Source organism: Pseudomonas poae RE*1-1-14 (genome assembly GCF_000336465.1).
Classification (GTDB): domain Bacteria; phylum Pseudomonadota; class Gammaproteobacteria; order Pseudomonadales; family Pseudomonadaceae; genus Aquipseudomonas; species Aquipseudomonas poae.
On the sequence record NC_020209.1, the window covers coordinates 2408850 to 2466520 of the forward strand.

The 57671-nt window shown below is 62.8% G+C and carries 49 protein-coding genes and 3 pseudogenes (2 of these 52 cut by a window edge); 19 read left to right on the forward strand and 33 right to left on the reverse strand.

Features of this window, described 5'->3' with window-relative positions; translation table 11 throughout:
* Positions 1-1470, reverse strand: the 5' portion of a protein-coding gene (locus H045_RS10315) for a TonB-dependent siderophore receptor (RefSeq protein ID WP_015372313.1). Its footprint begins 663 nt before the window's first position; only the first 1470 of its 2133 coding nucleotides appear in the window; the start codon lies at positions 1468-1470; its stop codon lies off the left edge, out of view.
* A gap of 203 nt (positions 1471-1673) precedes the next feature.
* Positions 1674-2765, reverse strand: coding sequence for an NADH:flavin oxidoreductase/NADH oxidase (locus H045_RS10320; RefSeq protein WP_015372314.1), 1092 nt, complete (start codon positions 2763-2765; stop codon positions 1674-1676).
* A gap of 93 nt (positions 2766-2858) precedes the next feature.
* Between H045_RS10320 and H045_RS10325 the strand changes: the two genes are divergently transcribed.
* Positions 2859-3158: an ArsR/SmtB family transcription factor gene (locus H045_RS10325; protein WP_015372315.1), complete on the forward strand. Its 300-nt coding sequence runs from the start codon at positions 2859-2861 to the stop codon at positions 3156-3158.
* A 1-nt stretch (position 3159) separates the two neighbouring features.
* Here the strand turns inward: H045_RS10325 and H045_RS10330 are convergent, their stop codons facing one another.
* Positions 3160-4218: a GGDEF domain-containing protein gene (locus H045_RS10330; RefSeq protein ID WP_015372316.1), complete on the reverse strand. Its 1059-nt coding sequence runs from the start codon at positions 4216-4218 to the stop codon at positions 3160-3162.
* Between the two features lie 25 nt (positions 4219-4243).
* Positions 4244-5080, reverse strand: a complete 837-nt coding sequence (locus H045_RS10335; protein ID WP_015372317.1) for a hypothetical protein — start codon at positions 5078-5080, stop codon at positions 4244-4246.
* A 261-nt stretch (positions 5081-5341) separates the two neighbouring features.
* Between H045_RS10335 and H045_RS10340 the strand changes: the two genes are divergently transcribed.
* The 6 genes and pseudogenes from H045_RS10340 (at position 5342) to H045_RS10360 (ending at position 13709) form a co-directional block, all read left to right on the forward strand.
* A complete protein-coding gene (locus tag H045_RS10340) occupies positions 5342-6232 on the forward strand; it encodes a bestrophin family protein (protein ID WP_015372318.1) in 891 nt (296 codons plus the stop codon).
* A gap of 297 nt (positions 6233-6529) precedes the next feature.
* Positions 6530-7408, forward strand: a pseudogene (locus H045_RS25820) (cache domain-containing protein); the annotation flags it as partial.
* Positions 7409-7801: 393 nt separating this feature from the next.
* Positions 7802-8317, forward strand: a pseudogene (locus H045_RS25825) (methyl-accepting chemotaxis protein); the annotation flags it as partial.
* Between the two features lie 480 nt (positions 8318-8797).
* Positions 8798-11206, forward strand: coding sequence for a glucose/quinate/shikimate family membrane-bound PQQ-dependent dehydrogenase (locus tag H045_RS10350; protein WP_015372320.1), 2409 nt, complete (start codon positions 8798-8800; stop codon positions 11204-11206).
* 109 nt (positions 11207-11315) lie between these two features.
* Positions 11316-12392, forward strand: coding sequence for an aldo/keto reductase (locus H045_RS10355; RefSeq protein WP_015372321.1), 1077 nt, complete (start codon positions 11316-11318; stop codon positions 12390-12392).
* 177 nt (positions 12393-12569) lie between these two features.
* Positions 12570-13709, forward strand: a complete 1140-nt coding sequence (locus tag H045_RS10360) for a hypothetical protein (RefSeq protein WP_236277911.1) — start codon at positions 12570-12572, stop codon at positions 13707-13709.
* 67 nt (positions 13710-13776) lie between these two features.
* Here the strand turns inward: H045_RS10360 and H045_RS10365 are convergent, their stop codons facing one another.
* Positions 13777-14685, reverse strand: coding sequence for a LysR family transcriptional regulator (locus H045_RS10365; protein ID WP_015372323.1), 909 nt, complete (start codon positions 14683-14685; stop codon positions 13777-13779).
* Positions 14686-14890: 205 nt separating this feature from the next.
* On the opposite strand from H045_RS10365, the gene H045_RS10370 reads away from it, so the two are divergent.
* Together H045_RS10370 and H045_RS10375 are read left to right on the forward strand one after the other, a co-directional pair.
* Entirely contained in the window at positions 14891-15280 is a 390-nt protein-coding gene (locus tag H045_RS10370) for a helix-turn-helix domain-containing protein (RefSeq protein WP_015372324.1), read from the forward strand.
* A 58-nt stretch (positions 15281-15338) separates the two neighbouring features.
* On the forward strand, positions 15339-18095 hold the full coding sequence (locus H045_RS10375) for an ATP-binding protein (RefSeq protein WP_015372325.1): 2757 nt from the start codon (positions 15339-15341) through the stop codon (positions 18093-18095).
* Here the strand turns inward: H045_RS10375 and H045_RS10380 are convergent.
* Both H045_RS10380 and H045_RS10385 read right to left on the reverse strand, forming a co-directional pair.
* Positions 18042-19487 carry an ATP-binding protein gene (locus H045_RS10380; RefSeq protein WP_041931626.1) on the reverse strand — a complete coding sequence of 482 codons (1446 nt, stop codon included), beginning with the start codon at positions 19485-19487 and terminating at the stop codon, positions 18042-18044. The genes H045_RS10375 and H045_RS10380 overlap by 54 nt on opposite strands.
* A 148-nt stretch (positions 19488-19635) precedes the next feature.
* On the reverse strand, positions 19636-20586 hold the full coding sequence (locus tag H045_RS10385) for a GlxA family transcriptional regulator (protein ID WP_015372327.1): 951 nt from the start codon (positions 20584-20586) through the stop codon (positions 19636-19638).
* Between the two features lie 179 nt (positions 20587-20765).
* Here H045_RS10385 and H045_RS10390 point away from each other — a divergent pair, with 179 nt between their 5' ends.
* Positions 20766-21488 carry a pirin family protein gene (locus H045_RS10390; RefSeq protein ID WP_015372328.1) on the forward strand — a complete coding sequence of 241 codons (723 nt, stop codon included), beginning with the start codon at positions 20766-20768 and terminating at the stop codon, positions 21486-21488.
* 182 nt (positions 21489-21670) lie between these two features.
* Here H045_RS10390 and H045_RS10395 read toward each other — a convergent pair whose 3' ends face one another.
* Both H045_RS10395 and H045_RS10400 read right to left on the reverse strand, forming a co-directional pair.
* Complete coding sequence (locus tag H045_RS10395) at positions 21671-22846, reverse strand: sugar transporter (RefSeq protein WP_015372329.1); 1176 nt, start codon at positions 22844-22846, stop codon at positions 21671-21673.
* 135 nt (positions 22847-22981) lie between these two features.
* Positions 22982-23980: a bile acid:sodium symporter family protein gene (locus H045_RS10400; protein WP_003237570.1), complete on the reverse strand. Its 999-nt coding sequence runs from the start codon at positions 23978-23980 to the stop codon at positions 22982-22984.
* 85 nt (positions 23981-24065) lie between these two features.
* Between H045_RS10400 and H045_RS10405 the strand changes: the two genes are divergently transcribed.
* Complete coding sequence (locus H045_RS10405) at positions 24066-24854, forward strand: AraC family transcriptional regulator (RefSeq protein ID WP_003237568.1); 789 nt, start codon at positions 24066-24068, stop codon at positions 24852-24854.
* A 229-nt stretch (positions 24855-25083) separates the two neighbouring features.
* On the opposite strand, the gene H045_RS25080 is transcribed toward H045_RS10405, so the two are convergent.
* Positions 25084-25227: a hypothetical protein gene (locus tag H045_RS25080; RefSeq protein ID WP_157225360.1), complete on the reverse strand. Its 144-nt coding sequence runs from the start codon at positions 25225-25227 to the stop codon at positions 25084-25086.
* A 459-nt stretch (positions 25228-25686) separates the two neighbouring features.
* Positions 25687-26688, reverse strand: a complete 1002-nt coding sequence (locus tag H045_RS10410; protein ID WP_003232374.1) for an ABC transporter substrate-binding protein — start codon at positions 26686-26688, stop codon at positions 25687-25689.
* Positions 26689-26854: 166 nt separating this feature from the next.
* Here H045_RS10410 and H045_RS10415 point away from each other — a divergent pair, with 166 nt between their 5' ends.
* A complete protein-coding gene (locus H045_RS10415; RefSeq protein ID WP_015372331.1) occupies positions 26855-27283 on the forward strand; it encodes a hypothetical protein in 429 nt (142 codons plus the stop codon).
* A 53-nt stretch (positions 27284-27336) separates the two neighbouring features.
* Here the strand turns inward: H045_RS10415 and H045_RS10420 are convergent, their stop codons facing one another.
* From H045_RS10420 to H045_RS10460, 9 genes are all read right to left on the reverse strand, one after another.
* Positions 27337-28584, reverse strand: a complete 1248-nt coding sequence (locus tag H045_RS10420; RefSeq protein WP_015372332.1) for a zinc-dependent alcohol dehydrogenase — start codon at positions 28582-28584, stop codon at positions 27337-27339.
* A gap of 59 nt (positions 28585-28643) precedes the next feature.
* Entirely contained in the window at positions 28644-29588 is a 945-nt protein-coding gene (locus tag H045_RS10425; RefSeq protein WP_003232369.1) for a methyltransferase, read from the reverse strand.
* 12 nt (positions 29589-29600) lie between these two features.
* Complete coding sequence (locus tag H045_RS10430) at positions 29601-30980, reverse strand: iron-containing redox enzyme family protein (RefSeq protein WP_015372333.1); 1380 nt, start codon at positions 30978-30980, stop codon at positions 29601-29603.
* Between the two features lie 254 nt (positions 30981-31234).
* Entirely contained in the window at positions 31235-32977 is a 1743-nt protein-coding gene (locus H045_RS10435) for an ABC transporter substrate-binding protein (RefSeq protein WP_003232365.1), read from the reverse strand.
* A gap of 32 nt (positions 32978-33009) precedes the next feature.
* Positions 33010-33282 (reverse strand): DUF2160 domain-containing protein, encoded by a 273-nt coding sequence (locus H045_RS10440; RefSeq protein WP_003232363.1) that lies wholly within the window; start codon positions 33280-33282, stop codon positions 33010-33012.
* An 11-nt stretch (positions 33283-33293) separates the two neighbouring features.
* Complete coding sequence (locus tag H045_RS10445) at positions 33294-34094, reverse strand: carbohydrate ABC transporter permease (RefSeq protein ID WP_003232361.1); 801 nt, start codon at positions 34092-34094, stop codon at positions 33294-33296.
* A gap of 10 nt (positions 34095-34104) precedes the next feature.
* The gene (locus H045_RS10450; RefSeq protein WP_003232359.1) at positions 34105-34971 is read right to left on the reverse strand and encodes a carbohydrate ABC transporter permease; all 867 of its coding nucleotides are present in this window, start codon (positions 34969-34971) and stop codon (positions 34105-34107) included.
* The gene (locus tag H045_RS10455) at positions 34968-36065 is read right to left on the reverse strand and encodes an ABC transporter ATP-binding protein (RefSeq protein WP_015372334.1); all 1098 of its coding nucleotides are present in this window, start codon (positions 36063-36065) and stop codon (positions 34968-34970) included. The genes H045_RS10450 and H045_RS10455 overlap by 4 nt, the downstream gene beginning before the upstream one ends.
* Positions 36065-37159: an ABC transporter ATP-binding protein gene (locus H045_RS10460; RefSeq protein WP_003232355.1), complete on the reverse strand. Its 1095-nt coding sequence runs from the start codon at positions 37157-37159 to the stop codon at positions 36065-36067. The genes H045_RS10455 and H045_RS10460 overlap by 1 nt, the downstream gene beginning before the upstream one ends.
* 349 nt (positions 37160-37508) lie before the next feature.
* Between H045_RS10460 and H045_RS10465 the strand changes: the two genes are divergently transcribed.
* Entirely contained in the window at positions 37509-39326 is a 1818-nt protein-coding gene (locus H045_RS10465) for a sigma-54-dependent Fis family transcriptional regulator (RefSeq protein ID WP_015372335.1), read from the forward strand.
* A 1-nt stretch (position 39327) separates the two neighbouring features.
* Here H045_RS10465 and H045_RS10470 read toward each other — a convergent pair whose 3' ends face one another.
* The 3 genes from H045_RS10470 to H045_RS10480 form a co-directional block, all read right to left on the reverse strand.
* Positions 39328-40260 (reverse strand): FecR family protein, encoded by a 933-nt coding sequence (locus tag H045_RS10470; protein ID WP_003232349.1) that lies wholly within the window; start codon positions 40258-40260, stop codon positions 39328-39330.
* Positions 40257-40799 carry a sigma-70 family RNA polymerase sigma factor gene (locus H045_RS10475; RefSeq protein ID WP_003232347.1) on the reverse strand — a complete coding sequence of 181 codons (543 nt, stop codon included), beginning with the start codon at positions 40797-40799 and terminating at the stop codon, positions 40257-40259. Before H045_RS10475 ends, H045_RS10470 begins: the two co-directional genes overlap by 4 nt.
* Positions 40800-41053: 254 nt before the next feature.
* Positions 41054-42655 carry a L,D-transpeptidase family protein gene (locus H045_RS10480; protein WP_015372336.1) on the reverse strand — a complete coding sequence of 534 codons (1602 nt, stop codon included), beginning with the start codon at positions 42653-42655 and terminating at the stop codon, positions 41054-41056.
* A 41-nt stretch (positions 42656-42696) separates the two neighbouring features.
* On the opposite strand from H045_RS10480, the gene H045_RS10485 reads away from it, so the two are divergent.
* The gene (locus tag H045_RS10485; RefSeq protein ID WP_015372337.1) at positions 42697-43410 is read left to right on the forward strand and encodes a murein L,D-transpeptidase catalytic domain family protein; all 714 of its coding nucleotides are present in this window, start codon (positions 42697-42699) and stop codon (positions 43408-43410) included.
* 30 nt (positions 43411-43440) lie between these two features.
* A complete protein-coding gene (locus H045_RS10490) occupies positions 43441-44187 on the forward strand; it encodes a creatininase family protein (protein ID WP_015372338.1) in 747 nt (248 codons plus the stop codon).
* Between the two features lie 217 nt (positions 44188-44404).
* On the opposite strand, the gene H045_RS10495 is transcribed toward H045_RS10490, so the two are convergent.
* On the reverse strand, positions 44405-44737 hold the full coding sequence (locus H045_RS10495) for a hypothetical protein (protein WP_003232338.1): 333 nt from the start codon (positions 44735-44737) through the stop codon (positions 44405-44407).
* Positions 44738-44959: 222 nt separating this feature from the next.
* Here H045_RS10495 and H045_RS10500 point away from each other — a divergent pair, with 222 nt between their 5' ends.
* Positions 44960-45232: a hypothetical protein gene (locus H045_RS10500; protein ID WP_003232336.1), complete on the forward strand. Its 273-nt coding sequence runs from the start codon at positions 44960-44962 to the stop codon at positions 45230-45232.
* Here the strand turns inward: H045_RS10500 and yfcF are convergent.
* Positions 45195-45839 (reverse strand): glutathione transferase, encoded by a 645-nt coding sequence (gene yfcF, locus H045_RS10505; RefSeq protein WP_003232334.1) that lies wholly within the window; start codon positions 45837-45839, stop codon positions 45195-45197. The two genes, H045_RS10500 and yfcF, sit on opposite strands and share 38 nt — an antisense overlap.
* 160 nt (positions 45840-45999) lie before the next feature.
* On the opposite strand from yfcF, the gene H045_RS10510 reads away from it, so the two are divergent.
* Entirely contained in the window at positions 46000-47154 is a 1155-nt protein-coding gene (locus H045_RS10510) for an acetyltransferase domain-containing protein (RefSeq protein WP_003232332.1), read from the forward strand.
* 45 nt (positions 47155-47199) lie between these two features.
* Here H045_RS10510 and H045_RS10515 read toward each other — a convergent pair.
* Both H045_RS10515 and H045_RS10520 read right to left on the reverse strand, forming a co-directional pair.
* Positions 47200-48249: pseudogene (locus tag H045_RS10515) on the reverse strand (5-methyltetrahydropteroyltriglutamate--homocysteine S-methyltransferase); the annotation flags it as partial.
* Positions 48250-48346: 97 nt separating this feature from the next.
* Positions 48347-48952, reverse strand: a complete 606-nt coding sequence (locus H045_RS10520; RefSeq protein ID WP_015372340.1) for a LysE family translocator — start codon at positions 48950-48952, stop codon at positions 48347-48349.
* Positions 48953-49083: 131 nt separating this feature from the next.
* Between H045_RS10520 and H045_RS10525 the strand changes: the two genes are divergently transcribed.
* Positions 49084-50736 (forward strand): sensor domain-containing diguanylate cyclase, encoded by a 1653-nt coding sequence (locus H045_RS10525; protein ID WP_015372341.1) that lies wholly within the window; start codon positions 49084-49086, stop codon positions 50734-50736.
* A 605-nt stretch (positions 50737-51341) separates the two neighbouring features.
* On the opposite strand, the gene H045_RS10530 is transcribed toward H045_RS10525, so the two are convergent.
* From H045_RS10530 to H045_RS10555, 6 genes are read right to left on the reverse strand one after another with little or no spacing between them, the layout of a single operon-like run.
* The gene (locus tag H045_RS10530) at positions 51342-52175 is read right to left on the reverse strand and encodes a phosphodiesterase (RefSeq protein ID WP_015372342.1); all 834 of its coding nucleotides are present in this window, start codon (positions 52173-52175) and stop codon (positions 51342-51344) included.
* A gap of 10 nt (positions 52176-52185) precedes the next feature.
* Positions 52186-53217: an ABC transporter ATP-binding protein gene (locus tag H045_RS10535; protein ID WP_015372343.1), complete on the reverse strand. Its 1032-nt coding sequence runs from the start codon at positions 53215-53217 to the stop codon at positions 52186-52188.
* On the reverse strand, positions 53214-54008 hold the full coding sequence (locus H045_RS10540; protein WP_003232322.1) for an ABC transporter permease: 795 nt from the start codon (positions 54006-54008) through the stop codon (positions 53214-53216). Before H045_RS10540 ends, H045_RS10535 begins: the two co-directional genes overlap by 4 nt.
* A complete protein-coding gene (locus H045_RS10545; RefSeq protein ID WP_015372344.1) occupies positions 54005-54820 on the reverse strand; it encodes an ABC transporter permease in 816 nt (271 codons plus the stop codon). Before H045_RS10545 ends, H045_RS10540 begins: the two co-directional genes overlap by 4 nt.
* A complete protein-coding gene (locus H045_RS10550) occupies positions 54821-55825 on the reverse strand; it encodes an ABC transporter substrate-binding protein (protein ID WP_003232318.1) in 1005 nt (334 codons plus the stop codon).
* Entirely contained in the window at positions 55809-56828 is a 1020-nt protein-coding gene (locus H045_RS10555; protein WP_003232316.1) for a LacI family DNA-binding transcriptional regulator, read from the reverse strand. Before H045_RS10555 ends, H045_RS10550 begins: the two co-directional genes overlap by 17 nt.
* A 354-nt stretch (positions 56829-57182) precedes the next feature.
* Here H045_RS10555 and H045_RS10560 point away from each other — a divergent pair, with 354 nt between their 5' ends.
* A protein-coding gene (locus H045_RS10560) for a carboxynorspermidine decarboxylase (protein ID WP_003232314.1) crosses the window boundary here: on the forward strand, positions 57183-57671 show its beginning. The gene runs 609 nt beyond the window's last position; 489 of the gene's 1098 nt are visible here — the first part of the coding sequence; it begins with the start codon at positions 57183-57185; its stop codon lies beyond the right edge, outside the window.

Consider the following 57671-nt stretch of genomic DNA (forward strand, 5'->3'; position numbering starts at 1 on the left):
GGCGACGGTGTCGGTCAGGTCATACATGATGCCGACCCGTGGAGTGACGGCGTTGTCGGCCGCATCCCAGGGTTTCACGCCCGGCACATAGGACGTGTACTGATGCTCGAAACGCTCGAAACGCGCGCCGGCCAACACGCGCAGGCGTTCGGTCAACGCCACCTGGTCCTGAACGAACGCGGCGTAGGTCTTGAGGTTTTCCTTGTCGTGGGTGGGGGTGCGGGTCAGCGCCGGACGCGGCTGGCCGTAGACCGGGTTGAAGATATCGATGGGGAACGTGCCCGCCTCCGCGCTGGAACGCTGGATGATCGACTTGTAGTCGTAGTCTTCGTATTCCACACCGGTCAGCAGGGTGTGCTCGAAACCGCCGGTGGAGAAGTGCCCGGTCAGGTTGAGCTGGTAGTCCTGGTCGGTCCATTCCAGCTTGCGGTAGTTGAAGTTGCGTTGCAGGGTGCGGCCGTCGGCGCCCAGGCTGCTGGCGTTGTTCGCCTCCACGCCGTCGCCCTTCATGGTGCCGTCCAGCCACTGAACTCCGCCGCCGAGGGTCCAGTTGTCGTTGAGCATGTGCTCGAAACGCAGTTGGGCCATGTTGTTGTCGTTGTGCAGGTCGCCGGCGTACTTTTCGCCCCAGAAGGTGTCGCGTGACGGCGTGCTGCGCTGGTTGGCGAAGCGGGTCAGGCCGCGATCCAGCGGGTGGTTGTTGCGGATGAAGTCGCCTTCGAAAATCACCTTGGTGGCGTCGTTGGCCTGCCAGGTCAGCACCGGGGCCACGCCATAACGTTCGGTGGAGACGTGGTCGCGGAAGGTATCACCGCCCTCGCCCACCACGTTGAGGCGATAGGCCAGGCGGCCATCGTCATCCAGCGGGCCGGACGCATCGAGGGTGCCGCGCTTCATGCCCTGGTCATCGAGCTGGCTGCCCAAGGTGACGGTGCGCTCGGGCAGGGGTTGCTTGGAAACCACGTTGAAGGTGCCGCCGGGATCGCCGCGCCCGTAGAGCATGGTCGCTGGCCCGCGCAGCACTTCGAGGCGTTCGATGGTGTTGGCGTCCGGCATGGCCGGGTAGCCACGGTTGATCGGGAAACCGTTGCGGTAGAACTCGGCGGTGGTAAAGCCGCGCACGGTGAAACTGGTGAGGCCCTGACCGCCAAAGTTGTTGGCCCGACCCACGCCGCCGGCGTAGTCGAGGGCTTCCTGCAGGCGCGTGGCGCCGATGTCTTCGACCACATCCTTGGGCACCACGCTGATGGACTGCGGGGTTTCATGAATCGAGGTATCGGTTCGCGTCGCACTGGCCGAGCGGGTGGCGCGGTAGCCCTTGACCGGCCCCTGTGCGGTTTCGTAGTCGGCGGCGCCAGTCACATTGGTGGCCTGCAGCTCGATACTGGCCTTGTCGGCGGGAGCCTCCTCTGCCCAGGTGAACGGGGAAAACGCCTGAAGCACACAGATGGAAATCAGGGTACGACGCATGAATACGAACCTAGTAAAAGAGCCAGATGGGGCGGCATCCCTGCCAATTTCGAGGCGCATGGTATATCAACGCATTCTCGTTTGACATGCATTCTCATTTGTTATTTTTCGAGTGTCCACTTTGTATCAAAGGTTCTACCAAAGAAAATCCGCGCAAAAAAAAGCCACTCGATCGAGTGGCTCATGCAGCGGTGCAGCTCGCCTCAGCGATAACGCTCAAGCCAATGCGCGTATGGCGCCGGCAAGGTCCACGAGGCGTTTTCCACACCCAGCTCCTTGGCGGCAAAGTACGCCCAATGCGGATCGGCCAGGTGCGCGCGGCCTACCGAGACCAGGTCCAACTGACCATTTTGCAAGGCCGCTTCGGCCAGGTGCGGCATGCCGAAGCCCCAGGCCGAGGTCACAGGAATACCGGCTTCGCGGCGTACGCGCTCGGCCACAGGGCCAAGAAAGGCCGGGCCCCATGGAATGTGGGTGTCCGGAATGGTGAAACCCACGCTGACGCTGAGCAAATCCAGGCCACCGGCCTTGAAGCGGCGGGCCAGTTCGATGGATTCGGTGAGGGTCTGCTCGTCGCGACCGTCGTACTCGATCACGCCGAAACGCGCGGTTAGTGGCAAGTTTTCCGGCCAGACTTCACGCACGGCGGCCAGGGTTTCCAGAAGGAAACGGCTGCGATTGTCGAAGCTGCCGCCGTAGGCGTCGGTACGCTGGTTGGAATGCTCGGAGAAAAAGCTCTGGCCCAGGTAACCGTGGGCGAAGTGCAGCTCGATCCACTCAAAGCCGGCGTCACGGGCGCGGCGCGCGGCGTCGACAAAGTCCTGCTTGACGCGGGCGATGTCGTCCAGGGTCATGGCGCGCGGAACGTTGGGCAAGTTGGTACCAAAGGCAATCGCCGACGGCGCGATGGTTTCCCAGCTGCGCGCGTCGGAGGGCGGCATGTGGTCATCGCCTTCCCACGGGCGGTTGGCGCTGGCTTTGCGGCCGGCGTGGGCAATCTGGATGCCCGGCACGGCACCAGCGGCCTTGATAGCCTTGACCATCGGCACGAAAGCCTGCGCATGCGCATCGCTCCAGATACCGGCGCAGCCCGGCGTGATGCGCCCTTCCGGCGAGACTGCGGTGGCTTCAACCACCAGCAACCCGGCGCCGCCACGGGCCATGCTGGCCAGGTGCACGTGGTGCCAATCGTTAACCATGCCGTCATCGGCGCTGTATTGGCACATGGGAGGGATCGCAATGCGATTGCGCAGTGTCACATCCTTGAGCGTGAACGGTTCGAACAGTGCAGACATCGGGAAACTCCAGAAGCGAAGTGGGTAATTCGATAGTTCGATGGTAATCGAACTATGGTATTCGGCGCTACCCCCCTGTTATGATCCGCCGCCATGCGAGCCTTCAAACACCCCGCCGTGCAAGACCTCACACTCGAGCGCCTGCTGTATGCCCTGAGTGACCCCGTGCGCCTGGATATCGTGCGCTGCCTGGCCGGGGTTCCCGAGGCCTCCTGCGGCGAACTGGACGGCGGGCGGCCCAAGTCGAGCATGTCCCACCACTTCCGCGTGTTGCGTGACGCCGGCCTGGTACACACCCGCAGCGTCGGCACTACCCACATGAACTCGCTGCGCCGCGATGAACTGGAAACGCGCTTTCCCGGGCTGCTGGCGAGCATTCTGGCCCAGGGCTGAGTCAGGCCCTGGTGATCACGCGATTGTCCGCGTCGCTGCACTGCGCCTGTAACGGGGCGCCGTCCAGGTAGACGCAGTCCTTGCCGTTGCGCTTGGCCATATACAGGTTGCGGTCTGCATTTTTGAGCACCGTCGACACATCATCCCCCGCCGCGAAGCCGGTCATGCCTGCGCTGCACGTGTAGTGATGGGGCGGCGCAACGCTGCCGCGAATGTTGTGCAGCAGGCGCAACGCAAACGCACTGGCCACTGAAGGGTCATCCCCCACCAGCAACACGCCGAATTCCTCACCGCCGATGCGGCCGAAACTGTGGCTCCCAGGGGTGGCCTTGAGGCAATCGGCCATGGCGCACAAAATCCTGTCGCCGACATCGTGGCCGAACTGGTCGTTCTTGAGCTTGAAACTGTCAATGTCCAGCATCAGAAAATAGCCGCTCTCCCCTGCGGCTATCAACTTGGCGAAACTTTCCATCAGCGCGCGCCGGTTGAGAATGGAGGTGAGGTAGTCCGTCTGCGCCAGCACGCGAAACTCGCTTTCCACCAGCAGCACGGACCGCAGGTTCTTCAGGTAAGAAAAACTCAGGATGAAACCGATCGACACCGATGCGGCGCAAAAGATGAACAGATAGACCTGCGCGCCCTCGTAAAACGATTCAGAGAGAATCGGCCACATCACCGCCCACACCAGCGCCGCGCAGATCAAAAAGTCCTGTACCGAGATAAACAGCAGCGCACTGCTGACCACCAGGGTCACCGCCAGCGGCAAGGCAAATACCCGCAGTTCCAGGTTGGCGCCGATCACGTGAAAGAAACCAACGCACAGCAACACCATGTACACCACGCCCAGCACCCGCCAGGCGAAAAAGTTGGTGACCACGCGGTGGCATCCGCACACCAGCAGCAGCCCCAGCGTGACCAGTCCCTCCGGCACGCCGGACGCCTTCAGCGGCCCGGCCAGCAAAACGCCCAGCCAGGCGATGATGCCGATCAGTTCGGCCTGGGTCACCGCCGGCGACAACAAACGTTGCATGCGCGGCCTGAGTTTCACGTTATTCGGCATCTTTCACTCCCTGTGCGCTGGCGGTCTACGTGCGTTTGGCATGACTCAGTTTAAGACTGTGCAAGCAAGTGGCAAATGAATACGCCATGAAACGGCGGACCAGATATATAAAGGGCGGCAACACTTCCAGTTGGGTTTTGGAATGAACCTTGAAATACCCCCGATCGGCACCTTCCTGAACCAGGCGAATGACATGGGTCTTGGAGACCGACAGTTGCTCGGCGATCGACAAATACGAAGACACGCGGAAACTTGCGCCCGAATTATCCTGCGCACAGGCATCGTTATAAATCGCCAGCATTAACATATGCCCGCCATCGCGCTTGAGCAGCCAATAACAATCGGGCAGCAATAGATCAATCGACAGGTCATTGTCGAGCAGCGTCGCATACCCCTTGAAATAACGGGACAGGTAGGCGTGATCATCCAACTGCCCCACGCCCGCAAAAATGCCCTGCCCGGGACACATCATCTGCGTCGGTTCCACCACCGACCGAAGCAGCGACCTGACCTCCTGACAGGCCTGGGGCGACGGTCCGAATACCCGCAGGCGGCTGTCATCCGGATGCCCCGCCACCTGCATGAACCCCAATGCGCGAAACAGCAGGAATATCGACTCAAGGCTGTTTCGGGAAGAAAAGCCGCGTGCCACACAAAACTCTTTCACCTCGGAAAGAAGCGGCTCCGGTTTGGAAAAATAAGTACTCAATAAGGTAAACGACACCATCAAACGATTGAACTTCAACGCCGTCTTATAGAAAAACGCTCTTTTTGAATAGGTCTCCAGCAACATCTTGTAATGAATACGGATGCACGCCTCAAGTTCCACATGTTGCTCAAACGCTTGCACCGATTCTTCCATCGCCAACTTCAAAGAACTGCCACACATGAGAAAAAGCCCTGATCAAACAACTTGGATGCACTGATCTCAATTGCAGTACCGATAATGGCGTTTTGCCTTGAGCGCAATCTATAGCGATTAAACAAGCGGACCGCGTCGTTACCAAAATTGTTCCGCAACAGCCGGGCGGCTTAACCGTTTCAGTCCCGCGCCGAACCTTCCCGGCAAGCTGGCGTCCGAGCTAGAGCATAGTCGTTCATCGCCCCGCTGCGAGGTCCCCATTTGAAAGCCGCCATCCTCAAAAAATACCGCCTGATCATCAAGACCATGGGCTACGTGGGCTGGTCCCTGTTCTGGCTGTTGTTGTGGGATATCGCCGTGACGGTGGACTTCATGCTGTTCCTCAACGCCAAGGTCAACCTGCCGCTGATGCCGCTCACGCTGCTGGGTTCGGCGTTGATCGTGCTGATCAGCTTTCGTAACAGCAGTGCCTACAACCGCTGGTGGGAAGCACGCACCCTGTGGGGGGCGATGGTCAACAACTCGCGCAGCTTCGCGCGTCAGGTGCTGACCCTGCTTGACGATCCCGACAGTGAAGTGAACCCGATCAAATCCACCTTGTTGCGTCGGCATGTGGCCTACGTGAACTGCCTGGCCGCGCATCTCAGGGGCCAACCCTGCCCGGACGAGGTCCGTGCGTTCATTCCCGCCGAAGAGTTCGCGCGCAATGGCGCCACCAACAACTTTGCCAATGACATTCTCACCGGCTCTGCGGCGATCCTGTCGCGCGAATACAAGGCCGGGCATCTGGACAGCATTCGCCTGGCGCGGATCGAATCGACGCTGGTCGATCTCTCCAACGCCCAGGGTGGCATGGAGCGCATCGCCAATACGCCACTGCCCTACCCCTACGTGTACTTTCCACGGCTGTTCATCTCGCTGTTCTGCCTGATCGTGCCGGTAGGCCTGGTGGAATCCCTGGGCTGGTTCACGCCGCTGGCCTCCACCGTGGTGGGCTTCATGCTGCTGGCCATCGAACGCATCGGCACCGACCTGCAAAGCCCGTTCCGCTCCAGCGAACACCAGATCCAGATGGAAGCGATCTGCGAAACCATCGAGAAAAACCTGCAATCGATGCGCCGTGACACCCTCGCCGACACCACCATCGGCTGATAGCCCTCTGCCCCTCAAGTGAATGCCCCCTCGGTCGATAAACCGGGGGTACGCATGGCAATTCCCCCTCAAAACAACCCGTGCGACATTCAGCGCTAGCGTTTCCCCTTGCCAAAACTATAAATATCCGCGGGTGAAGTCATGAATATCAAGCAGAAGCTGACCTGGGCGTTCGCGGCTATCGCGTGCGTGCCGGTGATCCTCGTCGCGGTGTTGGTCGTTCTCAATGTGCGCGAGGGGGCCAAGGCCAATTTCCTCGACAGCAGCGGTCGGGAAATCCGTCAGATCGACAATGGCATGAAGCAGTTCTTCGACGGCATCACCCAGAACGTCGATTACGTGGCCAAGGACCCGCGCGTGGTCACGGCCAAAGACCTCAAGAGCTATGTTGGCGCCGATGCCGCGAAACTCCCGCTGACCGCGACCAATCAGGAACTGCTGGCGATTTTCGATCAGTTCGCCAAAAGCCATCCCAGCACCGCCTATCTGTCCCTGGGACTGAGCGACGGCGGCTACGCCAGTTGGCCGGATGACCCCAAGATCAGCAACTACGACCCGCGCCTGCGTCCCTGGTACCAGGCCGCCATCGCCGCGCCCGGCACCACCGTGCGCACGGGCGCCTATTATTGGGCGCCGGACGATGTGGTGCTGATCGGCACCGTGCGCACCGTCGCCGATGCCGCAGGCAAAGTGCTTGGCGTGGTTGGCCTGGACGTGTCGCTCAAGCAGCTCACCGAACTGGTGCGCAACATCAAGCTGGGCGACAGCGGCTACCTGATGCTGGTCGAAGCCAGTGGCAACGTGCTGGTCGACCCCAGCGATGCCAAGCACAACTTCAAGCCCCTGGCCGAGCTGGGCCCCAACTACGCTGAACTGTCCAAGCGCGGCGACGGCGTGACCCAGATCGACATCGACGGCGTGCCCTACATGGCCAACGTGGTCAGCTCCAAAGACCTGGGCTGGCGCTTTATCGGCCTGATCAAGCGCGACGAAGTAATGGCCGATGCCACCCGTCTCACCTGGTTGATCGCCGCCATTGCTGCTGCGCTGGCGATTGTCTTCGCCATCGTCGGCGCCAGTTTTGCCAGGGTGATCGTGCGTCCGATTCGCGGCGTCGCCGACGGCCTGCAGGAAATCGCCGAAGGTGAAGGCGATCTCACCCGCCAGCTCAAGGTGCAGGGCAAGGACGAAACCGCCAGTCTCGCCGGTTGGTTCAACCAGTTCCTGGGCATGATCGCGCAGTTGGTGCAGCGCATCGGCAATGCGTCGGCCGACCTGCAGACCGCCGCCGCCGACACCAGCGATGTGGCCAACAACCTCAACCAGGCTGCCGGTCGCCAGCGTGAAGCGGTGGAATTGGTGAGCACCGCGTTCAACGAGATGGTGGCCACTGCCAACGAAGTGGCACGCTCCTGCAGCGCCGCAGCGTCGAGCGCCGACCAAGGCTACCGCGACGTGCACACCGGCGAGCAGCATATCGGCGAAGCCACCGGCAGCGTGCTCAAGCTCAGCGAAGACCTGCAGAAGTCGACGCAGACCATGCAGCTGCTGGAGCAGGACAGCCAGAACATCAACACCATCCTCGACACCATCCGCTCGATTGCCGAACAGACCAACCTGCTGGCGCTCAACGCCGCCATCGAAGCCGCGCGCGCCGGTGACCAGGGCCGTGGTTTTGCGGTGGTCGCCGACGAAGTCCGCGCCCTGGCGCGCCGTACGGCTGACTCCACCGGTGAAATCGACAGCCTGCTCGGCAACCTCGCCCGCCGCACCCAGGAAGTGACCCAGCAGATGCAGGGCAGCCTGCAGGTGTCCCACACGAGCGTGGAACGCATCCAGCAGGCCCGCGACAGCTTCGACAAGATCCGTGGCTCGGTGGACTTGATCCGCGACCAGAACACCCAGATCGCCACTGCCGCAGAGGAACAGCACCAAGTGGCCGAGGACATCAACCGCCACATCGCGCAGATCCATGCCGATGCGCAGTTGGTCGAAGGTTTTGCGCATTCGGCGCAGACCGGTTCGGGGCGTTTGACGCATATTTCCGCGCAGCTCAAGGGGCTGGTGGGACGCTTCAAGGTCTAAGCGGCCAGGGTGGCGATGCACTGGAGGACGCTAAGAACCCACCAAAAATGCACCACGGCAACATCAGGGCACGTTCGATCTGACCTGTGTAAGCAATGGCTCACCTGTGTTGTGGCGAGCCCCAATGCCGTTCAGTTAAGTGCAGATTCCCCTGTGGCGAGCAGGCTTGTCCTGCGTTGGGCTGCGCAGCAGCCCCAAAACCAGGCGCTGAGCCGTATCAGGTACACCGCGTTCTGCTGGATTGGGGGGCGCTTCGCACCCCAACGCGGGGCAAGCCCGCTCGCCACAATAAGCCCACGCATTTTCCTCAACTGAACGGCATTAGGGCAAACCCGCTCGCCACAGTGAGGCCTCGCCACAACCCTCTCAATTGACTGTGGCAGTCTCGGTAACAGTCTATTGCGAGACGATAATGTACTAACTGGTTACTTATGTTGCTAAAATCGCCGCCTTGCCCTCTCTCACTCGAGTCCTTTCGACATGAAACGAGCATCGCGCGCCGCTGGCGTCTCTAGATTCTTCCTGCTGGGCCTGGGCGTGATCATCGCCCTGCTCGGCCTTGCGCTTGCCGTCGGCGGCGCCAAACTGGTCAGCCTGGGTGGGTCCTGGTACTTCCTGATCGGCGGTGTGGCCATGGCGATTTCCGGGTTGCTGGTTGCCAAACGCAAAACGGCGGGCGCGTGGTTGTTCGGCGCATTCCTTGTCGGCACGGCCATCTGGGCGGTGGCGGACGTGGGCCTGGTGTTCTGGCCCCTGTTCTCGCGGCTGTTCATGTTCGCCGTGATCGGCCTGGTGGTGGCGCTGGTGTATCCGCTGCTGGCCGGCCGGCCAGCGCGTGGCGCCTATGGCGTGGCGGCCGTGTTGGCAGTCGGCGTGGCGGTGGCAGCGGGCAACATGTTTGTCGCCCACCCAAGCGTCGCCCCCACCGGCGCGGGACCTGGCGTCACGCCGGTGGTGGCGGCGGAAGCGCAGAAAGACTGGGCCCACTACGGCAACACCGAAGGCGGCAGCCGCTTCGCCGCGCTGGACCAGATCAACCGCGACAGCGTCGACAAACTCAAGGTGGCCTGGACCTACCGCACCGGCGACGTGGCCATCAGCGACGGCAACGGCGCCGAAGACCAGCTCACGCCGCTGCAGATCGGCAACAAGGTGTTCATCTGCACACCGCACAACAACCTGATCGCGCTGGATGCCGACACCGGCAAGGAGTTGTGGAAAAACGAGGTCAACGCCCAATCGGCGGTGTGGCAGCGTTGCCGTGGCATGGCGTATTTCGACGCCACCGCGCCGCTCAATCAGCCCACCCAACCGGGCAGCTCGCCGATCATCGCCGCCAGCGTACCCGCCGGCGCGCAGTGCCAGCGCCGTCTGCTGACCAACACCATCGACGCACGCCTGATCGCCGTGGATGCCGACACCGGCCAATTCTGCGAAGACTTCGGCAGCCATGGCCAGGTCGACCTCAAGGCGGGCCTGGGCAATGTGCCAGACAGCTACTACCAACTGTCTTCGGCGCCATTGATCGCCGGCACCACCGTGGTAGTGGGCGGCCGCGTGGCGGACAACGTGCAGACCGACATGCCCGGCGGCGTGATCCGTGGTTTTGATGTGATCAGCGGCCAGATGCGCTGGGCCTTCGACCCGGGCAATCCCGAAGACAAACAGGCACCCGCCGCTGGCAGCACCTACGTGCGCAGCACGCCCAACAGCTGGGCGCCGATGTCCTATGACCCGCTGATGAACACGGTCTTCCTGCCCATGGGCAGTTCGTCCACCGACATCTACGGCGTGGAACGTACCGCGCTCAATCACAAGTACGGCGCATCGGTGCTGGCGCTGGACGCCTCCACCGGCGCGGAAAAATGGGTGTACCAGACCGTCCACAACGACCTCTGGGATTTCGACCTGCCCATGCAGCCAAGCCTGATCGACTTCACCCCGCCGGGCAGCGACAAGGCCGTGCCGGCGGTGGTGATCGGCACCAAGGCCGGGCAGATCTACGTGCTTGACCGCGCCACCGGCAAGCCGCTCACCGATGTCCAGGAAGTGCCGGTCAAGGCCGCGAACATTCCCAACGAACCCTATGCGAAAACCCAGCCCAAATCCGTCGGCATGCCGCAGATCGGCGCGCAAACCCTGCGCGAATCGGACATGTGGGGCGCCACGCCGTACGACCAGTTGCTGTGCCGCATCGACTTCAAAGGCATGCGCTACGACGGCCTCTACACCGCGCCGGGCACCGACAAATCCCTGAGCTTCCCGGGGTCGCTCGGCGGCATGAACTGGGGCAGCCTCTCCACCGACCCGGTGCACGGTTTTATCTTCGTCAACGACATGCGCCTGGGCCTGTGGATCCAGATGGTGCCGTCGCAGAACAAGGCCCTGGCCGCCTCCGGTGGTGAAGCATTGAACACCGGCATGGGCGCCGTGCCGCTCAAGGGCACGCCGTATGCGGTGAACAAGAACCGCTTCCTGTCAGTGGCCGGCATTCCGTGCCAGGCGCCGCCGTTCGGCACCCTCACGGCCATCGACATGAAGACGCAAAAAATCGCCTGGCAAGTGCCGGTCGGCACGGTTGAAGACACCGGCCCTCTGGGCATCCGCATGCACCTGCCGATCAACATCGGCCTGCCTACGCTGGGTGGCACGCTGTCGACCCAGGGCGGCCTGATCTTCATCGCCGGCACCCAGGACTTCTACCTGCGCGCCTTCAACAGCGGCAACGGCGACGAAGTCTGGAAAGCCCGTCTGCCCGTGGGCAGCCAGGGTGGCCCGATGACCTACGTCTCGCCCAAAACCGGCAAGCAGTACATCGTGGTCACCGCCGGCGGCGCGCGCCAGTCCACCGACCGTGGCGACTATGTGATCGCCTACGCCCTGCCCTGATCGTCTCCGCGCGCGATGCCCCTGTGGCATCGCGTCTCAGGTAAAAAATTCAAACTATCGCGCCCTGTGTCGTTCACAACCCTACGTTCAATGTGAAACAGGAGGCGACATGCAGTATCGACAACTGGGCCATTCGGGCTTGCTGGTATCCGAAATCGTCCTGGGCACCGTGCCCTTCGGCGGGCGCGCCGAGTTCGAAAAATGCGGCGCCGTGGATGTGCCCCAGGCCAGGCGCATGTTTGATATCGCGTTCGAGGCAGGCGTGAACATGGTCGACACCGCCGACCTGTACTCCCACGGCCTGGCCGAGGAAGTGGTCGGCAAGGCCCTGGGCGACAAGCGCCACGACATCCTGCTGGCCACCAAGGGCCGCAGCCCCGTGGACGACAACCCAAACAACTCTGGTTCCTCGCGCTACCACCTGATTCGCGCCTGCGAAGCCAGCCTCAAGCGCCTGGGCACCGACCATATCGACCTGTATCAACTGCACAACTGGGACGGCCTGACGCCGATCGAGGAAACCCTCGAAGCCCTGCGACTGCTGGTGGGTTCGGGCAAGATCCGCTACTTCGGCACCAGCAACTTCACCGCCTGGCAAATGATGAAAGCCCTGGGCAAAGCCGAGCTGCACGGCATGCTCAAGCCCATCACCCAGCAGATCTACTACACCCCGGAATCCCGCGAGGCCGAGTACGAACTGCTGCCCCTGGCGCTGGACCAGAATATCGGCACCCTGGTATGGGGCCCGATGGGCGAAGGCCTGCTGACCGGCTCCACGCGGCGCGGACAGAAGCCGCCGGCCAATACTCGCCAGGGCAGCGACTGGCCGGAACCCTACGTGCATGACCCGGAACGCGCGCTGGACATCATCGAGACCCTTGCCGCCGTGGGCGACGAGCACGGTGTGTCGGTGGCACGCACCTGCCTGGCCTGGCTCAAGGACCGCCCGGGGATCACCTCGCTGATCATCGGCGCACGCACCGAGGAGCACCTGCGCGACAACCTGGCCGCCACCGAGTTGAAACTCACCGAGGAACAATCATCGCGCATCGAGGCCGTGACGCGGCGCCAGCCGTTGTATCCGTACTGGCATCGGTTCACCGCCGGTATCGATCGCTTTGACCCGGCCGAACAGCCGTTCCTGGCAGAGCATCGCAAGACCCTGGATGCGCGCAAGGACAAGTAGCCACGGTGAACAGCGTGCCGAGGTTGAAGGCTGACCCTGGCCAAGCCCCCTTTCCACCTGTGGCAAGGGGGTCTACCTGTCCGTTCGGTCAGTACCCACAGCGTTGCGAGCTTGGCAAACTGCCTCCCTCGACACTGCCGCTGTGCGCAGCCACACAAGGACCCAACGATGAACAGCATGGATTCCATTCTTCGCCAGTTTTCGGCTGAAGGCGCCACCCATCTCTACTCCAGTCCGCCCTCGGTATTGACCCCCGCCGACCTCTACCGGGCCAAGGACGACGCCCTTTATCGAGAGATGATCGCCGGCAGCAATATCTACCTGATCACGGCGCGCCGGCGGGTGCTGATCAATCCTTACGACCTGCAATTGCAAGGCCGTACGGTGCACGGCAGCTTTTTCCTGGTGATGGATGAGACGGGTGAGCAGCCCATCCCCTTCAGCTACGAGATCCCGCCGATCACGCCAGGGGATCGCGACGCCATCGAACAGGTGCAGGTCGCCCCCAACGGCACCCACCTGCTGATCACCACCGCCACACGCCAGGTCATCACCGCCGCCCATATCGTGGTGGCCAACGCCAGCAGTGCACTGCACACCGAGCAACGGGACATGAATGTGCTGTATGTCGGCCAGGGCCTGGGCAAGGTCAACGCACTGACCGCCGTCGACCGTTTGCTCAACCACACCACCCTGCAACGCATCCTGGCCGAAGCTTCGACCAACACCCCGGAGCTGGAAATTTCGCTGCTGCTGTATCGCTTCGAACACGGACGCACCGTGATCAGCAACGGCGGCGACCTCAACCTTGATCCCGAAGCCTGCGAGCAGGAGGATCACGCGCACTTCGAACGGCTGCGCTCGGTGCGCCTCAATCGCGATGAGGTGGTCACCCTGGCGGAAGCGGCACTGATCAACCACTTCAAACCGCAGTACAACACGCTGCTCAAGTCCACCAACTTTGCCGCCCAGACCCACAAGAAGATCAAGCCGCTTAAAAAACTGCTGGCCAAGGGCATTACCGGTTTGACCGTGGAAATCTGCAGCGCGAACATCAACGCGCGCCTTTTCACTCGCGATGCATTGCCCCTGGAGCCGAGCGAGCTGATGCCTGCCCATGTCCTGCAGGGACAGGCGTTTGATAATGAGCAGGATAAACGCGCGTGGTTCGAACACGTGCGGGAGATGGCGCATACCCATCTGGCGCAGTTCCCGCTCACCACGCCGCAGGAGCGCGAGACCTTCATGCACGGCATGGTGTGGCTGGGGCAGACGCAGCGAGAGCGGATATGGCCGATGCATGGCAAGGCTGAATAACGCGCCCTGACACTCAGGCATCGGGAGCGAGCCCCCTCCCTCAGTTTTACAGTGTTCGGCGGACACGTTACCCCAGGCAAGCCATATGCTCCGCAATCCTGCCTCTCAACCAGCGCTCCGCCGGATCATTGTCATGCACCCCGCTCCACACCATCGACAACTGCGCCGCCTCGATCAAAAACGGCGGATCCTCAGCCCGTAAACGCGTGCCCTCAGTCAACGCACACGCCGCATAATCCGGCACGGTCGCAATAACCTGCGTGCCCGCCAACAACGCCCGTAACCCACTGAACTGCGGCACCGCCAATACCACCCGCCGCGTGCGGCCGATACGTGCCAGGTCCAGGTCAATATTGCCGCTCAAATCCCCGGAAAACGACACCATCGCATGGGGCCGTGCGCAGTATTCATCCAGGCTCAACGGCGCGGTCCCGCCGTCTCCCCGCAGCACCTTGCAGGGAATGTCACGCAACCTCTTGCGTTTGGCATTGGCCGGCAACTCAGTGGTGTAACTGACCCCCACCGTGATCTCGCCACTGGCCAGCAACGACGACATCAACAGGTAATTGGCGCGCCGCACCACGACCACAATCCCCGGCGCTTCTTCGCGTAATTGGCTGAGCAACGGCGGAAACAGCCCGAACTCGGCGTCGTCCGACAAGCCGATGCGGAACACCGCGCAACTGGAAGAAGGATCGAAGTTTTTGGCGCGGCTGACGGCGCCCGAGATGATGTCCATGGCCGGTTGCAGCTCCTTGAGTATCGCCAGCGCCCGGGGCGTGGGTTCCATGCCGCGGCCGTTGCGCAGCAGCAACGGGTCGTCGAACAGATCGCGCAAACGTCCCAGCGCCGCGCTCACCGCCGGTTGGCCCATGAAGAGTTTCTCGGCGACCCGGGTCAGGTTCTTCTCGAACATCAGCGCCTCGAAAATCACCAGCAGGTTCATGTCGACGCGGCGCAGGTCGTTGCGGTTCATGGCGGTATCCAGACGATTGACAAGGGCTCAGATAACCATGCAACGCGGGTTTTGCATTGCACCTCTGTGCTGTCCTTTTACAGCCACGCACCTGACAAAATTAACAACGATTAACTCGCCAGCCAGACGACCGGGCACCATCATCAAGCGCGTCTACACTGCATTCATTCACCGGGAACGCTCCCATCGAAAACGGATATTCGTCATGGCCCGACTTGAGTATTGCGCACCCCGTGCGCCCACCCCCGGCGGCTTGTGCCCGCGACGTGAACGCATCGTCAAACAACTGATCCTCGCCCACCTCGGTGAAAGCCTGGCGATTGCCAACCTGGCCCAGGCCTGTGCGTTGTCGCGCAGCCATTTTTCCCGCGCGTTCAAATGCACCACCGGGCTGTCGCCCCAGGAATGGATCCGCCAGCAACGCATCCAGCGCGCCAAGGAGCTGATCACCGGGTCGTCCTTGAGCCTCACGCAGATCAGCCTCGAATGCGGGTTTTGCGATCAGGCGCACTTCAGCCATATCTTCACCCGCAGTGAAGGCATCAATCCCATGACCTGGCGAAATCACCACTCGCGCCCGGTTATCGCCGCCTAGTGGTCGGTGCCGGTGTGGACTATGCTGGGCACCTCCGTCTTATCGAGCATGGCCGTCCATGAACGACCTCAGCGACCAGGCCGTGCATTTTGGCCCCTATCAGGTGCACCCGCGACAGCGCCGGGTGCTGGAGGCCGGTCGCCCGTTGCGCCTGGGCCGGCGTGCGGTGGACATCCTGCTGGTACTGCTGGAGCACGCAGGCAATGTGGTGAGCAAGCAGGCACTGATCGCGCGGGTCTGGCCCACCAGCGTGGTGGAGGACGGCAACCTGCGTGTGCACATGGCGGCGCTGCGCAAGGCCCTCGGCGACGGCCAGGCCGGGCAGCGCTATATCGTGACGGTCGCCCAGCGCGGCTACAGTTTTGTCGCGCCCCTGAGCATCGAGCCCATGACCCTGCCCCATGACGGTCCACGCCCCGGCCACAACCTGCCGCTGCGCCGCACCCGCATGATCGGGCGCCAGGCGCTGATCGACACGCTGGTACAGCAACTGCCCCGACAGCGCTTTATCACCCTGACCGGCGCGGGCGGCATCGGCAAGACCACCGTGGCCCTGCGCGTGGCGGAGTTGCTGATCGGGCATTACCGCGACGGCATTCGTCTGCTGGACCTCGCACCGCTCAGCGCGCCGTCAATGATTGTGCCCAACCTGGCCGCCCTGCTCGACCTCACACCCGCCGCCGATGAGCCGCTGCCGAGCATCGCCCACAGCCTGCACGAACGCCAGTCGCTGCTGGTCATCGACAACTGCGAGCACCTGCTCGATGACATCGCCCTGATCAGCGAAACCCTGCTGCGCCACGCGCCCGGGCTGCACATCCTCGCCACCAGCCGCGAAGCCCTGCGCGCCGACGGTGAACAGGTGCAACGCCTCGACCCGCTGGCCTGCCCGCCCGCCACCGGCAACCGCGCCCAGGCCCTGGGTTACCCGGCCATGCAACTGTTGATCGAGCGTGCCATGGCCCATCAGGACAGCTTCGCCTTGAGCGACGCCGAACTGCCGCTGGCGATTGAGATCTGCCGGCGCATGGACGGCATTCCCCTGGCGATCGAACTGGTCGCGGCGCAGGTCGAGCGCTTCGGCCTGCCGGGCCTGCTGGTGCAGATGCAAGACACCTTCCGCTTGCAGGCCCCTGACCGACGCAACGCCCTGCCCCGCCAGCAAACCCTGCGGGCCACGCTGGATTGGAGCTTCGACCTGCTCAGCGCCTGCGAACAGAGCTGCCTGCGCCGCCTCGCCGTTTTTCGCGGAGGCTTCAGCCTGGCCAGCGCGACAGCGGTGAGCGCCGACGCGCAGCAGGCGCCGGCCGATGTGCTCGGCTCAATCACGCAACTGGTCGCCAAGTCCCTGCTCAATGTGGAGCCTGGCGACGACGAAGTGGTGTACCGCCTGCTGGACATCACCCGCAGCTACGCGCTGGAAAAACTCACCCTGGCGGCTGAGCTCGACGCCACCCGCGAACGTCATGCCACGCGCTGCCTGGTGCTGATGGAACAGGCCCGCGAAGATTGGGAGCTGACCGCAACCCAGGCCTGGATCGACCGCTACGCGCCGCTGCGCGAAGACATCCGCGCCGCCCTCGACTGGGGCCTGGGCGATGGCGGCGCGCACGTGCTGGGGATTCGCCTGACGGTCAGCGCCATGCCGCTGTGGCAAGAGCTGTCACTGCTGCGCGAACATGCACTGTACGTGGGCAAGGCACTGGCCCTGATGCAGCGGGCCCAGGTGCCGTGCACGCAACTGGCGATGCAACTGCAACTGGCGCTGGGCAGCCTGTCCTATCACGCCATGGGCGGCGCCCCGCAGACCATTGACGCCTTCGTCAGCGCCCGACGGCTGGCCGAAACGCGCGGGGATATCGCCGGCCAGTTGCGCGCGGTGTCCGGCCATATGGCGGTGAGCCTGTGCGCGGGTCGCTACCGTGAAGCCTTGAGCATGAGCACTCAGTTCGATCGCCTCGACCCGCGCACCGACCCGCTGCAGGACTTGAGCGCCCAGCGCCTGCGCGTGCTCGCGCAGCATTACGCAGGCAACCAGGCGCTGGCCCGACACAATGCCGAGCAGGTGATCCAGCGCATGGCCCAGAGCGGCCATCTCAATCGGTTTACCCACGCTTTTGGCGTGCAATATGACCAGAGCGTCGCCTCCCTGACCGTGCTGGCGCGGGTGTTATGGCTGCAGGGCTTGCCCGAGCAGGCGTGGCGCACCGCCAGCCAGGCCCTGGAGCTGGCGGTGCAAATCAACCATGGCACCACCCTCTGCTACACCCTGGCACTGGCCGGCGTGGTGATTGCCCGTTACAACGGCGATGAAGCGTCAGCGCAGTCATTGCAGGCGCTGCTGGTGCAGCAGGCGCACAAGCATTCGGCGCAGTTGTTCCAGACCTGGGCGCAGCTGTATTCCCAGCACCTTTCGATAGACGCCGTGCAGGGCCTGGACCTGGTCAAGGACATCCTGATTACCCTGGGTGTGGGGCGCGTGGATGATGCCGGGTTCGAGCGGGTGCGCAGCGGCGATGGCGGCTGGTGCGCGCCGGAGATTTTGCGCCTGCGCGCCGAGGCATTGCCCGACAGCGCCGCCGCCGAGTCGTTGCTCCTTGACGCCCTGGGCCTGGCCCATCAGCAAGGCGCCCTGGCCTGGGAATTGCGCTGCGCAACCTCACTGGCGCGGCTGTGGCAGCGCCAGGGCCGGCGACAGGCTGCGCACCCCTTGCTGAGTTCAGTCTATGCGCGCTTTACCGAAGGCTTTGCCACTCAGGACCTAATGAGCGCAGGCCGCCTGCTCGATGAGTTGCAAGACAAACGGCTGGCCTGAAAACGGCCCCAGGCCGTGCCCATAGTGCTGCTGCAAACGCGCCACCTGCTGCGGGTCGCGCAGCTGTGCCAGGGCGTAGCTGCGCACGCTGTTGAGCAGGCGATAACGCCGCGGGCCAGGGCCCGGTTCCACCCGCAACAGCGAGGTGTCGACCAGTCGCGCGAGCAGGTAAGGCAGGTCGGCGTGTGCAAGCTCGGTGCCGGCGATTCGCTCGGTCAATGCGGGCAAGGTCAGCGCCATCCGAAACAGCCCCAACTGCAGGAACAGCCAGCGTTCGGGCACGCTCAAGCGCGCGTAGCTCCAATCCAGCGCGGCGGTCATGGACTGATGCCGTTCGACCGCCGTGCGGCGGCCACGGGCCAATAGTTGCAGGCCATGGCGCAACTGCGCCTGCACGCCCTGCACGCCCAGCGCATGAACCTGAGCGGCGGCCAGTTCCACGGCCAGGGGAATCCCGTCCAGACGCCGGCAGATATCACGCAGCGCCGGCAAGTCCTGCGCACGCAGGACAAAGCCCTGCTGAGCGGCCTGCACCCGGGCCACAAACAGTTGCACCGCCGGGCACGCCATGGCTTGTTCAACAGAGGTACAGGCTGCGGACATTGCCAGGCCCGGCACGCGTTGCACCCATTCTTCCGGCAACCGCAAGGCTTCGCGGCTGCTCAGCAGCACCGTCACCTGGGGCGCCTGCTGCTGCAGGCAGCGCACCAGGTGACGGCAGGCGCCGAGCAGCAGGTCGGCGCCATCGAGCACCAGCAGTAGCTGGCGCACAGCCAATTGGCGGCACAATTGAGCGACGGTGTCGCAGGGCGACAGCTGCAATGCGCTGCACACCTGGCGCAGCATCGATTGCGGCGACGCGACTGTAGCCAGCTCCACCCACCACACGCCATCGCGGTAGCGCGGCAGCACGCGTTCGGCCAGCGCCAGGGCCAGCGTGCTCTTGCCGATGCCGGCGCAACCGGTGAGGGTCATCAGGCGTTGCCCGCACAGGCGTCGCCCCAAGGCACCCAACAGCTCGGCGTGACCGATCAGCGGGCTGAGCCGGGCCGCGAGGTTATGGCGCGGGATCGCTGGAGCATCGACGGTTTGCAGTGGCGCGACAAAGCAGTAGCCGCGCTGCGGGTCATTGACGATGCAGCGCTGCCCGTCCAGCGCACGGCGCAGTGCCGCGATGTGCACGCGCAGGTTGTTTTCTTCCACCACGCTGCTCGGCCACACGCGTGCGATCAGCGTGTCCTTGCCGACAAACTGGCCGGGGGCCTCCAGCAACACCGCCAGGATATCCAACGCCCGACCGCCCAACGGCACTGGCCAGCCGGCCTTGCTGACCAGGCGCTGTTGCCGGTGAAAGGTGTAGGGGCCGAAACTCAGCGTCGGAGCATTATTCATCGGTGCGCAGCGCTGGAACACCCGACCTTGGGCGTCTGCGCATCCTTTTCCAGGGGCCTGGCGTTATCTTGCCAGTTGCTCGGGACAGGACAATCCCGGCACGGGGAACCAGACGGACATTGGTGTGCCTGAGACGGACAATCGCGCCTTAACTGAACTGCTGACGGTACTGGGTGGGGTTCAGGCCGAGTTTTTCGCTGAATAGAAAGCGCATGTGCCGCACGCTGCCAAAGCCTGCGTGGAAGGCCACGGTCTTGAGCGGCAGGTCGGTGGTTTCCAGCAGGTGCCGGGCGCGATCGATGCGCGCGCCCTGCAGGAACGCCATGGGCGTCATCTGCACTTCCTTGGCAAACAGCCGCGCAAAATGCCGCGCGCTCATGCCGGCCAGCGCTGCCATCGACTCGATGCCAAACGGCTGGTCCAACTGCGCCAGCACCTGGTTCTGCACGCGGGTAATCGCGGTTTCGTGGGGCGCCACTGCGGCGGTCATCGGGCTGAACTGGGCCTGGCCGCCCTGGCGTTTCATCACCACCAGCAGCACCTTGGCCACGTCCACCGCAACCTGCTTGCCATGGTCCTGGGCCACCACCGACAGCGCCAGGTCGATGCCAGCGGTGACGCCGCCCGAAGTGATCAGACGGCCGTCCTGCAGGTAGATGTGGTCGGTCTCGACAGTGGCCTGGGGAAAGCCCTTGATCAGCCGCTCGGTGTAGTGCCAATGGGTTGTAACGCGACGACCGTCGAGCAGCCCGGCATGCCCCAGCACAAAAGCGCCGGTGCAGATCGAGCCATAGCGCCCGGCACGTGGCGCGGCGGCCTTGAGCCAGGGCAACAGCGCCGGATGGCATTCGTTGTAGGCACCGGGGCCGCCGGGCACCAGCAGCAAGTCGTAAGCGCCGCCGGCCTGATCCAGCAGCAGATCGGGCTGCACCTTCACGCCATTGGAGGCGACCACCTGGCCCGCATCGATGCCGAGGGTGACGATCCGATAATGGTCCGCCGCCGGCAGGTAGCGATTGGCAATCGAAAACACTTCGAGCGGACCGGCCATGTCGAGCAGCAGGAAATCCGGAAACAGCACCATGGCCACGGTTTTCATCGTTTCAATATCCATCGCGAGGGAAAGCGACGACCATTATGGCATGGCTTTTACTGTCAACTCTGGCGAGACAGTTATTCAGCTTTCATCTTCTTAATGAATATCTGCGTAACCATTAACCTTCTTCTCAACGCCAGCGCCCTGCATGTCGCAGCCCGCGCTCATTTGAGGACACCACCATGCTGACCCTTCGCAACGCTTGCGAACGCGGCGCCGCCAATCACGGTTGGTTGAAGTCGTTCCACACCTTCTCCTTCGCCAGCTACTGGAACCCCGCCGAACAGGGTTTTTCCGACCTGCTGGTGATCAACGATGACCGCGTCGCCGCCGGCAAGGGCTTTGGCCAGCACCCGCACCGCGACATGGAGATTTTCTCCTACGTGCTTGAAGGTGCCCTGGAACACAAGGACACCCTGGGCACCGGCTCGGTGATCCGCCCCGGCGATGTGCAACTGATGAGCGCCGGCAGCGGCGTGGCCCACAGCGAGTTCAACCACAGCCAGCGCCTGGGCGTGCACTTCCTGCAAATCTGGATCGTGCCGAACGTGTCCGGCGCCGAACCGCGCTACCAGCAGGAACACTTCAGCGAGGCGCAAAAACGCGGACGGTTGCAACTGATCATCTCGCCGGACGGCGCTGACGGCTCGCTGCAGGTACGCCAGGACGCGCGAGTGTATGCGGGGCTGTTCAACGGTGACGAAAGCGCGACCCTGGACGTGGCGAGCGAGCGTCACCTGTATATCCATGTGGCGCGCGGCAGTGTCGAGGTCAACGGCCAACGCTTGCACGAAGGCGACGGTGCCCGGGTGCGTGACGAGCGGCAGATCCAACTGCGCCAGGGCAAGGACGCCGAGGTGCTGGTGTTCGATCTGAGACCCCATGAACTGCCGCAGATGCCATGATCATCCCTGGCACCAGGCGCCCCTCTGTGGCGAGCAGGCTTGTCCTGCGTTGGGCTGCGCAGCAGCCCCAAAACCAGGCGCTGAGCCGTATCAGGTACACCTCGTTTTTGCTGGATTGGGGGCGCTTCGCACCCCAACGCGGGGCAAGCCCGCTCGCCACAAGGGTGGCGGTCGCCGGAGGGTTAGATACCCTGCCCGAACCGCCGAATGGCCAGGCAATACCCTGCCAACGCCAAGGCCGCCAGCAACCCGCCCGCCGCGCCGATCCAGGCGAAACCGAAGTGGCTGCCGACCCAGCTGCCCATCAGGGCACCGCCGCCGATACCGATGTTGTAGATGCCGGAAAACATCGCCATGGCCACGTCGGTGGCGTCCGGTGCGAGCACCAGCACTTTGGACTGCATGGCCAGACCAAAGCCCATGATCGCCATGCCCCAGAAAATGCTCAGCACCACCAGGTAGGACTCGGCGCCGCTCAGCGGCAGCATCAGGGCCAGGCACGCGGCGAGGATGAACACCGCGCCGACCACGAACAGATGGGGATTGAAACGGTGCACCAGGCTGAACAGCAGCGAGCCGATGATGCCCGCGCCGCCGAACACCAACAGGATCAACGTGACCGCGCTGCCGCTCATGCCAGCCACGCCTTCGACGAAAGGTTCGATGTAGCTGTAGGCGGTGAATTGCGCCGTCACCGTCAGCGCGGTGAGTACGTAGAGCGCCACCAGCGCCGGACGCTTGAACAGCAGTGGCAGGCTGCGCAGTGAACCGGAGTTCTGGCTCGGCAGCAGCGGCAAGGTGCGCGCCAGCCAGAACACCAGCGCGGCGGCAAACGCGCCGATCACCAGAAAGGTGGTGCGCCAGCCCATGGCTTCGCCGAGCAGGCGGCCCAGAGGAATGCCCAATACCATCGCCAGTGAAGTACCGGTGGCCAGCAGGCCCAGGGCCTGCACCTGCTTGCCTTGCGGCGCCAGGCGCACCGCCAGCGAGGCGGTGATCGACCAGAACAGGGCATGGGACAACGCAATGCCGACACGACTGACCATCAACAGGCCGAAGCTGGTGGCGACGCTGGAAAGGACATGGCTGGCGATGAACATGGCGAACAACACGATCAGCAATTTGCGCCGCTCGATGTTGCGCGTCAGCAGCATCACCGGCAACGAGGTCAGCGAAACGATCCAGGCATAGATGGTGAGCATCAGGCCGACGTTGGCAATCGGCATGTCGAAGCTGGCACCGATGGCGCTGAGCAGGCCGACCGGCACGAATTCGGTGGTATTGAACACAAAAGCGGCCAGCGCGAGGGCGATGACCGGCTGCCAGTTGGGCTGGGGTGTAGCGGCTGAAAGGCTCATGGAACGGCGAGGTACTCTGAAGAGGGTCAAAACGGCCACGCAGAACCTGCGTGACCGCCGAACATTCTATAGGTTTCTCGCCAGCGCTGTGGGCGCGGAGCTTGTCCGGTTGTCGGGCCAGGGCTCACACCTGGATCAGGGATCGACCTGCGCCATCAGCTCCGGAATACGCTCCGGCCGATTCGCATAACGCTGCGCCAACGCCGCGCACACCATCAACTGGATCTGATGAAACAGCATCAGCGGCAGGATCAGCACCCCCATGCTTGCCCCGGCGAACAGCACCTGCGCCATCGGCACGCCGGTGGCGAGGCTCTTCTTCGAACCGCAGAACAAAATGGTGATGCGGTCTTCCTGAGTGAAGCCGAACACCTTGCTCAGCAGCGTCGATGCCACCAGCACCAACGCCAGCAGTACGCAGCAGGCCAGCACCAGCCCGCCCAGCTCCCACAGCGGAATTTGATACCAGATCCCTTCGTTGACCGCTTCGCTGAACGCGCCGTAGACCACCAGCAGGATCGAACCCTGGTCGACGAACTTGAGCCAGGATTTATTGCGCCCGACCCAGTCGCCGATCCAGCGGCGGGCAATCTGCCCGGCAATAAATGGCAGCAACAGCTGCACGCTGATTTTCAGGATCGCATCCACCGTGGAGCCGCCCTCACCGTGCACGTTGAGCAGCAGCGTCACCAGCAGCGGCGTGAGGAAAATACCGAACAGGCTGGAAGCCGCCGCACTGCAGATCGCCGCCGGGATGTTGCCGCGCGCCAGGGAGGTGAAAGCAATCGCCGACTGCACCGTGGCCGGCAGCGCACACAGGTACAGCATGCCCATGTACAGGTCTTTACCGATCAGCGGCGACAGCACTGGCTTGAGCGCCAGGCCCAGCAGGGGAAACAGCACGAAGGTCAGGCTGAACACCAACAGGTGCAGACGCCAGTGACCGGCACCGGCGACGATGGCAGTGCGCGACAGCTTGGCGCCGTGCAGGAAAAACAGCAGCGCAATCGCCAGGTTGGTCACCCAGCCAAAGGCCACCGCCGCCTGGCCGTTGACCGGCAACAGGGAGGCAAGGATCACCGTGGCGATCAGGGTCAGGGTGAAATTGTCGGGGAGAAAACGTGGACGGGTCATAAGCAAATCTTCCAGGGGTTGCCAAGCGCACCTTGGCGACTCTAACGTAACCACCTGTTACCGACTAACGCCAATGAGCCAGTAAATGCCGCCTAAAGGACATGAAAAGACCGTTCAGCGCAGTGTGCCCGGGCTTTCCAGCCTGCCGCGTCCGGTGTACGGACGCACCGAATCCCTGCCCAACCGCGCCCTGACACGCCGGCACAGCCACCCGTGGGTGCAACTGTCCTACGCGATTTCCGGCGTGTTGGAAATTCAGACCAGCGCCGGACGCTTCGTCGCCCCGCCGCAGCGCGCGGTGTGGATCCCGGCAGGCATGCCGCACCGGGTCTACAGCGCGCCGCACACCGAGATGCGCAGCCTGTACCTGGATTGCAGCGTGACCACCTGGGCAATCGAGCGCTGCCATGTGCTGGAGGTGAGCCACTTGTTGCGTGAGTTGATTCGCAGCTTCAGCGCGTTGCCGGCAGCCTACGCCGAGGACGGGCCGCAAGGGCGTCTGGCACAGGTGCTGCTGGATCAGTTGGCGGCAGCGCCGCAGGTAGACTTGATGCTGCCCCTGCCCCACGACCCGCGCTTGCGCCAGATCTACCGCAGCCTGAGCCTACGTCCTGAACAGCAGACGACCCTGGGTGAGTGGAGCCGCAAGCTGGCAGTGAGTGAGAAGACGCTCAGTCGGTTGTTTTTGGGGGATACCGGGCTGACCTTTCGTGCCTGGCGTCAGCGCTTGCGGCTGCTCAGCGCGCTGCCTGCGCTGGAGCAAGGTGAGCGGGTGACGGATGTAGCGTTGGGGTGCGGGTATGAATCGACTTCGGCGTTTATTAATGCGTTTCGGCAGCAGTTTGGGGGGACGCCTGGGGAGTTTTTTCGCTAGCCGACTGGTACATATCCGTTATTTGGGTAACGGCGGCTATTGGTTCCGCCCTTACGGCGGGTCACTTTGGAAAAGAGCCCCAAAGTAACCAAAGGGCTCTTGCCCCACCACTCGGCACCTCGCTAATGCTCGGTGTGCCCGCACTCCGGCTTGAATCCGTGGGCCGCCGCAATGGGCCATCCATGGCCCAGTGCGGCTAACCCGGCGTCCTGCCGGGTTAACCACGGATTCAAGCCTGCGTGCGGCCAGCGTGGTTGAGGGGGCGCTTGAGATCAAGATCAAGATCAAAAGCCAAAGCAAAGCAAAGCAAAGCAAAGCAAAGCAAAGCAAAGCAAAGCAAAGCAAAGCAAAGCAAAAGCAGTGTGATATCCATCAGACAAATGGAGATCCAAGTGTGGGAGGGGGCTTGCTCCCGATGGCAGTGGGTCAGCTACACATAAGCTGACTGACACTCAGCCATCGGGAGCAAGCCCCCTCCCACATTTTGAACAGCGCCAGGTAGAAAAACTCCGGTCGGCTCTAAGGCCGCCGCGCTTTTGCTTTTGATCTGAGGCGCCCCGTCAAACACGCTGGCCGAACGCAGGCTTTGGAGCGTGGGTAACCCGGCAGGACGCCGGGTTAGCCGCGCTGGGCCAAGGATGGCCCATCGCGGCGGCCCACGCTCCAAAGCCGGAGTGAGGGCATGCCGAGCCTGGGCGAGGCACCGAGTGTTGGGGCAAGAGCCCTTTTGGTTACTTTTGGGGCTCTTTTCCAAAAGTGACCCGCCGTAAGGGCGGAACCCATATCAGCCGTCACCTAAATAACGGATATGCCCCCCCAAACCCCAGGATTTTCAACCCCCCTCCCCCCCATAAGCCTCTTCAAAAAAATAATCCTTCCAACTCCCCGCCTTGTTCTTCAACACCCCCAACGCCTGCAATTTCTCGGCATAGATATAGGTCCGCTGCGGCACGATAGTGAAATCAATCTCCGGGTCCTGCACGATTTTCTCAACCAGCTCCAGCGGCAACTTCGACTGCTCTATCCGGATGTAAGCCTTGGCCGCCGCCGGCTTGTCAGCCTTGATAATCTGCTCGGCTTCAGCCAAGGCAGCGTAAAAAGCCTTGTAGGTCCTGGGATTTTCGTCGTGAAACTTCTGCGTCGTATAAAGCACATTGAACGTAGCCGGCCCGCCCAGAATGTCGTACGAACTGAGCACCTTGTGCACCTTGGGATTCAACAATTCCTGATACTGAAACGGCGGGCTGGAGAAGTGCGCATTGATCTCCGACCCGCCGGCAATCAGCGCCGCCGTGGCGTCAGGGTGGGCCAGGCTGATGGAGATATCATCGAACTTCTTGTAGTTGGCATCGCCAAACTGTCTGGCCGTTTCGATTTGCAGGGTGCGCGACTGGAAACCCACGCCGGCGGCAGGCACGGCGATGCGGTCTTTTTCGGTGAAGTCCTTGAGGGCCTTCACGTCAGGGTTGTTGGTGAGCAGGTAGTTGGGCATCGAGCCCAGGGAGGCGATGGCCTTGACGTTCTGTTTGCCCTTGGTACGGTCCCACAGGGTGAGCATCGGCGGTACCCCGGCAGAGACCACGTCCAGTGCGCCGGCGAGCAGCGACTCGTTCATGGCGGTGGCGCCGGAAATGCTGTTCCATTCCACCTGGATATCCAGGCCCTGTTCCTTGCCGTGTTTTTCGATCAGGTGCTGGTCGCGCACTACGTCGAGGATCAGGTAGCCAATGCCGAACTGCTGGGCGATGCTGATTTTGCCTTCGGCTTGGGCACCAACGCTGAGCAAGGCGCTCGCGACGGCCAGCAGGGTCAGGGAAGCACGTTTGAACGTCATGAAAGGTCTGCCGCGTTGTCGTAAAGGTGACTGAGCGTAGCGACGATTTTTAAGACTGGAAAAGAATATCGGGATCTATTGTTATGCAAATAATTCTCAAGCCAACGCTCGGCTGTTATTGTGCCGCGATTTAGAATACTGCCGCCGACCTGCGAGGAAATCGACGTTGAACACTGACGAAAAAATGACCGGAGACCTGTTCGAGGTGGATAAGCGCCTGTCACTCAAGAACGTGGTGGACTTCAACGCCTACCTGCAGAGCGCGTTCGGCGATGGCGCGTGCACGTGCGTACGCTGCGTTGCCGGTGGCGGTGACGAGAGCGGCTATGCGTTCCAGCACACCTTCACCTTTGACGCGAAACCCACCCACCGCCGCTTCGCCTCGACGGCGGGCAGTGATGTGCTGATGGCGTTGAAGAAGGCGTGGCTGTCGTATACCAAGGCCGAATTGCCGCTCAGTGGCGCGCTGGATCTGAACACGGTGAGAGCGTTTGTCGAGCCGCAGCTGCACAAGCGTGTGGCACCGCTGTTCCTGGCCAGCGGGCTGGTCAAGGATGTGGAAGGCGAACTGCACCTTCAGCCACAAGCGGCCTGAAGCCAAAACACATGAACATGTGAGAGGGGCTTGCCCCTCTCACACATTGAGCCTCAAAAGCCCTGCACGCCCTGCACACGAAACTCCGGCGTCAGCTCTTCTTCCAGCGGCTCCACCAGCGGCCGATCATCGATCCCTGGCATCAGGATCACCTTGCGGCACTCCTCTTCGCCCTTGTCAAACAGCTCGTACCCGCGCGCAGCCTGCTCCAGCGACAGTCGATGGGTCACGATCGCTTCGGGATTGAGGTGCCCCAGCTCAATATGCTCAAGCAGCTCAGGCAAAAAGCGCTGCACATGGGTCTGGCCCATCTTGAACGTGAGGCCTTTGTCGAACGCATCGCCAAACATGAAGCCATGGATAAACCCGGCATACACCCCCGCCACGCTGACCACCCCACCACGGCGCACGGCCGCAATGCATTGGCGCAACGCCTTGCCGCTACTGCCTTCGATCTTGAGCGTGGTGAGGATCGTTTCGGTGGTGCTGCCCTTGGCCTCGAAACCCACCGCATCCACCACGCCATCGACGCCGCGCATGCCGGCGGTCTGACGGATGATGGTGTCGGCGGGGTCGTCGTCTTCCTCGAAATTGATCGGGATCACGCCGTACATTTTCTGCGCATAGGCCAGCCGATACGGGTGGTCATCGACCATGAAGATCTGCTCGGCGCCCAGCATCTGCGCGCAGGCCGCACTGAGCAGGCCCACCGGGCCGGCGCCGTAGATTGCCACGCTTGAGCCTTTGCCGATGCCCGCATTGGTCACGGCCTGCCAGGCGGTGGGCAGGATGTCCGAGAGGAACAGCACCTTTTCATCGGCCAGAGTGCCGGGCACCTTGAACGGTCCGGTGTTGGCCTTGGGCACCCGCACCAGTTCGGCCTGGCCACCCGGCACACCGCCATACAGGCGGCTGTAGCCGAACAGCGCGGCACCCGGTGGGATCGCCTTTTTATTGAGGATCGCACCTCGGCCGTCGTTGGTGGTTTCGCAGGCGGCAAATTGCTGCAGTTGGCAGAAGAAGCAATCACCACAGGCAATCACAAACGGGATCACCACCCGGTCGCCGCGCTGCACTGCCGTGACCGCTGGGCCGGTTTCTTCGACGATGCCCATGAATTCATGGCCGAAAATATCGCCGTGTTCCACCGTGGGGATCTTGCCCCGATACAGGTGCAGGTCGGAACCGCAGATGGCAGTGGCCGTGACGCGCAGGATGATGTCGTCGGGTTGTTCAATGATGGGATCGGGGACGGTGTCCACCTGCACCTTATGGGCGCCTTGATAGGTCATGGCTCGCATCGGTTGCTCTCCTTTGAGTTGACTGCCTCTGAATTGACTGCATCTGAATTAACAGCCCGTCACCGCAAGCGGGTCACGGTGAGGGCGACCACGGCGATCCGCTCCACGCGCTCATAGCCGGGTTTATCGAGTTCTTCGCCGAACACATCGGGGTCCAGTTCGCGATAGGTCCAGCCGAACGCATCGCTGCCCAGCAAAGGCCGCGCGGCCTCCAGAAACGGGTCGGTACCGGCCACCATCGCCACGCCGGTGTAGAGCACCAGGCTGCCGCCCAGGGACAGGCGTTGCAGTGCCTGGTCGAGGATGCGCAGCGACAACTGCTCGCCCAACGCGCCGCCGCCATGGCGATAGGCGCGCTGGCCGTCGTCGTTCATGTAGGGCGGGTTGGCGACGATCAGGTCGAACGTGCCCTCGACGCTTGCCAGGATGTCGCTCTGGTACACGCTGACATTGTTCAGTCCGGCCAGCTCGGCATTCACCGCCGTCATGCGCAGGGCCTGGGGATTGATGTCCACTGCCAGCACCTCGGCGTCATGCCGTGCCTGGGCGACCACCAATGCACCGACACCGGCGCCACAGCCAATGTCCACCGCTCGCCGCAACGGCTCGAAGCGCTGCTGCAGATGGGCGTCGATGACGTGGGCGAACCGGTAGCTGTCGGGGCCGAAAAACACCGCGTCGGCTTGGCTGGTGGGATACGGCGAATGGGCAAACAGCAGCTCACCCAGGCTCGACCAGCGCACCGTGCTGCGCCACAGGGCGTCCTGTTTTTCGATCACGCCGGCCTGGCACAGCTCGTCGCGAAAGGCGTCGGGCATCAGATCGCTGTCGAACGGCATCGACCAGCCGAACACATCGCGCAGGTTCATCGCCAGCGGCGTGGCCAGGCGTTTGAAGACACGTTCGTGGGTCAAAGGCGTCGGCGTAATAAAGCGATAGCCGCTTTCCTTCAGGCCCCGGCCCAGGTTGAGCAATGCGCGATCGGCGAGTTGTTGTGCAGACATAAGCAGGCTTCCTCAGCGCAGACGCGCACGTAACTGGATAAAACGGCGAGTGGCATACAGGCCCACGGGCAGGCAGTGGCGGCGCGCGGACATCCATGGGATCAGGGTGTTGATCTGCTGCTCGTCGGGCAGTTGCCACAGCGATTCCACCAGGGCCTGGGTGTCCGGGTCTGCCGGGCGGTGCTGCTCGCGGGAGAGGCGGCTGCCGCGTCCCGGCCGTACTGGCGGCACCCGCTGCGGGCTGACCCAACTGCCGGCAATCCAATCGTGCAGCACTTGTTTTTCATAGCCGCTGAAAGCGCCGAACATCGCTGCGCCAGCGCCTTCGATCAGTTGCCAGAAGCGGCTTTCGGCCGGGTCGTGGTCGCGCTCGATCCAGCCTTTGTCCTGCAATGCGGTGAGGAAATCGCCGATCTGCCCCGGCTTGGCCAGCCATTGGTTGACGGTCTTGCCTTCGAAACGGCAATAGTCCGAATGCATGTGCTGACCGAAGCTGCGCTTGCGCTCCAACATGGCCACCACCTCATCCTGCAGGTTGAAGCCCTCGATGACGGCGGTGGTGCCCGCGCCGAGGTCGTTGAGGCGATAGCCCTGGGCCACACGTCGGTAGAATTCGTCTCTGCCCTCGCCCAGCGGCAACAGGCTCAACACCGACTGCGCCGCCTTGCAGGCATGGCCGCTGCCGGCGTTGTCGATGGTGACATGCAGGGTGAAGTAATACGGGTCGATGCCCAGTTCGCTTAGTTCGTAGGACGTGATCAGCAGGTGCAGGGGCAACTGCTCATAGCCGAGGTTATAGCCGATGATTTCCGGCAGGAACTGCTCGGCACATAGCCCCAAGGCCAGTTGCAGGGCACCTTGCAAGTAATGCTCATCCTCGACCCCAGCCTCGCTGTCGGCATCGTGATCGCTGAGCAATTTACGGTAGATCACCACATGGTTCTGCGCGGCTTCGCCGTCGCCCAATTCTTCCAGGTAGGTGGTAAGCAGGCCGTCGAAGCGCTGATCCTGCCAGTAACGCAACAAGCCGTAGAGCCAGGCGCCGTCGACGTATTTGGTCGGCGCCACGCGCTGCAGCACGTAGAGCGCATGGGCCTTGTTCTGGAAGTAACGGCGTGGCCGGCCCTGCTGGCGCTGTTCAAGGTACTCGGCGTATTGCTCAGCCACGGCGGTGCAGCGTTGCTCCACCCAGGCGGGCAGTTGCTCAGGGGTATCAGGCAACTCGCTGGCGGCGTGTTGCACTTGCGCCAGCTGGCTTTGCAGAAACTCGTTCGCCAGCTCGCGAGCATTGGAGGCTTCGTTGTAGAGCTGTTGGTACACCCGCTGATAGTGGCCGTGGCTTGAGTGATGAACAGAGGCCGGCTGGCCCGACAGCGCCGTTAACAGGGTCATGATGGCAGTTCCCGCAAAGTCCGATGCAATCTGGCCTTCAACCATGAAGACCCCAAACGGGCGCGCGTTAGCAGGCGCCTCTAAAGTGCAGAGCGTCGGGCAGTGCGGAAAATTCAATCGGGGTTGGGACAGTGGGGATCAGTGGTCTATGAGCGCAATAGCAAGGGGCACCCAGATACCTGTGGCGAGCAGGCTTGCCCTGCTCGCCACAACAGACCTGCTTTACAACAGGCCTGCTTGCCGGTTCGGCCTCGTTATTTGCGCGCCGCCTCCCACTGCTTGAGCAGGTCGTTGTAGTTCACGGTTTCGCCTTTGGGTTTCTCGTTGGCCAGTTTCGGCTTGGGAGCGCCCGGTTGATCGAACCAGTATTGCGCGTCGCGCTCGGGGTTCATTTTCGGACCGCACACCGGTTGCACCTTGGAGCGCTCCAGGCGCGTCATGATCGCATCCTGTTCCTTGGCCAGGTTGTCCAGCGCCTGTTGCGGGGTTTTCTCGCCGCTGGCCGCTGCGGCGATGTTGCTCCACCACAATTGCGCCAACCGTGGATAGTCGGGCACGTTGGTGCCGGTCGGCGACCACTCGGTGCGCGCCGGGCTGCGGTAGAACTCCACCAGGCCACCGAGCTTGGGCGCCATGTCGGTCATGGCCTGGGAGTTGATGTCGGACTCACGAATCGGCGTCAGGCCGACGATGGTCTTTTTCAGCGATACGGTTTTCGATGTCACGAACTGCGCGTACAGCCAGGCCGCGAGTTTCTGTTTCTCCGGGGTGGATTTGAGGAAGGTCCAGGAGCCCACGTCCTGGTAGCCCTTCTTCATGCCCTTTTCCCAGTACGGTCCGACCGGCGACGGCGCCATGCGCCATTTCGGCGTGCCGTCGGCATTCACCACCGGCAGGCCCGGCTTGACCATGTCGGCGGTAAACGCGGTGTACCAGAAGATCTGCTGGGCGATGTTGCCCTGGGACGGCACCGGGCCGGATTCGGAGAAGGTCATGCCCGCCGCTTCCGGTGGCGCGTAGGCTTTCATCCAGTCCACGTATTTCTGGGTAGCGAACACAGCGGCCGGGCCGTTGGTGTCGCCGCCACGGGTGACGCTGGAGCCCACCGGGTGGCAGTCCTCCACGCGGATGCCCCACTCGTCCACCGGCAAACCGTTGGGCAGGCCCTTGTCGCCGCCGCCGGCCATGGAGAACCAGGCATCGGTGAAGCGCCAGCCCAGGGACGGGTCTTTCTTGCCGTAATCCATGTGCCCGTAGATGCGCTTGCCGTCGATTTCCTTGACGTCTTCGCTGAAGAACTTGGCGATGTCTTCATAGGCTGACCAGTTCACCGGCACGCCGAGATCGTAGCCGTACTTTTCCTTGAATTTGGCTTTCAGCTCAGGCCGCTCGAACCAGTCGGCGCGGAACCAGTAGAGGTTGGCGAACTGCTGGTCGGGCAGCTGATACAGCTTGCCGTCCGGTGCGGTGGTGAATGACAGGCCGATGAAGTCCTTGAGGTCCAGGGTCGGCGAGGTGAAGTCCTTGCCTTCATTGGCCATCAGGTCGGTGATCGATTCGGTCTTGCCATAGCGAAAGTGCGTACCGATCAAATCGGAATCGTTGACCCAGCCGTCATAGATATTCTTGTCAGACTGCATCTGGGTCTGCAGTTTCTCCACCACGTCGCCTTCCTGCAGCAGGTCATGGGTCAGCTTGATGCCGGTGATTTCGCTGAAGGCCTTGGCCAGTACCTTGGACTCATACTCGTGGGTGGTGAGGGTTTCCGACACCACGTTGATCTTCATCCCACGGAACGGTTCGGCGGCCTTGATAAACCACTTCAATTCCTCCAACTGCTGTTCGGCCGTGAGGGTGGACGGTTTGAACTCGCTGCCGATCCATTTTTTCGCGGCATCTTCGTACGCATCGGCCCAGGCCGACGCGCTCAAACCGCTGAGGGCCAGTACGGCAGCCAATGAAATGCTATGTCGCAGCTTATTGTTGTTATTCAACATAGAGACCTCCTGGTTGTTTATTCACAAGGGCACTAGCCCCAACGCATCACACTCAACAGCCATACCAGGGAGAGCGCGGACGCCACCCAGATGCTCCAGTCGGTAACGCCGATCACCAGCAAATGCAGGTAGGCGCTGCCGAGAAGACCGATAAACAAACGATCACCACGGGTGGTGCTGATCGGCAGAAACCCGCGCCGGGGTATGCTCGGCGAGCGCAGTTCCCAGGTGGTCATGCCCGCCAGAATCAGCGCGATGCCGCCAAAGAACAGCGCCGTGGGGGTGGTCCAGGCCATCCATTCCATCATCGATTCCTCTAGACCCGGCCCAGGGCAAAGCCCTTGGCCACGTGGTTGCGAACAAACCAGATCACCAGCATGCCCGGCAGGATGGTCAACACCCCAGCCGCTGCCAGCACACCCCAGTCAATGCCCGATGCCGACACCGTGCGCGTCATCACTGCCGCAATGGGCTTGGCATTGACCGACGTGAGCGTGCGCGCCAGCAGCAATTCGACCCAGGAAAACATGAAGCAGAAAAACGCCGTGACGCCGATACCGGAGCCGATCAGCGGGATAAAAATCTTCACGAAGAACTTGGGAAAACTATAGCCGTCGATGTAGGCGGTTTCGTCGATTTCCTTGGGTACCCCGGACATGAAGCCCTCCAGGATCCATACCGCCAGCGGCACGTTGAACAGGCAGTGCGCCAGCGCCACCGCAATATGCGTATCGAACAGACCGATGGACGAATACAGCTGGAAAAACGGCAGCAAAAACACCGCCGGGGGTGCCATGCGGTTGGTCAGCAGCCAGAAGAACAGGTGCTTGTCGCCAAGGAAGCGGTAGCGCGAAAACGCGTACGCGGCGGGCAGCGCCACGCTCAGGGAGATCACCGTGTTCAGGCTTACGTAGTACAGCGAGTTGAGATAACCGGTGTACCAGCTCGGGTCGGTGAAGATCACCTTGTAGTTGGCCAGGGTGAAATCCTGCGGAAACAACGTCAGCCCGCCGAGGATTTCGGTGTTGCTCTTGAAGGACATGTTCAACAGCCAGTAGATCGGCACCAGCAGGAACAGGATGTAGATCAGCAACGGGATTAGCTTGCGTTTGCTCATGTTGGCGGCCTCAGCGGTTGGCGTCGGAGTGGGTCATGGCGGTGTAGAACAGCCAGGACACCAACAGGATGATCAGGAAGTACACCAGGGAAAACGCCGCCGCCGGACCCAGATCGAATTGGCCGACGGCCATCTGGGTCAGCGTCTGGCTGAGGAAGGTGGTGGCGTTACCCGGCCCGCCGCCCGTCAGCACGAAGGGCTCGGTGTAGATCATGAAGCTGTCCATGAAGCGCAGCATCACCGCGATCAGCAGCACGCTTTTCATCTTGGGCAGCTGGATATGGCGGAACACCGCCCACGCCGACGCACGATCAATCCTCGCCGCCTGGTAGTAAACATCCGGAATCGCACGCAGGCCCGAGTAGCACAGCAACGCCACCAGCGAGGTCCAGTGCCACACGTCCATCACCAGCACGGTGACCCACGCGTCCGCCGTATTCGCTGCGTAGTTGTAGCTGATGCCCAGGGCATTGAGGCTATAGCCGAGCAGGCCGATGTCGGCGCGGCCGAAGATCTGCCAGATGGTGCCCACCACGTTCCACGGAATCAGCAGGGGAATCGCCAGGATGATCAGCACCAGCGACGACCAGCGCCCCTTGGTCGGCATGGTCAGGGCGATGGCGATGCCCAGGGGGATTTCGATCAGCAGCACGCAGGCCGAATAGATGAACTGGCGCACCAGCGAGTCGTGCAGGCGCGGGTCGAGCAGCACCTGTTTGTACCAGTCGGCGCCGACGAAGTAGCGGCTGGACTGATCGAAAATGTCCTGCACCGAGTAGTTGACCACGGTCATCATCGGGATCACCGCGCTGAAGGCCACCAGCAGGAACACCGGCAACACCAGCCACCACGCCTTGTTGTTCTGCACCTTGTTCATGGCAGCACCTCCAGCAGGTAATCGTCGGCATACAGCATCAGCCACTGTGCGGGAAAACTGATCGACACCCTGCCCTCGGGCACCGGTTTGTCTTCGGCCAGGCGCACCTTGAGCACCGCGCCGTCGAGCTTGAGGGTGATGATCTTGTAGGTGCCAAGGTCTTCCAGATGCGTGACATCGGCCTGCAGGGCGTCAGGGTTGTACTCGTCCCACACGTGGATGAATTCCGGGCGAATGCCCACCTGCAATTTTTTATAGTCCGCAGCGGCGAGGCGCTGTTGCAACGCCTCGGACAGTGGCAGGTGCGTACCGGCAAAGCGCACCCCGCCCGCCTCGGCCTGCACCTCGATGAGGTTCATCCCGGGGCTGCCGATGAAATAGCCGACAAAGGTATGGCTGGGGCGCTCGAACAAGTCCCTGGGCGTACCAAACTGCACGATCTGCCCGCCGTACATCACCGCGATCTTGTCGGCGAAGGTCGAAGCCTCCAACTGGTCGTGGGTGACGTAGACCATGGTGATGTTGAACTGCTCGTGGATCTGCTTGAGCTTGCGCCGCAGTTTCCACTTCAGGTGCGGGTCGATCACCGTCAGCGGTTCGTCGAACAGGATGGCCGACACGTCGTCGCGCACCAGGCCACGGCCCATCGAGACTTTCTGTTTTTCGTCGGCAGTGAGGTTGCGCGCCTTCTTGCTCAGCAGATTTTGCAGGTCCAGCACTTCGGCAATTTCCGCCACCTTGCTGTGAACCTTCGCCTCGGCCATGCCCTGGTTGCGCAGGGGGAAGGCCAGGTTGTCGAACACCGTCATGGTGTCGTACACCACCGGGAACTGGAACACCTGGGCGATGTTGCGTTTCTCCGGCGTGAGGTCGTTGACCACCTTGCCGTCGAACAGCACCTGGCCTTCGGACGGGCTGAGCAGGCCGGAGATGATATTGAGCAGGGTCGACTTGCCGCAGCCCGAGGGGCCGAGCAAGGCGTAGGCACCGCCCTGCTCCCAGACATGGTTCATGGCGCGAATCGCGTAGTCCTCAGGGCCGGCGGGCGCTGCGCTGTAGCTGTGCGCCAGGTTCTGCAAATGGATCTCGGCCATCAGGCAACCCTCGCGACACGGCGCCCGGGCGCCTGGACCAGGCGGCCCTCGGCATCGAACACAAACAGTTTATGGGTGGGGATATACACGCGGATCGGCGCGTCGACGTCGTATTCATGCACCCCCGGCAAATGCAGCACCAGCAGGAAGTGCTCACTGCGCACATGCAAGAAGGTTTCCGAGCCGCTGATCTCGGCGACTTCCACCGTGACCGCCAGCTCCAGGTCGTCGTCGTTGCTCGGCACCAGGCTGATATGGCTGGGGCGCACGCCGAAGCGAAATTCGCCCTCGCCAATGGGGCGCAGATCGACGTTGAGCGGGAAGTGCACGAAGTTGGCAAAGCTCACTTCATTGCCGCTGATACGCCCGGGCATCAGGTTGATCGGTGGCTCGGAGAACAGTTCGGCAGCCAACACGCTCTGCGGCTGGTGGTAGACCTCGGCGGCCTTGCCGCTCTGGATCACCCGGCCTTCGTGCAGGATGGTGGTGGTGCCGCCCAGGGCCAGGGCCTCGTTGGGTTCGGTGGTGGCATAAATCGCGATGGTGTGGCGCGCCGCGAACAACTCGCGCATTTCCTGACGCAGCTCTTCGCGCAGTTTGTAGTCCAGGTTCACCAGCGGCTCGTCGAACAGGATCAGCTCGGCGTCCTTGACCAGCGCGCGGGCCATGGCCGTGCGTTGCTGCTGGCCACCGGACAACTCCAGCGGGTGGCGCTTGAGGAACTTCTCGATGCGCAGCATGCGCGCCGTTTCCAGCACCTTGCTCTGAATCACGTCGTCCGCCACGCCGGCCTGGCGCAACGGCGAGGCGATGTTTTCGAACACGGTCATGGTCGGGTAGTTGATGAACTGCTGGTACACCATCGACACGTTGCGCAGGCGCACCGGCTTGTGGGTGACGTCCACGCCGTGCATCAGGATGCGGCCGCTGTCGGGCTTGTCCAGCCCGGCCATCAGGCGCATCAGGCTGGTCTTGCCGGACAGGGTGCGGCCGAGCAATACGTTGAAGGAACCGGCTTCGAAACGCAGGTTGGCATCGTCGATCCAGACCTGGCCTTCGACGACGCGGGAGACATGTTCCAGGGTCAATGACATGACACGACCTTTTTATTATTGGAATGAATCTGGCCAGTCGACAGAGCGAGTTTCGTGCCAATAACGGCAGGTGATTGATCCGTAAGGAAATGCAGTGAACAGGCCGCCTGGACATGAACAATCGGGCTGAACAACTGAACAGTTTGGGGGTTGACAATGAACAGTGCTGAACAACACTTTACGGGCAATGAAGATCAAATGTGGGAGGGGCTAGCTCCCGATTGCAGTGGATCAGCGGCAACAAGCTGACTGACCCACCGTCATCGGGAGCAAGCCCCCTTCCCACATTGGCCGGGTTACAACCCTTAGATTGTGCAAGCCCAATAACAATAAAAATGCAGGTCACACCATGGCCGAACCACTGGCTCACGACACCCTCATCCAGGAATCCTGGCGCCGTTGCCGCGCCTTTGGCATGGACCACCAGAGCGCACCCAGCTTTGACCAATTGCCCGCCGAGGGCATCAGCCGGCTGCTGGAGAGCCAGCATTCCCTGGTACAGACCACCCATCAGGAAGTGCTGCCCTACTACGAAAACATCCTCAGCAATTCCAACTGCCTGATCATGCTGGCCGACAACCAGGGCCAGGTGCTGACTTCGTGGGGCACCCAACGCTTTATCGAGCCCAACCTGGCTCGCGGTTTCAGCGCCGGCGCCAGTTGGATGGAGCGCTCCAGCGGCACCAACGCCATCGGCACCGCGCTGGCGTGTGCGCAGGCGGTGCACATCGAGCACGATGAACACTTCCTCAAGGCCAACCGCTTCATGACCGGCTCCGCAGCGCCGATCTTCGATGCCCAGCGCGAGATCATCGCGGTGCTGGATGTGTCGAGCGACAGCTACCTGCCGCCCTCCCACACCCTGGGCATGGTCAAGATGATGAGTCAGACCGTGGAAAACCGGCTGATCCTCAACGTGTTTCGCGGCGAGCACTTTCAACTGACCTTCAACACCGGTCTGAGCAACCTCGACAGCCAATGGGCCGGCCTGCTGATTTTCGATGAAAGCGGCCAGGTGCTCTCGGCCAACCGTCGCGCCGATAACCTGCTGGGCATCAGCCTGTCGGGGGTGATGATCGACAGCCTGTTCAAGGTGTCGCTGCTGGAATTGCTCAATCAGCCCGAAGGCCTGCCCTTTTCGTTGCAGGCGGCGGGACGCAATCGCTTCCAGTGTTTATTGAAGCGCCCCAAACAAATACCGGTGCAGGCGCGCGTGTTCACTCAGCCGACCGCGCCAAAGCCCGCGCCGATTGGCCTTAACACCCTGCACTTTGGCGACGCACGCGTGGAAAAAGCCGTACGCCAGGCAGAGCGCCTGCTGGAGAAAGACATCCCGCTGCTGATTCACGGCGAGACCGGGGTGGGCAAGGAAGTGTTCGTCAAGGCCCTGCACCAGGCCAGTTCCCGCAGCCGGCAGGCGTTTATCGCAGTGAACTGTGCGGCGATTCCCGCTGAGCTGGTGGAGTCGGAGCTGTTTGGCTATGAAAAAGGTGCATTCACCGGCGCCAGCCAAAAAGGCAGCATTGGCCTGATTCGCAAGGCCGACAAAGGCACGCTGTTTCTCGACGAAATCGGCGACATGCCCCTGCCGACCCAGGCCCGCCTGTTGCGCGTGTTGCAGGAGCGCTGCGTGCAGCCGGTGGGCAGCAGCGAGCTGTTCCCGGTGGATCTGCGCATTATCTCGGCGACCAACCGTGCGCTGCGCGAACGGGTGCAGAGCGGGCGTTTTCGTGAGGATCTGTACTACCGCATCGGCGGCCTGACCCTGGAGCTGCCGGCGCTGCGCGAACGTACCGACAAGCGGGCGTTATTCCAGCAACTGTGGCAGCAGCATCGCGAGCCGAGCCAGTGGGCCGGGCTGAGCGCCGAGGTGCTGGCGCTGTTCGAGCGCCACCCGTGGCCGGGCAACCTGCGCCAGGTGAGCAGTGTGTTGCAGGTGGCATTGGCCATGGCCGAGGAACAGCCGATTCGCCCCGAGCACCTGCCGGATGATTTTTTTGTGGACTTGAAGGCCGAGGCACCGCAGCCCGTCGCCGAGTGCCTGGGCGACGACGCCGACCTGAACCAGCGCCTGAAGGCCGCCGGCGGCAATATTTCCCACTTGGCGCGGGAACTGGGGGTGAGCCGCAACACCCTCTACAAACGCCTGCGCCGTCACGAACGCTGAGCTAGCGCGGCTTCACCACCACCAGCAGGTCGGTGAAGCTCTGCACCTGGATCGGCAAGTTATCCGCCAACGCTGCAAGGGCGGCAGTCGTGTCATCGAGCTTGAACACACCGGATACGCGCAGGTCACGCAGGGCCTGGGGATCGAACCGCACCAGGCCATGCCGGTAGCTGGCCAGGGTTTGCAGCACGTCGCTCAGCGGCTGGTCATTGACCTTGAGCAGGCCTCGGGTCCAGGCATCCGGATCGCTGCCAGGCGTCGCTTGCGCGGGTGTGGCGTGGCCGTGGTCGAGGATGGCACGTTGGCCGGCCATTACCTTGACGCCCTCCTCGGCTGCGCCTTTGACCGCCACGCTGGATTCGATCACGGTCACCACCGTGGTGTCGTCCGCCGCACGCTTGACCAGGTAACGAGTACCCAGGGCGGTGGCGCTGCCCTGGTCGGTGCGCACCACGAACGGCCGTTGCGCATCCTTGGCCACGTCCACCCACAGCTCGCCCTGCAGCAGTTCGAGCACCCGTTGGTGACCATCGAATTTCACGTCCACCGCCGAGTTGCTGTTGAGCTGCAACTGGCTGCCGTCTTCCAGCACGATCTGCCGGCGCTCGCCAACGGCAGTGCGCTGATCGGCCATCCACACCGGCCCACGCTCCAGGCCCAGCCAGCCGCACAGCACCATTCCCAGCAGGCCCACGACTTGGGCGCCGCGAACACGTCGGGGGGCAAAGGCGCGATTGAGGGCGACACGCGCCGGCCGCGCGGGCAAGGGCTCGAAACTGCCCCACAACGAACGCATGCGCTCGATGGCCACGGCATGGCGTGGGTCAGCCTGGCACCAGCGGTTGAACGCCTGGCGCTCGGCGTCAGTGACGTCTTCGTCGTGCAGACGGGTCAGCCAATTGGCCGCTTGCTGGATGATCTGTTCGCAACTCACGACAGCGGATCCGCCCCATGCAGGCTGTGGTAGCAGTGCACCAGCGCGGTGGAGAGGTAGTTTTTAACGGTGCTGGCGGACACGCCCAAGCGCTCGGCGATCTCCTGGTAGGTCAGCCCGTCGAGGCGGCTCAGCAAGAAGGCTTCGCGGGCCTTGGCAGGCAGCCCGGCGAGCATTTCGGCAATCCGTTCGAGGGCCTGCAGGGCCACATGAATCGCCGCCGGATCTGGCATGCCGGCGTCTTCGCACTGAATGACCAGCGCCTCCCTATACGCTCTTTCAATACGCCGACGCCGTGCGCCGTCGATCAACAGTCGGCCCGCCGTGGTCGCGAGAAAGGCGCGGGGCTCCTTGATCGCCTGCGGCTCGGCCAGCATCAGGACGCGGATGAACGCATCGTGAGCGAGGTCCGCCGCATGCTGCGAACAGCCCAGTTTGCGGCGCAGCCAGCCGTGCAACCAGCCATGATGCTCGCGGTACAGTGCCGTGAGCGTTTGCTGGCGGACAGAGTCGCCCAACGCGGCCGGAATCTCATGCATGCGCAAAAATTTCTCAAATGGGAAATGTTACCAATTGCGCGAACAATGCCAGCAAAACGTTGTGGGAGCAAGGCTCTCGATAGGCCATTCGCATAAGGAAACGTGTGGCGAGCAGGCTTGCCCTGCGTTGGGCTGCGCAGCAGGCCCAAATTCAGGTTCTGAGCAGTATCAGGCACACCGTGCTTTCCTTGATTGGGGGCGCTTCGCACCCCAACGCGGGGCAAGCCCGCTCGCCATGCAGGTACCTATGCCCCCTACAACACACTCCCCATCGCCTTCATCAACACCAGATCCCGCCCATAAATATCCGGCGCATACACCACCCCGCCCTGACGATCCACCTCCACCGTCCAGTACCCCAGCAACACCGGCACCGGCGTCGCCAGTCTGAACTCATGGGTCACCCCCGTCGCCAACAACTCATCGGTACGCGCACGCTCGGCCGGGCTCACCAGCAAATCGCGCAGCAGCAGCGGCTGCTCGACCCGCACACACCCCGAGCTGAACGCACGCGGGCCCTTGGTGAACAGCGGCTGACTCGGCGTGTCGTGCAGGTACACCGAATACGGGTTGGGGAAACGCATCACGATCTTGCCCAGCGGGTTATGCGGCCCGGCCTGCTGACGCAGCAGGATGTTGCCGGGTCGCGCCCAGTCGATCTGCTCGGGCGCCAGCGGGCGGCCTTCCGGGTCGAGCACTTGCAGGTTCTGCTGACGCAGGTATTCGGGGTTCAGGCGGATGGCCGGGAGCTTGTCCTCGCGCATGATCGTGGGCGGGATGGTCCAGGTGGGGTTGAGGGTGAGCCGCGTGATACGTGACTTGAGCAGCGGCGTCTGGCGTTCGGCGCGGCCGACCTGCAGACGCGTCTGCCACACCGGGATGCCGCTCTGGTACACGCTCAACTGCGCCGCCGCGACGTTGACCAGCACGCCTTCGGGCTCCAGGTCCTGGGCCAGCCAGCGAAAACGCTCAAGGTTGATGCGCAACTGTTCGCGGCGCATCGTCGGGCTGATGTTCAACTCGGCCACGGTGCCAGCACCGATCACCCCATCGGACTGCAGCGAATGACTGAGCTGGAACGCCTTGACCGCATCGACCAGCTCCGGACGGTATTGCTTCGCGCTGCCCTTGGGTTCGCTGGCGAGATAGCCACCGTGATACAAGCGCCGCGCCAGCTCGGGCACGCGCGGGTCCTCCATGCCGGGACGCAGCAAAGCGCCGCTGGCGACCGGCTCCCAGTGCGGCAATGGCTGTTGGCGCGCGCTGGAATAGACATTGCGCAGGGCGCGGTAGAGGTCGGCGCTGGGCCGCGCCTGGTCGAACGCCTGCGCCATGTCCTGCAGGCCGGTGGCGGCCAATGCCAGCACCTCAAGCGTGGGATCGACGGTCGGCGGCTGGGAATGCCACAGCGGTTCGAAACGCGATTGCTGCAGGCGCCCGTAATGCAGATCCTGCAGGGCTTGCAGGTAGTGACGGCTGGTGTCGATATCGCTGCACAGCATATTGCTCGTGGCATCGGCAGTGGGCAAGCGGTAGTGATCGGGGTCCAGGCCATCGTCGGCCAGCAGCTGCAACTGGGTGTACAACGCTTGCCGACGGTCGTCGGCGGTCCACAGTGGCGTATCACCTTGCTGCTGGTAAAACGCTTGCAGGCGCGTCAGGGTGCCGGCGTCCACGTGCGCGGCGAAGCCTGGGCAGACGCCGGGCAATTGCGTGAGGGCTTGTTGCACCGGAGCCAGTGCCAACGGGGCGGGCGCGACAACCGGTAATGTCTCCAGCGGCAGCTCGTCGGCCGTCGCGACCAGTGGTGCAACGATCAGGCAAAGGCTCAAGTAACATGCGTGTTTTTTGAACAATGACGTTGCTCCGATCCTACCGCTGGGGGGATGTACTGTAGATGCTGACTTTTATGTGTCGCCTCGGTTTCATGACGGTGACCCTGGCCACTCTGAGCACTGTCACGCTCGCCGCCAATGGCCACCCTCCGACGTTGTATAGCAGCCTGGCGCGCTCGGCTCCAGAACTCAATCCCGCGGTATTGAAAAGCGCCCTGAGCGCAGTGCAATGCGCGGTCAACAATGGCGAGGAACGCTCCGAGCGCCTGGCCGTGATTGACTACTCCCAGCCCTCGACCGCCCGTCGGCTGTGGATCTTCGACCTGCGCAAACAAACCCTGGTGCTGCGCGACCTGGTGGCCCACGGCGCCAACTCCGGGGAAAATTTCGCCACGCAGTTTTCCAACCTCGAAGGCAGCCATCAATCCAGCCTGGGCCTGTTCCGCACCCAGGAAAGCTACCTGGGCACCCATGGCTACTCGCTGCGCATGGATGGCCTGGAGCCGGGGTTCAATGACCTGGCCCGCGACCGTGCCCTGGTGATCCACGCCGCCGACTACGTCAGCCCACTGTGGAGCAAGCGCGAAGGCCGTATCGGCCGCAGCCAGGGCTGCCCCGCCGTGCGTCCGCAGGTGGCGCGCAAAGTGGTGGACAAACTCAAGGATGGGCAGTTCATGTTCTCCTGGTATCCCGACCAGCGCTGGCTGAAGTCCTCCACGTACCTCAATTGCAAGCCCCAACAGGTGGCAACCAGTCGTACAATCCGTGGCGGTTAGCCTGTCCCCACCGAGATAAGAGAGCGTCCCATGCTTCTACACACGTCCACCTGGATCGAGATTGGCCAGTTTCTGGAACGCAGCCGCACGGTGGTCATCCCCATCGGCTCCAACGAGCAGCACGGCCCCACCGGTCTGCTGGGCACCGACTGGATGTGCCCGGAAATCATCGCCCATGAGGCGCAAAAGCACGCCGATATGCTGATCGGTCCCACGTTCAATATCGGCATGGCCCAGCATCACCTGGGGTTCCCCGGCACCATCTCGCTGCGCCCGTCCACCTTTATTGCAGCCATTGGCGACTGGGTGCGCTCACTGGCCGGGCATGGTTTCGAGAAGATCCTGTTTCTCAACGGCCACGGCGGCAACATCGCGACGATTGAAGCGGCGTTTTCCGAACTGTACGCCGAGGCCAGCTTCGCCCGTCGCCCGGCCGGGTTCGCCCTCAAACTGGTGAACTGGTGGGACCTGGAAGGCGTTACCGAACTGGCGCACCGTCAGTTTCCAGTGGGCCACGGCAGCCATGCGACGCCTTCGGAGATTGCCGTGACGCAATGGGCGTATCCGGAGTCGATCAAGTCAGCCGATTACTCGCCGCAGATCGCCAACACCGGGCCGATCCGCGAAGCACTGGACTTCCGCGCACGCTTCCCCGACGGCCGCATGGGCTCGGACCCGGCCCTGGCGACAGTGGAAAAAGGCGGTGAACTGGTGGCGTTGGCGGCCCTTGGGCTGGTCAAAGCCGTGGACAGTTTCAGCAACGAAGCACGTATTTAATGCGGCGCAGCACACTGGAGCTTCTGTGAAGAGCGGGCTTGCCCTAATGCCAGTGAGTTAAACGCAGATCCCTGTGGGAGCGGGCTTGCCCGCGAAGGCGGTGGGTCAGTCAACGTCAATGTTTGCTGGGCCGACGTCTTCGCGGGCAAGCCCGCTCCCACATTTGATCTTCGTTACAGGAAGCGTTCGCCTATGGCAGTAGGGGCAAATCAGAACGTTATTGGCACGCCTTCGCCGCCAGCTCGAGCCGTGACGGCTTGATCGCCGAAACCACCGGCTTGCGCTCATACAACGAGACCTTGGTGCCATCCTGGGACTTGTACGCCTCCAGCACATCGTCGGCCGCAATCTTGCTGCTCAACAGCACCGTGGCGTGACGCGAGTTCTGCGTCACGGTGGCAGTGATGCCGTGTTTCTCAAGCTCAGGCAACAAACACTGCACATAGGCTTGTGGGGACTTGGCCGTTTGCAGCGTCAGCGACGGAGCGTTCGGGGCGGTAACACAGCCGCCCAGCGCCAACACCATGACGGGTACGAAAAAAGAGCGCATACACCTTCCTGCATCAATAAAAGAAAAATCCGCTTCAGTCCGGCGCGAAGTCTACGCCAGCAACGCGTGCCAGCAAATGGCCCGTACGCTGATCACCGGCAGTTGCCGACGTGGATCACGCGCTGATTTTCCATGTTCCCTGCAAAAACAGAACTTGCGATGCATGATGGTGACTATTATCTGAACCGATAGTGCACCGCCTATAACGATAAGGACCCCATCATGAAGCCCCACCAGAAGACCTTCGACCGCATCCGCGAAGCCGTACTGCCGGAGTTTCGCGAGCGGATCGCCGACTACCTGGTCGAGTATGAAACCGTGCTTCAGAATGCCGCCGCCGATGCGCGCCAAGTGCACGCCAGCGCCCAGCAGTTGCGTGGCTACCTGCGCGGCCTCAACACCACGCGGGTGCTGGGCATGGCCGACTGGGAAGACCTGGACCGGCGGGTCGCGCACATCATTGAACGCCCTGCGTCCCAGGGCGTTGCAGATTGACCCACGCCTGCACCGAGGGGCGCTGCCACTGATGCTGCGCATACGTCACCAGTTCGCCGGGCACAGGGTCACCATTGAGGATTAGGCGGTTGAGCATCACGGCCAGGTCCACATCGGCAATCGACCACTCACCAAACAGGTGCTCGGGATTCCCCGCCAGCAACGCCTGCGCCGCGCTGATCAGCTTGCGTGCGGCCGCTGCAGCCAACGGCGACAACGGCGGCATGGTGTGCCCGCAAAACACCACCAGCGTCGACCGTTCCTGGCGAATGGGCAGCAAGTCGCTGCGTAACCAGGCCTGCACCTGCCGCGCCCTCGCCCGCTGCCGCCGATCGGCCGGGTACACGGCGATTGCAGGATAAGCCTCGTCCAGGTATTCGCAGATCGCCGACGATTCCGACAGTGCAAAGTCGCCCTCAACCAGCGTCGGCACACGCTGAGTCAAGGACAGCCGGGCAAAGTCCGCTGCCTGGTTTTGCGCCGCGTCCAGGTCCAGGGTGACGGTGTCGAAGGCCAGGCCTTTTTCCCGCAGGGTAACGAACACCGACATGGCGTAAGGGCTGGTGAACAGCGAGTCGACATACAGACGCAGTGGGCCTTTGTGCATGGACGTTCTCCTTGAGATGAGTCGCCACGCTACGAGATGTGCTGCAATAAAGACAATGCAGGGTTTTTATGGGGGCATTCCAGGCGGGAATAGCGCGCCAACGCTCAGCTTAATGTTATAGGATAACGCCCTCTCTCCGCCCCGCCCTGCGATGCCGCCCATGACTGACGCTGTTCCCCTACGCCAACGCCTGCTTTCCATCGACGCCCTGCGCGGCCTGGTGATTCTGTTCATGTTGCTCGACCATGTGCGCGAGACTTTCTTGATGCAACGCCAGGTCGGCGATCCCATGAGCATCGACAGCACCGAGCCTGCGCTGTTTGTGAGCCGTACCCTGGCCCACTTGTGTGCACCTGTATTTGTGCTGCTCACCGGCTTGTCGGCCTGGCTTTACGGCCAGAAATACCAGGGCACTCGTGATGTGTCGGCGTTTCTGTTCAAGCGTGGGCTGTTTCTGGTGGTGCTGGAGTTCACCCTGGTCAGTTTTGCGTGGACCTTCCAGTTGCCACCCAGCGTGATTTACATGCAGGTGATCTGGGCGATCGGCATCAGCATGATCGCCCTCGCCGCGCTGGCGTGGTTGCCGCGACCGCTGCTGATAGCGTTGGCACTGGTGATCATCGGCGGTCACAACCTGCTCGATGGCGTGCACTTCGCACAAGGTTCAGCGCTGCAACAGGCCTGGTCCATCCTGCACGAACGCAGTTGGATCGAGGTGAGCGACAGCCTGCGCCTGCGCGTGACCTATCCGGTATTGCCGTGGATCGGCGTAATCGCCCTGGGTTACGGACTGGGGCCCTGGTTTGCCACGGGCATGCCGGCGGCGTTGCGTCAGCGCTACCTGCTGCTGGGTGGCGTTGGCGCGTTAATGGGGTTCGTGCTGCTGCGGTCGCTCAACGGGTATGGCGAGAAGCCGTGGCAAGCCTATGACACTGGCGTGCAGACGTTGATGAGTTTTTTCAACATGACCAAGTACCCGCCTTCGCTGCTGTTTCTGGCCTTGACCCTGGGGATCGGCCTGCTGCTGTTGCTGGCATTCGAACGCGCCGGGCACAAGCGCTGGATCGGTGTGCTGGCGGTGTTCGGTTCGGCGCCGATGTTCTTCTACCTGCTGCACCTTTATGTACTCAAAGTGCTGTATGTCGCCTGCGTCGCCCTGTTCGGCCTCAACCACGGCAACTACTTCGGTTTCGACAGCATCGGCGCAATCTGGCTCGTCGCCCTGCTGCTGCCGTTGGCGCTGTACCTGCCCGTGCGCTGGTTTGCCAATCTCAAGGCACGCCGGCGCGACCTGGGCTGGCTCAAATATTTTTGAGCCGGTATTGGATTACGCCACAGCACGAGTCGCCTGTACGTTTGGCGCGTGGGGTTGGTTGACGGCCTGGGCCAGTGCCGTCACCTGCGAACAGGTCTGCGCAGCCAACGCCAGTGCGTTTTTCCCCGGGTCGACCCGTTCGTGCAGCAACGGGCAAGACGGCGCCAGCCACAAGCGATCCCCCAGACGCTCATGAGCGTGCTGAACAGTGGCCAGGGCGTTTTCCAGATCGAAGTGCGCAGAATCACGGCCGTTCACCACGCCCAAAGACAGGACTTTATAGCCCGGCACTCGATCGAGGATGGTCGGGAACTGCTGCGGTGCGTGCACCAAATCGAAATGCAGGCCGTCGACCGGCAGGTTCGCCGCCAGGCCGAGGTTTTCTTCCAGGCCACCGAAATAGGTAGCGAGCAGTTTCTTCAGCGGGTCGCGCTGGATCAGGTTATAGGCGCGCTCAAAGGCATTCTTCCACGCTTGCGGCAGGTCGAGCACCAGGATCGGCTCGTCGATCTGCACCCACTCAACGCCCAGGTCCGCCAGGCGCTGGAAAATCTGGCCGTACAACGGCAACAGACGATCCAGCAGGTCGAGCTTGTCAAAATCAGCACCCTGGGTCTTGCCCAGCCACAGGTAGGTCAGCGGGCCGATCACCACCGGTTTGACGCTGTGGCCCAGTTCCTGTGCTTCCTGCACTTCTTCGAACAACTGCTCCCACCCCAGTTGGAACTGCTGGTCGACGCTGAATTCCGGCGCCAGGCAGGGGGTGTCGAACCACTGTCCGCGCTCACTGACGGCGCGGGCCACATCGAACAGCGTCTGCAAGGTCGCCTTGCCGTCCGCCGGGCGCACATGCTCGGGGATCACGCCGAACATCAGCGAGTGGGTCAGCACCTGGTCGTGCCAGGCGAAATCACCGGCCGGCAGCAGTTGGATTCCGGCGTCTTTCTGCAGCGCCCAGTGGGCCTTGCGCAGGTCACGGCCAACGGCGCGCAGGCCGGCTTCGTCGAGCTCTCCCTGGCAAAACGCGTCCTGCGCTTTTTTCAGTTCGCGATCACGTCCAATGCGTGAAAACCCGAGGGAATGAGCGACTGCCATGACGTGCAACTCCGATGTCGATAAGGATGGCAACCATTGTCGACAGACTTGAATGATGAGACAAACTCGTCAAATTCCAGATCATCACAAGTTTTACTCATGTTGCGCTCAGGTGCAGATAAAACCCGTGGAACATGAACCCGGCGCAAGCCGCCAGCGCCAGCCCCATGCAGCGATTGAACCAGGTGAACGCCGCCGCGCCGCTGATCCGCCGCCCCAGCAGCGCGCCGAGCAACGCATAGACCCAGGGCGCACCCACGGCGCCCAACGCCAGCAGGGCCGAAACGCCAAAGATGGAGGCGCCGGTGATATGCGCCGCCGGCAACATCACACTGGTGATCGGCAACACCGCCACAATGCCCTTGGGGTTGAGCAACTGGATCACCAGGCCGTTCCAGAAGGTAAGTGCCTTGATCGGCGCGGCCGCGTCCTCTTCAACCACTGCGCGCGCGGTGAACACCTGATACGCGAGGTACAGCGTGTAGGCGCCGCCGATCAACGAGATATAGGGCAGCGCCGCCTGCGAAACGATCGCTTCACCGGTGTAGCCAAACAGCACGAACATCAGCAGCATGGCGCAGCCCACGCCCAGGTAGAAACCGCTGGAACGACGCAACTTTCCGGTGAGCCCGGCATTCAGGCCCATCAGGTTGACGGGCCCCGGGCTGTACATGACGCTGAAGGCGTAGAGAAAAATGTCCATGGCAGACCTCGTGAGAAGTGATGCGGCGAGTCTATCCAGGCGTGTATCGCTCGATCTTGTACGTTTGTGGTAGGTGATCGGTGATTCATTACGGGTACTATGCTGCCAAACAAATACTCAAATGAGCCGCCATGATCAAAGCCAGCCTGCGTAGTCACCTGACCCTGTGGTTTGCCGGGCTGTCATTGCTCACCTTGTTGAGCGTGGGCTTTTACGTGGGCCATATCGCCACCGAGCAGATGAAGCAGGCCAGCGGCAATGCGCTGCTGAGCACGGCGCGCTCCACGGCGGCGCTGCTGGCCGTGCAGTTGCGCGAACGTCAGCTGGAAGTCTCGCTGCTGAGCCAGGCACCGTTGTTTCGTCGCGGCGATCTGGATCAGCCGGACATCCTTACTCTGATGGAACTGCGCACGCGCTCGCGCGCCGAGTACGCGTGGATGGGCGTGGCCGACGCAGACGGCCGCGTGCACCAGGCGGCGAACGGGCTGCTGGTGGGCCAGTCGGTCGGCCAGCGCCCCTGGTTCCAGGCAGGCATGCGCGGTGAATACACCGGTGATCCCCACGAGGCCGTGCTGCTGGCCAAACTGCTGCCGGGCCCGGACAACGGCGAGCCGCTGCGCTTTATCGATTTCGCCGCGCCGCTGCTCAATGCCCAGGGCCAGACCATTGGTGTGCTGGGCGCCCACGCGCACTGGCGCTGGATCACGCAGATCGTCGATTCGGCCGTGATGCAAAAAGATGCGTTTCCCGAGATCGAAGCGCTGATCGTCGACTTCGACGGCAAGGTGCTGTATCCCGAACTGCTGGCTGGTGAACAGATGGCAACGGACAAACTGAACACCGCGTCTGGCTGGTCCACGAGCAAAGGCTATGTCACTGCATCGGTCGCGGTGCCCAGCCCGTCCAACGCCAAAGTGACCTGGTACATCATGCTGCGCCAACCCCTGGACGTCGCGCTGCAACCGGCGCGCACCCTGCTCTACAAATTGCTGCTGCTCGGCGTGCTCGCCGCCCTGGTGTTTGTGCTGGCGGCCTATTACCTGGCCTCCTCCCTCAGCCGCCCCATCGAGCGCCTGGCCAGGTCCGCCAAACGCGTGCAGGACCAGCAGCCCGGCGCCGTATTCCCGCAGGATCACGCGGTACTGGAGATCGCTCAACTGGGCCGCTCACTCACCGGCATGACCCAATCGCTGCTGGCCAAGGAGCGTCAGTTGCAGGATGCCAATGCCTTCCTCGAAGCGACCGTCGCGCAACGCACCGCCGACCTCACCCAGGCCAATGCCGACCTGCTCAACCTGGCCACCCACGATGCACTGACCGGCGTGTACAACCGGCGCCGCTTCGATGAAAAACTGGCCGAAAGCAGCCTGCTGTTTCAGCGCACCGGGCGTACCTTTGCCCTGCTGCTGATCGATGCCGACCACTTCAAGCAGATCAACGACACTTACGGGCATGCCGTGGGCGATGACGTGCTGCGCCAACTCGCGCAACTGATCAAGAGCACCACCCGCATTACCGACTTTGTTGCCCGTTACGGCGGCGAGGAATTTGCGGTGCTGCTGCCCACCGTCGAAGCCCCGGACAGCCCCGACGTAGTGGCCGAGAATATCCGCGCGGCGATTGCCGAAGCGATGTTCGAGGGGGTTGGGCAGGTGACCGTAAGCATCGGCGTAAGCATCGCCGAACCATCAGACCGCGACACCCGCGCCCTGCTGACCCGCGCCGATCTGCAGCTATATGAAGCAAAGGCGAAAGGCCGCAATCGGGTAGCCCCCGTCAAATAACCTGCCCCGCAAGCCATTTCAAACAATCCCCCGTGGCGAGCGGGCTTGCCCCGCGTTGGGCTGCGCAGCAGCCCCAAGACCATGCTCTGAGCACTGTCAGGTCGAACGCGTGCGCCTTGATGGGGGCGCTTCGCACGCCAACGCAGGACAAGCCTGCTCGCCACAGTTAAGCGTAAATCCCCTGTGGGAGCGGCGGTGCGACTTGCCCGCGGAAGCGGTGGGTCAGTCGACCTCAATGTTTACTGGGCCGACGCCTTCGCGGGCAAGCCCGCTCCCACATTTGATCGCGTTCACACTCACCCATACCGGTCAGCTCTATGGCCGCCACGCTTTTGCTTTTGATCTTAGGCGCCCCGTCAAACACGCTGGCCGAGCCTGAGCGAGGTGCCGAGTGTTGGGGCAAAAACCTTTGCTTACTTTTGGGTCTTTCCAAAAGTGAGCCGCCGTAAGGGCGGAACCCTAAGTCGCCATCACCGCAGCAACGGATATGTACACCGAAAAGTCGCACCGTTCGTTGCTTTGAGCATCACGCTGGCTTAACTGAACGGCATTGGGGTTTGCCCGCTCGCCACAACAGGCTTGCTCGCAAACGGTTTTTAAACCCCTCAGTCAATCAATCCCTGGGCGTCATAAAACGGATACGGCCCGGGGTACTCCCCGAACACACCGTTATGGCTGACCAACCCCTGCTGCGCCTCCCAGCGATGCAACAGATACCCGGCCGGCTCCAGGTTGAAATGCGCCGGGGCCGCGTCCTGCAGATCCAGCACGATCTGGTGGGAGGTGCCGGGGCATACGCAACTGAGGCTGCCACCGAAACGCCGCTGCATCGGCCGGTGCAGGTGCCCGCACAACAAGCGCTCCACCTGTGGATGACGGGCGATCAGTTGCTCCAGGGCCGTCGCATTGATAAACGGCTCACGGTCCATATGGCCAATGCCGCTGATGAACGGCGGATGGTGCAGGATCAGCAGCGTCGGCGCGTGTGGGCGCAGCGCCAGTTGTGCGTCGAGCCACTGCAACTGGCTGTCGAGCAACTGCCCGCCATGGCTGCCCGGGATCGTCGAATCCAGGCCGATCAAGCGCAGCGGATGGTCATCCACCACCCAGTCCAGGGGCGCCTGCGCCGAACGCGGCAAGTAGGCGTGATCGGCAAACGCGTCCAGCAACGGCCCGCGCGCGTCGTGGTTGCCGGGCACCAGGTAGCAAGGCATGTGCAGGCGTGCGAGTTCAGGGTGCAGCACCGCGTATTCATCGGCGCGGCCGAAGTCCACCAGGTCGCCGCTGATCACCACGATATCGGGGCGCGGGTGGCTGGCGTTCAGATGGTCAACGGCACGGCGCAGCGCGCCCAGGGTATCGACGACCCCATAGGTCAGGCGCTGGCCGGCTTTGAGGTGCAGGTCGCTGATTTGCGCAACCAGAAACGGACTGTTCACAGGCAAACTCTCACGCATTGAGGGTAAACAGCATGTGCGGCGTGATCGCCAGGGCAATCGGTGCGCCAACGGCATGCTGTTGGTTGTCGCTGCTGTCCACCAGCAATGGTTGCGGGCCGCCCACATCCACCAGCAGACGGCTTTGCGCGCCCTGGAAAAACTGCGCCAGCAGACGCCCGTGCAGGTGCCCCTCGCCGTCCATCACCCGCAGGTGCTCGGGGCGGCAATACACGGTGGCGGGCACTTCGCCCGCCTGCCACGGCAACTCGCCCCCGCACACCGTCAGGCCCCGGGGCGATTGCGCGATCACCTGAAATGCATTGAGGTTGCCCACGAAGCCTGCGACAAACGCATTCGCCGGCTGCTGATAGATTTCCCGGGGGCTCGCCAACTGGGCCACGCGACCCTGCTCCATCACCAGAATGCGATCGCCCAGGGCCATGGCTTCGCCCTGGTCGTGGGTGACAAACACCGAGGTAATACCGAGACCGCGCAGCAGTTCATTCAGCTCGCTGCGCAGACGCTCACGCAGCTGGGCATCGAGGGCGGCCAGCGGCTCATCGAGCAACAGCACCTTGGGACGCGGCGCCAGGGCGCGAGCGAGGGCAACGCGTTGACGCTGCCCGCCCGACAGTTCGTGAATGCTGCGCCGGCCGTGATTGTGCAACCCCACCAGCTCCAGCAACTCGTCACAGCGCTTGTTGCGCTCCAGCGCCGACAGGCCGCGAATCTTCAGGCCGTAGACGATATTGCCGGCCACATCCAGGTTGGGAAACAGCGCGTAGTTCTGGAACACCATGCCCACGTCGCGGCGCTCGATGGGCAGGCGGGTGACGTCCTGATCGCCGAAAAACACCTGCCCCACATCGGGCCGTTCCAAGCCGGCCATCAAGCGCAAGGTCGTGGTTTTACCGCAGCCGGAGGGGCCGAGAATGGCCAGGGTTTCGCCGCCTTCGACGGTCAGATCAAGGTTGTGCACGGCCACGGTGCCGTCGGCAAACGCCTTGCGACAGCCCTTGAGGCGAATAGTGATAGCGGTCATCGACGTTCTCCACGAGACAAACGGGCGCTGATGGCCTGCAACGCGATCAGCAGCGGCACGATCATCAGCAAAAAGATAAGGGTGTAGGCACTGGCGATTTCCAGGCGCGCCGAGGCGTAGCTGTCGGCCAGGCCCACCGGCAAGGTCTTGGTCATCGGCGTGTGCAGCATCCAGGTCAGGTTGAACTCACCCAGCGAGAGGGTGACCACCATCAGCACACCGGCAAGAATCCCCGCCCGGCAGTTGGGCACCACCACGCTGAAAAAACGCTTGATCGGCCCTGCCCCCAGGCTTGCGGCGGCCTCTTCCAGCACCGGCAGTTGCTGGCGCTGCATCACCGCCATCACCGGGCGCACCAGAAACGGCAGGGTGAACAGCACATGGCCGACGAGGATGAACAGCCAACTGCTGCGGAACGCGCCGAACTGGCCATAGGTGAGCAACAACGCCAACGCACTGGCCAGGCCCGGCATTGCCACCGGCAGCACCATCAACTCCTCGAAGGCGCGGCTGAAGCGGTTGTTCATGCGTACCAGCGCGTAGGCCGCTGGCACGCCCACCACGCACACGCACACCGCACACGCCAGGGCCAGTTGCAGCGACAACCACACCGTGGGCGAATAGGCCTGCCATACCTGGACCAACCAGTCGAAGGTCAGGCCACTGGAGAGCCCGACGAAGAAATTGCGCGTCAGCCCCGCCAACAACGACAGCAGCACCGGCACCAGCATGAAGGCGCACACCAGCAGGGTGAACAGCAGTTGCAGCACAAACAACGATGAGCGTTTCACAGAACCGTCCCCGCGTTTTTCACCAGGCGCCGGGTCAGCAGCAACACGGCCCAGGTCACCGCCCCCAGCACCACCGACAAGGCGGCGGCGACGGCAAAGTTGGCGTAATTGGTGAACACGTTGTAGATCGCCACCGGTGTGACGTTCAGGCGCGTGCCCAAGGTAAAGGCGGTGCCGAAGGCGCCCATGGAGGTGGCGAAGCAGATCGCGCCACACGAGGCCAGCGCCGGCGCCAGGCCAGGGATGATCACATCGCATACCACGCGCCAGTGCCCTGCCCCCAGCGAATGCGCGGCCTCTTCCAGGCTGCGGTCGAGGCTTTCGCACGCCGCCATCACGGTGAGAATCACCCGTGGAATCGAGAAGTACAGGTAGCCGACAAACAGCCCCACCAACGAGTAGGCGAAGATCCAGCGCTCACCGGCCAGTTGCAGGCCCAGCGCGGCGAACAGGCCTTGGCGCCCGGCCAGCAGGATCACCAGAAACCCCACCACCACGCCGGGAAATGCCAGTGGAAAGGTGAGCAGCGCGACCAGCGCCGAGCGTCCGAAAAACTGCTGGCGTGCCAGAAATACACCGCTGATGCCGCCGATCACCAACGCCGTCAGCGTCACGACGACGGCCAGCGCACAGGTTTGCACCAGGCTGCCCAGGTATTGCGCGCTGCTCAGCACCTGCCAGTAACCGCTGCCTTGACTGTCGCGGCTTTGGCCGCCGAGCAGCATCAGGTGCGCCAGCGGCAATAGCCAGAACGCCAGCAACAGCGCAAAGGCCGGGGCCAGTGCCCAGGCGGCGCGAGGGGTCGAGGCCACTTACTTGACCTCGTTGAGGTAGCGGGCGGCGAAGGCTTCCTGCACGGCGGCCATTTTCTGATAGTCCACCACGCCGGCACGGGCGTAGTCGCTGTCGGGCAGGAACTGCGCGGCCACGTCGGCCGGCATCTGCACCGGGCGCACCGGCCGCAGGTAGGCCTTGGCCCACAACGCCTGGCCTGCATCGGACAACACGAAGTCGAGGACCTTTTCACCGTTGGCGCGGTGCGGCGCATTCGCCACCAGGCTCATCACGTAGGGCACGCTGATGCTGCCTTCCTTGGGGATCACGAAGGCAACGTTGGCGTTGTCCTTGTAGCGGGCGCGGTAGGCGTTGAAGTCGTAGTCCACCAGGATCGGCAACTCGCCGGACAACACCCGCGCATAGGCCGTCTGCTTGGGCACGATAGGGGCGTTTTTCGCCAGCTTCTGGAAGTAGTCGATGGCCGGCGCGAAGTTGTCCAGATCGCCCCCCAGCGCGCGGTTGATCGCGACCGCCGAGACGTAACCGACAAATGCGCTGGACGGGTCCAGGTAGCCGACCATGCCTTTGTATTCGGGCTTGAGCAGGTCCGCCCAGCTTTGCGGCACGGGCAGGCCGCCGAGGGCGTCGACGTTGACCATGATGCCCAGGGTGCCGGAGTGGATCGCGAACCACTGCCCGGACGGGTCTTTGAGGCCGGCGGGAATCTGTTCCCAACCCTTGGGTTTGTAGCCCTCGACCACGCCAGCCTTTTGCGCCTGCAGGCCAAAGGTCACGCCGTAATAGACCACGTCGGCGACCGGCGCGGCTTTTTCGGCGACCAACTGCGCCAGGGACTGGCCGGAGTTCTTGTTGTCCAGCGGCACCTGCACGCCGGTCTGCGCGGCGATGGCGTTGAGCTGGGTGCCCCAGTCGGCCCAGTCCGGCGGGCAGTTGTAGCAGATCGCGGTGTCGGCGGCCTGGGCCAGGCTGGCCATGCCACACAGCAGCACGGCGGCCAGGGTTTTACGGAGTGTGCGCATCAGGGGTGTCCTCATGGGGTTGAGTGCTTTCGCCCGGCCGGATATGGCAAGGCAGACAATGGGAAATCGGCGCGTTGCCAGCGATCTGCGCCAGCAACTGGTCAATCACGGTGCCGGCGAGCAGCGCGATGGGCTGCACCACGCTGCATAACGTGGGGTGCAGCTGCGTGCCGAGGGTGATGCCGTCAAAGCCCATCACCGAGAGTTGCCCGGGCACGTTCCAGCCATTGCGGCGCAGCTCGGCAATCAGGCTGATGGCGAGGAAATCGTTGGAACACAGCAGTGCTGTCGGCGCGTCGGGGCCGGTCAGAAACGGTTCGATAGCGGCGAATTCGGCCTGGGTGTGCGCAGGCATTTCGATCACCGGGCGGCTGTTGAGGCCCGCGGTTTTCATCGCATCGCAGTAGCCGGCATGGCGCAGGCGCGCACGGTCGGACTGCAACGCGGGGCCGGCGACCATGCTGATGCGCCGGTGTCCCGCATCCAGCAGGTAACGGGTGGCCAGGGCCATGCCGGCGCGGTTGTCCACTGACACAGCGCTGTAATCGGGGTTGCTGGGTTGGTGGTACGCCAGCACGAACGGCGTCTGCTCGCTGGCCAGGCTGTTGAGCACATTGTTGCTCTCGGCGTCGGTGACGGTCAGTACCAGCCCGTCCACGCGCTGGCGCAGCAACTCTTCCACCACGATGCTCTCGCGCTCGCTGCTGTAGTCGGTGGTCGCCAGCAACAGGCTGTAGCCGCGCAACCGCGCGGCGCGCTCCATGGCCTGGAACTGCTCGGCAAACACCGGGTTGAGCAGGTTGGGCACCACCACGCCGATCAGTTGCGTGGTTTGCAGGCGCAGCTGACGGCCCAGCAGATTGGGCCGAAACCCCAGCTCACGGGCGGCGGCGAACACCTGCTCACGGGTAGTCGGACGCACCTGGTCGGGAGAGGCAAAGGTGCGCGCGGCGGTGGCACGGGACACGCCGGCCAGGCGCGCAACGTCTTTCAGATCAGGCATGGTCACTCGCTTGAGATCGATCTCATTGGCGAGGACAGTAACGGGGGAATATGGCAGGACGGTGGTGAAGAGATGACGGTTTGATGTCAGTGAATCCATGTGCAAAAAATGCATATGTGGGAGCGGGCTTGCTCGCGAAAGGGCCGCATCAGTCAATGTTGCTGTGACTGACCCAGCGCCTTCGCGAGCGAGCCCGCTCCCACACGGGCTCGATGTATTCCCATGGATGGTCATAATCGCCGGGTATATTCAAAAACCGGCGCGGCAAAATCCGCTCGCTAACCTTTCGATCCTGACCAAGTGCGGGCACAATGCGTGTCCTTTTTTGGCAGGCACCGCCGCAGGCTCTCAAAAATGATCAAAACGCCGTATTACCTCATCGACAAACAGAAGCTTCTGGTCAACATGCAGAAGATTGCCTACGTGCGCGAGCAGTCCGGCGCCAAGGCTCTGCTGGCACTCAAGTGCTTTGCCACCTGGTCGGTGTTCGACCTGATGCAGCAATACATGGACGGCACCACCTCGTCGTCACTGTATGAGCTCAAGCTCGGCCGCCAGAAGTTCGAGGGCGAAGCGCACGCCTACAGCGTGGCCTGGGCCGACGATGAAATCGAAGAGATGCTGGAAAACTGCGACAAGATCATCTTCAACTCCATCAGCCAGTTGCAGCGCTTCGCCGAACGCAGCGAAGGCAAGACCCGTGGCCTGCGCGTGAACCCGCAGGTGAGCAGCTCCGACTACCTGCTGGCCGACCCGGCGCGCCCGTTCAGCCGCCTGGGCGAGTGGGACCCGGTGAAGATCGACGGCGTGATCGAGCAGATCTCCGGTTTCATGTTTCACAAC

Bases quoted from the DNA above. Each gene is read 5' to 3' on its own strand.
- H045_RS10460 (WP_003232355.1), bottom strand. From the start codon at position 37,159: ATGTCATTGACCCTGGAACATGTCTCCCGCGTCGTCGAAGGCCAGGTC.
- H045_RS10510 (WP_003232332.1), top strand. From the start codon at position 46,000: ATGACTGACGCTGTTCCCCTACGCCAACGCCTGCTTTCCATCGACGCC.
- H045_RS10335 (WP_015372317.1), bottom strand. From the start codon at position 5,080: ATGGAAGAATCGGTGCAAGCGTTTGAGCAACATGTGGAACTTGAGGCG.
- H045_RS10330 (WP_015372316.1), bottom strand. From the start codon at position 4,218: ATGCCGAATAACGTGAAACTCAGGCCGCGCATGCAACGTTTGTTGTCG.
- H045_RS10500 (WP_003232336.1), top strand. From the start codon at position 44,960: ATGAAGCCCCACCAGAAGACCTTCGACCGCATCCGCGAAGCCGTACTG.
- H045_RS10405 (WP_003237568.1), top strand. From the start codon at position 24,066: ATGCCGCCTAAAGGACATGAAAAGACCGTTCAGCGCAGTGTGCCCGGG.
- H045_RS10495 (WP_003232338.1), bottom strand. From the start codon at position 44,737: ATGCGCTCTTTTTTCGTACCCGTCATGGTGTTGGCGCTGGGCGGCTGT.
- H045_RS10435 (WP_003232365.1), bottom strand. From the start codon at position 32,977: ATGTTGAATAACAACAATAAGCTGCGACATAGCATTTCATTGGCTGCC.
- H045_RS10425 (WP_003232369.1), bottom strand. From the start codon at position 29,588: ATGTCTGCACAACAACTCGCCGATCGCGCATTGCTCAACCTGGGCCGG.
- H045_RS10365 (WP_015372323.1), bottom strand. From the start codon at position 14,685: ATGAACCGCAACGACCTGCGCCGCGTCGACATGAACCTGCTGGTGATT.
- H045_RS10490 (WP_015372338.1), top strand. From the start codon at position 43,441: ATGCTTCTACACACGTCCACCTGGATCGAGATTGGCCAGTTTCTGGAA.
- H045_RS10525 (WP_015372341.1), top strand. From the start codon at position 49,084: ATGATCAAAGCCAGCCTGCGTAGTCACCTGACCCTGTGGTTTGCCGGG.
- H045_RS10455 (WP_015372334.1), bottom strand. From the start codon at position 36,065: ATGGCCGAGATCCATTTGCAGAACCTGGCGCACAGCTACAGCGCAGCG.
- H045_RS10370 (WP_015372324.1), top strand. From the start codon at position 14,891: ATGGCCCGACTTGAGTATTGCGCACCCCGTGCGCCCACCCCCGGCGGC.
- H045_RS25080 (WP_157225360.1), bottom strand. From the start codon at position 25,227: ATGGATATCACACTGCTTTTGCTTTGCTTTGCTTTGCTTTGCTTTGCT.
- H045_RS10420 (WP_015372332.1), bottom strand. From the start codon at position 28,584: ATGCGAGCCATGACCTATCAAGGCGCCCATAAGGTGCAGGTGGACACC.
- H045_RS10400 (WP_003237570.1), bottom strand. From the start codon at position 23,980: ATGACCCGTCCACGTTTTCTCCCCGACAATTTCACCCTGACCCTGATC.
- H045_RS10410 (WP_003232374.1), bottom strand. From the start codon at position 26,688: ATGACGTTCAAACGTGCTTCCCTGACCCTGCTGGCCGTCGCGAGCGCC.
- H045_RS10355 (WP_015372321.1), top strand. From the start codon at position 11,316: ATGCAGTATCGACAACTGGGCCATTCGGGCTTGCTGGTATCCGAAATC.
- H045_RS10445 (WP_003232361.1), bottom strand. From the start codon at position 34,094: ATGAGCAAACGCAAGCTAATCCCGTTGCTGATCTACATCCTGTTCCTG.
- H045_RS10380 (WP_041931626.1), bottom strand. From the start codon at position 19,487: ATGAATAATGCTCCGACGCTGAGTTTCGGCCCCTACACCTTTCACCGG.
- H045_RS10390 (WP_015372328.1), top strand. From the start codon at position 20,766: ATGCTGACCCTTCGCAACGCTTGCGAACGCGGCGCCGCCAATCACGGT.
- H045_RS10385 (WP_015372327.1), bottom strand. From the start codon at position 20,586: ATGAAAACCGTGGCCATGGTGCTGTTTCCGGATTTCCTGCTGCTCGAC.
- H045_RS10325 (WP_015372315.1), top strand. From the start codon at position 2,859: ATGCGAGCCTTCAAACACCCCGCCGTGCAAGACCTCACACTCGAGCGC.
- yfcF (WP_003232334.1), bottom strand. From the start codon at position 45,839: ATGCACAAAGGCCCACTGCGTCTGTATGTCGACTCGCTGTTCACCAGC.
- H045_RS10535 (WP_015372343.1), bottom strand. From the start codon at position 53,217: ATGACCGCTATCACTATTCGCCTCAAGGGCTGTCGCAAGGCGTTTGCC.
- H045_RS10320 (WP_015372314.1), bottom strand. From the start codon at position 2,765: ATGTCTGCACTGTTCGAACCGTTCACGCTCAAGGATGTGACACTGCGC.
- H045_RS10375 (WP_015372325.1), top strand. From the start codon at position 15,339: ATGAACGACCTCAGCGACCAGGCCGTGCATTTTGGCCCCTATCAGGTG.
- H045_RS10450 (WP_003232359.1), bottom strand. From the start codon at position 34,971: ATGAACAAGGTGCAGAACAACAAGGCGTGGTGGCTGGTGTTGCCGGTG.
- H045_RS10440 (WP_003232363.1), bottom strand. From the start codon at position 33,282: ATGGAATGGATGGCCTGGACCACCCCCACGGCGCTGTTCTTTGGCGGC.
- H045_RS10475 (WP_003232347.1), bottom strand. From the start codon at position 40,799: ATGCATGAGATTCCGGCCGCGTTGGGCGACTCTGTCCGCCAGCAAACG.
- H045_RS10465 (WP_015372335.1), top strand. From the start codon at position 37,509: ATGGCCGAACCACTGGCTCACGACACCCTCATCCAGGAATCCTGGCGC.
- H045_RS10350 (WP_015372320.1), top strand. From the start codon at position 8,798: ATGAAACGAGCATCGCGCGCCGCTGGCGTCTCTAGATTCTTCCTGCTG.
- H045_RS10360 (WP_236277911.1), top strand. From the start codon at position 12,570: ATGGATTCCATTCTTCGCCAGTTTTCGGCTGAAGGCGCCACCCATCTC.
- H045_RS10395 (WP_015372329.1), bottom strand. From the start codon at position 22,846: ATGAGCCTTTCAGCCGCTACACCCCAGCCCAACTGGCAGCCGGTCATC.
- H045_RS10550 (WP_003232318.1), bottom strand. From the start codon at position 55,825: ATGCGCACACTCCGTAAAACCCTGGCCGCCGTGCTGCTGTGTGGCATG.
- H045_RS10485 (WP_015372337.1), top strand. From the start codon at position 42,697: ATGCTGACTTTTATGTGTCGCCTCGGTTTCATGACGGTGACCCTGGCC.
- H045_RS10555 (WP_003232316.1), bottom strand. From the start codon at position 56,828: ATGCCTGATCTGAAAGACGTTGCGCGCCTGGCCGGCGTGTCCCGTGCC.
- H045_RS10430 (WP_015372333.1), bottom strand. From the start codon at position 30,980: ATGACCCTGTTAACGGCGCTGTCGGGCCAGCCGGCCTCTGTTCATCAC.
- H045_RS10520 (WP_015372340.1), bottom strand. From the start codon at position 48,952: ATGGACATTTTTCTCTACGCCTTCAGCGTCATGTACAGCCCGGGGCCC.